Here is a 57,300-nt window from a genome sequence, read left to right on the forward strand (position 1 = left end):
AGCCGACGATGAAGTTGCTCCGCGCGCCCGCGTCCGGGGCCAGCGCGCGGGCGCTCGCCAGCAGCTCCAGGAACCGGCCGGTGGAGCCGAAACGGCGCATCCGGCGCAGCACCGGCTCACTCGAGTGTTGGAACGACAGGTCGAAGTAGGGCGCCACACCGGGCGTGGTGGCGATCGCCTCGACCAGGCCGGGCCGGGTTTCGGCCGGCTGGAGGTAGCTTGCCCGCACCCGGACGATGCCGTCGATCGCGGCGAGCTGGGGCAGCAGCTTCTCCAACGCCCGGGGGTCGCCCAGGTCCTTGCCGTAGGAGGTCGAGTTCTCGCTGACCAGCACCAGCTCACGGACGCCGGTCTTGGCCAGCCACTCCGCCTCGGCGAGCAGTTCGTCCGGCGTACGGGAGACGAAGGCGCCGCGGAAGGCGGGAATGGCGCAGAACGCGCAGCGCCGGTCGCAGCCGCTGGCGAGCTTGAGCGAGGCGACCGGGCCGGTGTCGAGCCGGCGGCGCAGCACCTGGCGCAGGTGGGCCGGGGTGTGCTCGTCGGTCTCGGTGACGCCCCGCACCGGGGTGCCGTGGCCGGGCAGCGACACCGCGCTGGCCCGCCGGGCGACGGGGGTCAGCGGCAGCAACTCGCGCCGGTCGCGCGGGGTATGGGCGTCGATCCGCTCGCCGGCGACGACCGCGTCCAGTCGGGCGGCGATGTCGGGGTAGTCGTCGAAACTCAGCACCGCCTGCGCCTCGGGGAGGCTGTCGGCCAGCTCACGGCCGTACCGCTCGGCCATGCAGCCGGCGGCGACCACCTTGGCGCCGGTGCCGGCGGCGGCCAGCAGGGTCTGGATGGAGTCCTGCTTCGCCTTCTCCACGAAGCCGCACGTGTTGACGACCACCACGTCGGCGCCCTCGCCATCGGTGGTGACCTGCCAGCCGTCGGCGTGCAGCCGGGCGGCCAGCTCCTCCGAATCGACCTCGTTGCGGGCACAGCCCAGGGTCAGCAGGGCGACACGGCGGCCGTCGGCGGCGGCGGACGACGGCTCCAGGTCGCGGTGCGGCGCCAGACGCGCCGAGCTGGAGCTGTCGGAGGGGGAGGTGGCAGACACCATCCGAGGGTACCGGGCGGGCGGGCGGCGGCCGTCAACGGCGGGCCGCGCGCATCGGCGGACTCACACTCCCCGCCGGCACGGCCGGCTCAGACCACCGCCGCGCCGACCCGGACCAGCCGGTCGAGCAGGAAGACCTCCGTGCCGGCCAGGCCGGTCGAGCAGAACACCGTGACCTGGTCCGCACCGGTCCGGCCCGGGACCGCCCCGGCCAGCACCGCGCCCAGGTCACGCAACCGCCCGGCGTACCCGGGCAGCGTCGCCAGCATCGGCGGGTCGTACGCGGCGGCCTGGGCCGGCGAGTCGGTGGCCAGCAGGTCGGCGGCGTCCAGCAGGTCGGCACCGAACTCGTGCCGGTCGACCTGCTTGAAGCCGACCGTGTTGACGTGGGTGCCGGGGGCCAGGTCGGCGGCGTCGAGCACCGGGGTGACGGCGGTGGTGGCGAGCACCACCACGTCCCGGTCCCGCACGGCGGCCCGCGCCGAGTCCACCGCCCGCGCCGGCACGCCCAGTTCGGCGCGGACCCGGGCGGCGAACGCCTCCCGTCGGGCGGCGGAGCGGCTGTGCACGGTGACCTCGCGCAGCGGGCGGACGGCGGCGGCGGCCCAGACCTGGGTCCACGCCTGCCCGCCGGAGCCGATCACGCCCAGGGTGGCGGCGTCCGGCCGGGCCAGGGCGTCCACGGCGACCCCGCCCAGCCCGCCGGTGCGCCGGGAGCCCAGCTCCTCCCCGACGGCCACCGCCCGGACCGCCCCGGTACGCCCGTCGTGCAGCACCACCACCTGCGCGCTCTCCGGGTGCCCGAACGTGTCGTACGAGCGGAAGCCGTACCACTCGCCGGTGAGATGCCCGGCGGTGAGCACCATCCGTCCCCCGCCCAGCGGCGCGGCGGCCCGGGGCGGGGCCACCAGGCGGCCGGCGTACGCGGCGAGCAGGGCTTCGCGCATCGCGGCCACCGTGGCGGGGGCGTCCAGCGCGGCGGCGACCTCGGGATCGGAGAAGAACAGCGGCATTACCCGATACTGCAAGTTGAAGCGAGGTTCACGTCAACCTGTGGTGGTTCGGCTCACCTCGGGCATCGTCCGTCCCGGTGCTAACGTCGGTGGTGGCGGCCCGCGGTCGCCCCGGACGAGTGTTGGGCGTACCCGGTCAGGCCAAGACGCCCCGCGTGACATACCGACTCGTCCCGGCCCCGGTGGTCCGGGCGCTACCGCAGAGGTGATCTTCCATGGCCTGGATCGTGCTGGTGATCTCCGGACTTCTCGAGACCGCGTGGGCGATCGCCCTCGAACGCAGCGCCGGGTTCACCCGGCTCGTCCCGTCGCTGGTCTTCGTGGTGACCCTGGTGCTCAGCATGGCCGGCCTCGCGTACGCGCTGCGCGAGATCCCGGTCGGCACCGGCTATGCCGTCTGGGTCGGCATCGGGGTGGTCGGCACCGCCCTGGTCGGGATGTTCGCGCTGGGCGAGTCGGCCAGCCTGCCCCGGATCGCCTGCCTGCTGCTGGTGGTTGCCGGCGTCGTCGGCCTGAAGGTCTTCCACTGACCGTCGCCTTCCGGGTGAGGCGTGACGGACGACCACAGTGGGTAGAGCTGTGCCTGGCACCGGTAAGGCTCTCACCCACGGAGGCAGACATGGCCAACATCCACTCGACCGCCCGCCCGCGCACCAACGCCGCCCGCATCTGCACGATCGTGGGCTTCGTCTTCGCGGTCCTCGCGCTCCTGCTCAACCCGCTCATCTTCGGCGTGATCGGGCTGGTCCTGGGCATCGTCGGCGCCGTGCTGGGCGACAAGCCGCTCGGCTGGTACGCGGCTGCCGCCAACGTGGTCGCCATCTTCCTCAGCCTGCTGATCGTCAACGCGATCGTCAACTGACCCCCGATCCCCGGGCGGAGACCGGGCCCGCCGGCATGCCGGCGGGCCCGTCGCGTGTGTACCGGCAGCTCTGTCGCGCGTGTACCGGCGGGCTCAGATCGGGCCAGCCTCCGCCCGCGAGGGCCGGCCGGTCTCACCCATCGCCGCGCAGGCCGGCCAGGACCTCCTCCAACTCGTCCGGCTTGACCAGCACGTCGCGGGCCTTCGACCCCTCCGACGGGCCGACCACTCCCCGGGTCTCCATGAGGTCCATCAGCCGCCCCGCCTTGGCGAAGCCGACCCGTAGCTTGCGCTGGAGCATCGAGGTCGAGCCGAACTGCGAGGTGACCACCAGCTCGACCGCCTGCACCAGCAGGTCGAGGTCGTCGCCGACGTCCTCGTCGATCTTCTTCTTGGCGCTCTCCGGCGCGGCGAGCACGTCCGGCCGGAACTCCGGCTCTCGCTGGTCCTTGCAGAACTTCACCACGTCGGCGATCTCGCGCTCGGTCACCCAGGCGCCCTGGATCCGGATCGGCTTCGAGGCGCCCATCGGCAGGAACAGGCCGTCGCCGCGGCCGAGCAGCTTCTCCGCGCCCGGTTGGTCGAGGATGACCCGCGAGTCGGCCAGCGAGGACGTGGCGAACGCCAACCGGGACGGCACGTTCGCCTTGATCAGGCCGGTGACCACGTCGACCGACGGGCGCTGGGTGGCCAGCACCAGGTGGATGCCGGCCGCGCGGGCGAGCTGGGTGATCCGGACGACGGAGTCCTCCACGTCACGCGGGGCGACCATCATCAGGTCCGCCAACTCGTCCACGATCACCAGCAGGTATGGATACGGGCGCATCTCCCGCTCGCTGCCCGGCGGCGCCTTGATCTCGCCGTTGCGCACCTTGCGGTTGAAGTCGTCGATGTGCCGGACCCCGTTGGCGGCGAGGTCGTCGTAGCGCATGTCCATCTCGCGGACGACCCAGTCCAGCGAGTCGGCCGCCTTCTTGGCGTTGGTCACGATCGGGGTGACCAGGTGCGGAATGCCCTCGTAGCCGGTCATCTCGACCCGCTTCGGGTCGATCAGCAGCAGCCGCACCTCGTCCGGGGTGGCCCGGGTGAGGACGGACACCAGCAGGGAGTTCAGGCAGGACGACTTGCCGGCGCCGGTCGCGCCGGCGATCAGGATGTGCGGCATCTTGGCGAGGTTGGCCACCACGTAGCCGCCCTCGATGTCCTTGCCGAGCGCCACCACCATCGGGTGGTGGTCGCTGGTGGCGGCCCGCGACCGCAGCACGTCGCCGAGCGACACGTTCTCCGGATCGGTGTTCGGGATCTCCACCCCGACCGCGCTCTTGCCCGGGATCGGGCTGAGGATCCGCACGTCCGGCGACTTCACCGCGTACGCGATGTTGCGGGAGAGCTGGGTGATCCGCTCGACCTTGACGCCCGGGCCCAGCTCCACCTCGTAGCGGGTGACGGTCGGCCCGCGGGTGAAACCGGTGACGGCGGCGTCCACGCCGAACTGGTCGAAGACGCCGGTGAGCGCGACGATCACCTCGTCGTTGGCCTTGCTCCGCGACTTCGGGGCCGCACCGCTGCCGAGCATGTTCGCCGGCGGCAGCGTGTAGTCGCCGGCCAACCCGGTCAGCGCGAGCTGTTCTGCGCGGGTCGGAGCAGCCGAGTGCTCCGGCGGCTCGGCCGGCTTGCGGCTGGCCGGCACCCGGCCGGGGGGCTTGCGGGGCAGGACCAGAGTCTCCTGCAGGTCCACCCCGTCGAGGTCGTCGTCGAACTCCGCCGGATCGGGCGGCGGCGGGGCCGCCCGCTTCGCCGGACGCCTGCGGGGCGCCGGCTTCGCGGGCGCCTCGTCCGTCTCCTCTGCCCCCGGCGGGGCGATCCGGGTGCCGAACAGCAGGCCGAGCCGCTCCGGGACCTTGTTGATCGGGGTGGCGGTGACCACCAGCAGACCGAAGACCAGCAGCAGGATCAGCAGCGGCATGGCCACCCAGGCGGTGACCGCCCGCTCCGTCAGGCTGCCGACGCCGGCGCCGACCAGGCCGCCGGCGAAGTCGCGCTGGCCCGCGTCGGCCGGGTCCTGTCCGATGTGCAGCATCGCGGCGGTGGCGACCAGCATCGAGGTCCAGCCGACCAGGCCACGGCCGCGGTGCTCCGGATCGACCGGCTCACGCATCAGCCGCCAGGCGCCGATCATCAGCAGCACCGGCACCACGACCGAGATCGCCCCGAGGAAGAGCCGGAAGGTGTCGGCCAGCCGCGCGCCGACCGGCCCGGCGCCGGAGAACCAGAGGGCCACCGCGCTGAGCAGGGCGAGACCGAAGACCAGCAGGCCCGCGCCGTCGCGGCGCTGCTCCGGGTCGAGCCCCCGGGCCGAGCCGGCCTGTCGGAATGCCCAGCCGACGCCGTGCGCCAACCCCATCCACAGCGCGCGGGCCGCCTGCCCGACGACCTGCCCCGGACCCGGCCGGGCCGCCGGCCGCCGTCGGGGCGCCGCGCGGGCGGCCTTCTTCGCCGGCTGGCGGGCACGACTGTTCGTGGTGCCACGCGGCGACGCGCCGCGCCGCCGGCTCGCCTGAGAGGTACGGCCCGCCATAGCATCAACCTAATGGCGTGACCCGGCAGATCGCCGCCTTTCCGGGTCTCGTCCGCGTGTCGCAGCGCGGGCCCGCCGCGTCACGTGATATCTGCCTCAGAAGGGATGCCCCCAATGCCGTCGCCGGGAACCGAGGACGGTCAGGACGGCCCCGTGGCCGGGCACCCGGGGGCGCTGGAACCGCTGACCGGTGATTTGATCGCCGCCGTGCTGCGCGGTCGGGGCTACCGCGTCGAGGCCGACGCCGACGGCGACCTGGTCGGCCGCTGGGACGACAGCCTGGTCTGGTTCCTGCGGCCGGGCGCCACCGGAGAGCTGCTCCAGGTCCGCACCCTGACCGCGCCGACCTTCCCGATCGAGTACGTGCCGGCGCTGCACGCCTTCTGCAACGCGTGGAACCACGACCGGCTGTGGCCCAAGGCGTTCGTGCACGTCGAGGACGACGGGCGGGCCCGGGTCTGCGGCGAGGTCATCACCGACCTGGAACGCGGCGTCACCCCGCACCAGCTCGACCAACTGCTCGACTGCGGCATCGCCACCGGCTGCCAGCTCGCCACCGAGGTGGCCCGGCTGCCGGGCGGGGTGGTGGCGTGACGGGCCGGGGCGGGGACGTGACCGGTCGCGGGCTCGACCCGTTCGGGCTGCCCGGCTGGTGGAGCGGGCTGCGGCGCGGGGGCCGGCAGCCCGACCCCGCGCTGGCCGGAGCGCTCGCCGACGCCCGGGACACCCCCGACGGCGAGGCCCGGAGCACCGAGCTGGAACGGATCGCCGCGCACGCCGACGCCACCGGCGACGACCGGACGGCGGTGGCGGCCCGGTTCGCGCTGATCGACGCGTACCTCCTGCACGGGGAGCGGTGGCGACTGGTCGAGCCGGTACGCCGCTGCCTCGCCGCCGCGGACCGCCGCCCCGGCCTGCTGGCGGAGGGCCAGGCCGAGCTGCTGCGGCGCTACCAGTGGTACGCCGTGGAGGCCCTGCTCGGCTCGCCACGCGTCGGGCTGGACCAGGCTCGTTCCATGCTGGACGACCTCGCCACGCGCGCCGCCGGCGACCCGGCGGCGGTCGCCGAGCTGCACTGCCGCATCGCCGACCACCTCGGCGACGAGCCCACCGCCAGGCGCTGGTACGACCGCTGGTCGACGGCCGACCCGGGGCCGGTCGGCGGCTGCCCGGACTGCGCGCCGGCCCGGCGGGCGGAACTGCTCGCCGGATGGGGCGACCACCGGGCCGCGCTGGACGCCGTACGGGACACCGTCGACGGCGCGGCCGACTGCACCGAACAGCCGGAGCGGACGCTGGCCGCCGGGCTGCTGTCCTGGCTGCGGGCCGGGGAGCCGGAGCGGGCAGCCGAGGCGCACGTGCGGGCGTACCGGCGGCATCGGCGGGAACGGGCCGCCTTCCCGCTCCTCGCCGCGCACTTGCGGTGGTGCGTGCTGGCCGGACATCCGGCCCGGGGCCTCGATGTCCTCGCCGAGCAGCTGCCCCGGCTGGACCGGTCGCACGACGACCTGTCCGCGATGGAGTTCGCCGCCGCCGGCGCACTGGTCTGCGCCCTCGCCGTCGAGGCGGGGCTCGGCGGGCGCACGGTGCACCGACCCGCGTACGGGGTGCGGCCGGCCGCCGAGCTCGACGTGGCCACGCTCGGCGCCACCCTGCTCGGGGTGGCCACCGCGCTGGCCGGCAGCTTCGACGCCCGCAACGGCACCGGCCACCAGTCCGGCCGGATCGCGTCCTGGCTGGCCGAGCGGCCGACCGCCGCACCGGTGCCGCTGCCACCGGACGAGGACCCCGACGACGACGGCAACGACGACGGCCCGCCCGACGAGGACCCGCCGGCGGACGGGGAGCCGCGCCCGCTGAGCCTGGCGATGATCACCGCCGTCCTGGACCGACGCGGCGACCGGTACGACGTGGACGCCCGCGGTGCCGTGACGGGCCGATGGGGCGGGGTGCTGATCCAGTTCCGGCGCGGCGGTGAGCGGGGCGAGATCTTCCAGGCCCGGTCCGTGGCGAGTCGCCGGCTGCCGGCCGACCGGCTCGTCGAGGCGTACGCCTTCTGCAACGCCTGGAACCACGACCGGCTGCTGCCGAAGGCGTACGTGCACGAGCAGGAGAACGAGTTGATGCTGGCCGGTCACATCGCCACCGACCTGGCCCACGGGGTGGCTCCCGCCCAGCTCGCGGTGCTGCTCGACGCGGCCGTGGACACCGGTGTCGCGTACGCCGAGGCGGTGGCTGCCCTGCCCTGACCGGGCCGGGCGGCGGCTCACGGATGAGGTCCGAAACCCGCCGGACGATCTCCTCCCGCCCTGGTGAACTGGGATCCATGACGACGACACACCAACAGCACGCCGCACAGCTCCTGCACTCCCTGCACCGGCCCGGCTCCCCGCTCGTCCTGCCCAACGCCTGGGACGTGGCCAGCGCCCGGATCGTGGCCGACTGCGGCGCGGCGGCGGTCGCCACCACCAGCGCCGGCGTCTCGTGGAGCCTGGGCGTCCCGGACGGCGACGAACTGGACCGGGAGCGCGCCCTGGCGGTGGTCGCTCGGGTCGCCGCCGCCGTCACCATCCCGGTCACCGCCGACATCGAGAGTGGGTACGCCGCCGACCCGGCCGGGGTCGCCCGCACCGTCACCGGCGTGCTGGCCGCCGGTGCGGTCGGCGTGAACATCGAGGACGCCCCGGCGTCCGGGACTTCCCCGCTGCGCCCGGTCGACGAGCAGTGCGCCCGGATCCGGGCGGCCCGGGAGGCCGCCGACGCGGCCGGGGTGCGGCTCTTCGTCAACGCCCGCACCGACGTGTTCCTGCGGGCGGTGGGCGACCCGGCGGAGCGGCTGGCGGAGACGTTGCGCCGCGCTGCCGCTTACCGGGCGGCGGGCGCGGACGGGGTCTTCGTGCCGGGCGTGGCCGACGCCGAGACCATCGGCGCGCTGGTCGCCGGAATCGACGGGCCGGTCAACGTGCTCACCGGGCCGGGCGGGCTACCCGTCGCCACGCTGGCCGGGCTGGGGGTGGCCCGGGTCAGCCTCGGCTCGGCGCTCGCCGAGGCCGCGTACGGGCTGGTCCGCCGCGCCGCCACGGAGGCGCTGCGCTCCGGGTCGTACGACTCGCTGGCCGGCGCGATCGACTACGGCGAGCTGAACGCGCTGCTGGCCTGAGCCGGCGAGTTGGGCGGGGTCGGCCCCGCCCAACTCGCAGTCCTGCTCGACTCGGCCGTGGACACCGCCGTCGCGGGCGCCGAGGCCGCGCTGCCCTGACGGGCATCCGACAGCGCTGCAACCGGAATCCCGGTCCAGGTGTGGTTTCTCCATCAACCGCACCGAATCCTGGGAGTTCCCGATGACGCACCTGTTCCGCGCCGGCGCCCTGGCCGCCGCCGTCGCCCTGTTGGCTCTGCCCGCCCTCGCCCCGCCCGCGTCGGCGCACATCCCGACGCCCACCCCGACCGCAGCCGTCAAGCCGACCCTCATCGCCCGGGCGAGTCTGGTCTCCCTCAGCGGTGACCCGTGGCGCCCGTCGGGGTCCCTGGAGGTCTCCGTCATCAACCGCGGCAAGGCGGCGGCGAAGGGCTTCTTCGTCCTGCGCCTGCCGCCCGGGCTGGACGTGACCTCGGGTGGCGACTGCCGCGGTGCCAGGTCGCCCCGGACCTGGATCTGCGGCGGCACGGAGGTGCCGGCCGGCGGCCGGCGGGAGTACCCGCTGACGCTGAGGTCGACGGCGGCCAAGCCGGTCTTCGGCGTCCAGAAATGGGGATCCGTCGCAGGCCGGGACGCCGCCGGTGACACGGAAAGCCCCACCGACTTCCGCATCAACTGGCCGGACCGCACGTCGCTACGGCTGCGGGCCACCGCCAGCCCGGTCAACGACGGGTCGATGGGGGTGACAGCCCGGGTGCAGAACACCGGCACCTTCGCCATCGGCGGCTACTCGCTGAACGTCGTCACCCCGAAGGGTGTGCAGGTGATCTGGCCGTTGTGCTCGGACAGCGGTCGGATGGCCGGTGTGGGCTGCGAGATCCTGCGGTCCAACGTGCTGAAGGCCGGTGCCACGGAGACCGTGCATATCCGCCTCGCGGTCATCGGCGGGGGCAAAATCATCCGGGTGTACCTCGCACCCACCAACCGGTACACCAACAAGGACACCTCGGTCACCCTGCACGTGCCGGGCGGCGGTGGGGGCGGCGCCCCGACCACTCCGCCGTCGGCGACCCCGAGCGCCACGCCGACCCCGAGTGCCACGTCTTCCCCGAGCGCCTCGTCTTCCCCGACGACGCCCGCCGGAGACGGAGCCGAACTGCCCCGCACCGGCCCGGCCGGCACCACGTACGCCCTGTTCGGTGCGGCGCTGCTGGCCCTCGGGCCGGCCTGCTACTGCTGCGCCGCCGCCTCGGCCGTAGCTGAGCCCACAGGGCCGTAGCTGAGCCCACAGGCCGGGGCTGGACCCGGCGGAAGGGCTCCGGGTCGGTCGCCGACGTGCACGGGGATGTCGGCGACCGGCCCGGTCGCGCGGATCAGCCGCCGGAGCAGCCCACCGCACGGCGACGCCCGCCGGCACACGGGGTGCGGGCGGGCGTCGTAGCGGCGCGGGTCAGACCTCGACGACCGTCGGGACGATCATGGGCCGACGCCGGTACTTGTCGTTCACCCACCGCCCCACGGTGCGCCGGACGATCTGCTGGAGCTGGTGCGGGTCGGTGATGCCGTCGGAGGCCGCCCGGTTCAGGGCCTCGGTGACCAGCGGGATCACCGGGTTGAACGCCTCCGGGTCCTCGGAGAAGCCCTTCGCCGACAGGGTCGGGCCGGCCACCACCTTGCCGGTCACCGAGTCGACCACCACGGTGGTGGCGATGAACCCGCCGTCGCCGAGGATCCGACGCTCGGTGAGCAGCGACTCGCTGACGTCGCCGACGGCGAGACCGTCGACGTAGACGTAGCGGCTCTTCACGTGCCCGACCAGGCTGGCCCGGCCCTCGACGAGGTCGACGACGTCGCCGTCCTCGCAGAGCACCACCCGGTCGGGGGCGACGCCGGACTCGATGCCGAGGCGGGCGTGGGCGCGCAGGTGCCGCCACTCGCCGTGCACCGGCATCAGGTTGCTGGGACGGACCACGTTGAGCAGGTAGAGCAGCTCGCCGGCGGGCGCGTGACCGGAGACGTGCACCTTCGCCACGTCCTTGTGCACCACCACGGCGCCGGCCCGCGCCAGCCGGTTGATCACCCGGTAGACCGAGGTCTCGTTGCCCGGCACCAGCGACGAGGCGAGCACCACCGTGTCGCCGGGGGCGATGGTGATGTGCCGGTGATCGCCGCTGGCCATCCGGCCCAGGGCGCTCATCGGCTCACCCTGCGAGCCGGTGGACATCAGCACGATCTGCTCGGGCGGCATGTTCGTCGCCTCTTCGATCCCGACGACCAGCCCGGACGGGATGTTGAGCAGCCCCAGGTCACGGGCGATGCCCATGTTGCGGACCATGGAGCGGCCGATCAGGGCGACCTTGCGACCGTGCTCGGCGGCGGAGTCGAAGACCTGCTGCACCCGGTGCACGTGCGAGGCGAACGACGCGACGATGATCCGGCCCTTGGCCTTGGCGAAGATCGAGTCGAGCACCGGCCCGATCTCCCGCTCGGGGGTGACGAAGCCGGGGATCTCCGCGTTGGTGGAGTCCGAGAGCAGCAGGTCCACACCCTCGGCGCCGAGCCGGGCGAAGCCGGCCAGATCGGTGATCCGGCCGTCCAGCGGGAGCTGGTCCATCTTGAAGTCGCCGGTGTGCAGCACCAGGCCGGCCGGGGTGCGGATGGCCACGGCGAGCGCGTCGGGAATCGAGTGGTTGACCGCGAAGAACTCGCACTCGAACGGGCCGAGCCGCTCCCGACCGCCCTCCCGCACCGTCAGCGTGTACGGCTGGATCCGCCGCTCGGCGAGCTTGGCCTCGACCAGGGCGAGGGTGAACTGGGAGCCGACCAGCGGAATGTCGGGTTTGTGCGCGAGCAGGTACGGCACCGCGCCGATGTGGTCCTCATGGCCGTGGGTGAGCACGATCGCCTGGACGTCGTCGAGCCGGTCCAGGATCGGACCGAAGTCGGGCAGGATCAGGTCCACCCCGGGCTGCTCCACGTCGGGGAAGAGCACCCCGCAGTCGACCACCAGCAGCTTGCCGTCGTACTCGAAGACGGTCATGTTGCGACCGATGGCGCCGAGCCCGCCGAGCGGGGTGATCCGCAGCCCACCCTCCGGCAGCGGCGGGGGCAGTTCCGTCTCGTTGTGCGCCTCGGTCACGCGTCCACCTCATTCTGCGACGCCGTCAACCGGCGTCCTTCGTGTCGTTCGGTCATTCGGGAAGTTCCAGGCCCGCCGCCGCGCTGTCGGCGCGGAGCTGGGCGATCTCTTCGTCGGTGGCGTCCACCAGCGGCGGACGCACCGGCCCGGCAGGCTTCCCGGCGGCGGCCAGGCCCGCCTTGACCAGGATCACGCCCTGGGCACGGAAGATGCCGGTGAACAGCGGCAGCAGCCGCCGGTGCAGGCTCAGCGCGGCGGCGGTGTCACCCGCGTCGTACGCCTCGATCATCTGCTTGGTGAGCGCGCCGGTGAAGTGGGTCGAGGTGCCGACCACGCCGACACCTCCCACGGCCAGCGAGGGCAGGGTGAGCGAGTCCTCGCCGCTGTAGAAGGCGAGGTTCGTCCGGCTGGTGACCCAGCCGGTGGCGGTCAGGTCGCCCTTGGCGTCCTTCACCGCGACGATCCGGCCGTGCTCGGCCAGGCGCACCATCGTCTCGGTGTCGATCGGCACGCCCGCCCGGTGCGGGATGTCGTAGAGCATCACCGGCAGGCCGGTGGCGTCCGCGACGGCGGTGAAGTGCCGCAGCAGGCCGCTCTGCGGCGGCTTGCTGTAGTAGGGGGTGACCACGAGCAGGCCGTGCGCGCCGGCCTTCTCGGCGGCGGCCGACAACTCGATGGTGTGCCGGGTGTCGTTGGTGCCGACCCCGGCCACCACCTTGGCGCGGTCGCCGACGGCCTCCACCACGGCCCGGATCAGCTGTTCCTTCTCCGTGTCGGTGGTGGTCGGCGACTCGCCGGTGGTGCCGTTGACCACCAGCGCGTCGTTGCCCTGCTCGTCGACCAGGTAGCTGGCGAGGCGCGCGGCGCCGTCGAGGTCGAGCGAGCCGTCGGCGGTGAACGGGGTCACCATGGCCGTGAGCACTCGCCCGAAGGGGCGGGACACCGCCCGGGTGGGCGTGTCAGGGTGGTCGTGCGTCATGCCACCAACCTAGCGGACGAGCACCGGCGGCTTACCGGGGAAGGCCTCAGGACAGCTCGGCGTGCGGGCTGGCGGCGACCTCGGTGCCGTCGGGCAGGGCCGAGATGACGAAGTCGGCGAAGACGTTCGGGGCGACTCCCTGGAGCTGCCGCAGGCACTCCACCGCCAGCTCACGGATCTCCACGTCGGCGTGCTCGGTGGCGCGCATGGCGATGAAGTGCCGCCAGGCCCGGTAGTTGCCGGTGACCACGATGCGGGTCTCGGTGGCGTTGGGCAGCACCGCGCGGGCCGCCTGCCGGGCCTGCTTGCGCCGTAGCGTGGCGTTCTCCACGTCGGCGAAGCGCCGCTCCAGGCCCTCCAGCAGCTCGTTGTACGCGCGCACGCTCGCCTCGGCTGCCTCCACGAACTTCTTGTGCAGCTCCGGGTCGTCGGCGATCACCGAGGGCTCGACCATGGCGGCGTCGCGCTCCGGCACGTACCGCTGGGAGAGCTGGGAGTACGAGAAGTGCCGGTGCCGGATCAGCTCGTGGGTGAAGGAGCGGGACACCCCGCTGAAGTAGAAGCTGACCGACCCGTGCTCCAGCACACTCAGGTGGCCGACCTCCAGGATGTGCGCGAGGTAGCCCGCGTTGGTGGCGGTGGCCGGGTTCGGCTTCTTCCAGCTCTGGTAGCAGGCCCGGCCGGCGAACTCAGCGAGCGCCTGGCCGCCTTCGGCGTCGGTCGACCACGGCACCTCTTCGGGTGTCTCGAAGTGGGTCCACGCGACGAGCTTGACCTGGGGCTGCACCATCTCCGGCATTCCTGGGACTGTAGTGGCCCGGCGGTCGCGGGGAAAAGTTGGGCTCACCGGCCGAACGGGTCGTTGAGCTGCGAATTATGGACAGGCGCCGGTCCACCCGAACGGCACGTGTCCAAGATCTCGGCGGAGTTCCGGCGACCGGCGCCTCCGTCCGCGACACGGCGCACCCGGCGAGCTCGATGCCACGCCCACCGCCCCAGCCCACACCATCGACGAGTACACGGCGGCGCTGTCGAGCTGCCCCACCGATGGGGCACACACCTACGTCGGCGAGCTGTGACAGCCGTCAAGGTCCAGGCAGTCAACATCGACCGTGGAGGTCTGCTGAGCCACCCACCACGGACCGACAGGAGTTGTGACAGTCACCCACCAACCCGACAGATGCTCTGGCAGCCACCGCGAGGCGGCCAGCCGGAACGGCCGTCTCATCTCAGCCTGGCAGACGCGCACCGGAGCGGTCCTACAGGTGGGGCAGCTCGACAGCGCCGCAACGGGCTACGCCGGCGGCGGCTGGCGGACAGCGGGCGACTGTCAGCGGCCAGCGTCCTGGCGGCTGGCGGTCGGGTCGGACGATGCTGGGAACGACCGGCGGCGGTTGGCCTCACTCCGGGCGTCGAGGGCGACGTGTTCGGCCCACCCCGCCCGGCCCGACTCTGTTCGGCCCGACTCGACCCGGTCCGGGCCGTGCCGTTCAGGGGACGGGTCAGACGTAGAGGGAGGTGAACGGGGCCCAGGGGAGGTTGCGCAGCACCGAGAAGGCCAGCCAGGCGGCCAGGAAGACGCCGATCATCCGGGAACTGATCCGCAGCTCGGGCAGACGCCAGCCGAACGCCTGCCGGCCCGCCCAGGCGACGAAGAGGTAGGCCAGGAAGGGCAGCGCGAAGACGAAGAGGAAGTGGTGCCGGGCGGCGGCCGGCAGGTCGGCGTGCAGCACGTACCAGAGCGCGCGGGTGCCGCCGCAGCCCGGGCAGTCCAGCCCCGTGGTCAGCTTGAGCAGGCAGGTCGGCGCGGCGTCCGGGGCCGAGCGGGTGGGGTCGCTGAGCAGTGCGTAGCCGATACCGGCGGCGACGCAGCCGAGCGCGGCCAGCGGCACCGCCCAGCGCGGCGAGCGCTCGTAGAGACGGACGACGAAGCGGGTGAGCCGGTCCGGCTCGGGAACCGGGTAGGGCGGCACCGGGTAGGGCGGCACCTGGCCTGCCGGCCATCCGTCGGCCGGAGCCGTCGGCCACTGCTGGGGCGGGGCGTCGACCCCGCCGGTCTGCGGATGCGGCTGGGGGGCCGGTCCGTCAACGCTCTTCACGTCGCTCACCGTACACCGGCCAGGCCCGCCAGCGCGGCGGCCAGCGGGGCGGCCAGGTCGCCGGCGGCGGGCGGGGCCACCGCGTCCAGGCGCAGCCAGCCGGCGAGGCGGTGCAGCTCGGCGGCGAGCGCCAGCGCGGTCTCGCCCGGATCGACGCCCGGCTCACCCCAGGCGGCCGGGACCAGCAGCACGCCGGCCTTCCGGTCGGCCTTCAGGTCGACCCGGGCGGTGAACCGCTCCCCCTGCAGGAAGGGCAGCACGTAGTAGCCGTACGCCCGCTGTGGCGCCGGCACGTAGATCTCGATCCGGTAGCTGAAGTCGAAGAGCCGCTCGGCGCGGGCCCGCTCCCAGACCACCGGGTCGAACGGGCTGACCAGGGTGTTGCCGCGCACCCAGCGGGGCAGCCGCGCCCCGGCGTGCAGCCAGGCCGGCCGCTGCCAGCCCTGCACCACGACGGGCAACAGCTCGCCCGCCTCGACCAGCTCGGCGATGGCCTGCCGGGCACCGGCAGCCGGCAGCCGGAAGTAGTCGCGCAGCTCCGGCTCGGCAGCCACCCCGAGCGACCGTGCGGCGATCGCCACCAGGGCCCGGTAGGCCTCGGCGTCGGTCGGCGTGGGCGCGTCGAGCACGGCGGTCGGCAGCACCCGCTCCGGCAGGTCGTAGCGGCGGGCGAACGACGTGCTGCGGTCGGCGGCGGCGACCTCCCCCGCCCAGAACAGGAACTCCAGCGCCCGCTTCACCGCCGACCAGTTCCACCCCCAGTTGCCGGTCTCCCGGGGTGCGTCGTGCTCGATCTCGGCGGCGGTGAGCGGCCCCCGGGCGGCCACCTCGTCGCGCACCCAGGCGACCAGGCCGGGCTGCTCCTCGGCGATCCGCCGCATCCCGCCCCAGGCATCCGAGCGGGCCCGGGCCATCCGCCAGCGCAGCACCGGGTGCAGCCCGACGGGCACCAGCGACGCCTCGTGCCCCCAGTATTCGAAGAGCTCCCGCGGGCGGCGGTAGGCGGCATCGTCGAGCAGGGCGGTCGGATAGGGCCCGAGGCGGCTGTAGAGCGGCAGGTAGTGCGCCCGTTGCAGCACGTTGACCGAATCCATCTGGATCAGCCCGACCCGGTCGAGCACCCGACGCAGGTGGCGACGGGTGGGCACGCCGGTGGGCGCGGGGTCGGCGAAGCCCTGGGCGGCGAGCGCCACCCGACGGGCCTGGGCGAGCGAGAGTGATTCCGGTGCGGCCATCGTCGGGACCCTAATCCACGGGTACGACACCGGTGCGGACGCTGGACCGATCACCCCTCGGGGCATAGAACGGACGCATGCTCACGATTCGCCGCGAGGAGCCCGACGACGCCGAGGCGGTCGCCCGGGTGCACATCCACGGCTGGCAGGCCGGCTACGAAGGGATCATGCCCGAGGAGGTGCTGCGGCGGCTCAACGTCACGGCCTGGGCGCAGCGCCGTCGCGACCTCGGCACCGCCGACCCGGAGCACCCCTTCACCACCCTGCTCGGCGAGGTCGACGGGACGCTCGCCGGGTTCACCACGTTCGGCCCGTACCGCAACGACCAGGACCGGGACGACCTCGACCCCGCGCACGGGGAGGTGGTGGCGATGTACGTCGAGCCGGCGCGCTGGGGCGACGGGACGGCCCGGGCGCTGCTGGCCGCGGCCCGGGCCGGGCTGGTCGCCCGGGGCTGGTCCGACTACCGGCTCTGGGTGCTGGAGGCCAACCACCGGGCCCGCCGGTTCTACGAGCGGGCCGGGCTGTCACCGGACGGTGAACGGTCGACCTATCCGGTGCCGCTGGCCGGCGGGCGCCCGCCGGTCGGGCTGGTCGAGCTGCGGTACGCCGGACGCCTCGACGGCTGACCCGGCCGGCGTCACCCAGCGACGGATCGGCAGGAAGGCCAGCAGCGCCAGGCTGATCCAGACGTAGGTGTTGCTGCCGAGGAAGCCGTCCAGCCCGGTGAAGTCCTTCTCCCAGGCCCAGACGATCCGGCTGATCAGGAAGCCGTACCCGACGATCGCGGCGCCCAGCAGGACGCGGCGCCGGCGGCTGCCGGCGGACGCGGCCATGCCGTTGTCCACCAGCAGGATCAGCGCGGGCAGCAACCAGACCAAGTGGTGCACCCAGGTGACCGGGCTGACCAGGCACATCACCGCGCCCGTCAGCGCCAGGCCGGTCGCCTCGTCGCCGGCGGCCACGGCGGCCCGGGACCGCCACGCCCACAGCACCAGCGTGGCGACCACCAGCGCCAGCCAGGCCAGGGTGCTCGGGTGTTCCGGGTTCAGCCGGGCCACCACCCCGCGCAGCGACTGGTTGGAGACGAACGCCAACTCACCCACCCGACCGGTGTTCCACAGCGCCTCCGTCCAGAACTCCCGCGAGGCGTCGGGGAAGAGCGCGGCGGCCAGCAGCGTCGCGCCGGCCGCGGCGGCGATCGAGGTGACCGCGGCCCGCCACCGGCCGGTGACCAGCAGGTAGACGATGAAGATGCCCGGGGTCAGCTTGATCGCGGTGGCCACGCCGATGCCCACCCCGGCCCACCGGTTGCCGGCCGGCAACAGCCGGAGCAGGTCGATCGCGACCAGGAAGAGCAGCAGCATGTTGACCTGGCCGAAGTTGACCGTCTCGCGCATCGGCTCGTACGCGGCGGCCAGGCAGAGCGCCACGGCCAGGACGAACCAGCGGGTCCATCCGGACCGGCGGGAGATCGGGTCGACCAGCCACCAGAACAGCACGGCGGTGACCACCACGCTGGCGGCCACGCTGACCGCGATCGCCGCCGACCAGGGTAGGTACGCCATCGGCAGCATGACCAGGGCGGCGAAGGGCGGGTAGGTGAAGCCGTACTGGGTGCCGGGCTTGAGGAAGTCGTAGATCTCCCCGCCGTCGTGCACCCACCAGGTCAGCGCGCCGTAGTAGACCTTGAGGTCGAAGAAGCCGTGCCGCACGGCCGCGACGGACAGGAAGGCGGTCACCGCGACGGCGAGCGCGACGACGCCGACGACCTGTCGGATCGTCTGTCGGGGACCCTGCGGCACCATCGTCTCCCCCGCCCTGCGTAGGCTTCCGTCCCATGGCTCTCGGGTACGTCCGCCCGGCGCGTCCGGAAGACGCCGGCGAGATCGCACGCATCCAACTCGCGACCTGGCGGGTCGCCTATCGTCGGATCCTGCCCCGGCATGTGCTCGACAACCTGGACGAGGCGTGGCTCGCCCGGCGGTGGAGCGCGGCCGTGCAGGAGCCGCCCTCCGGCGCCCATCGGGTGCTGGTCGCCGTCGAACAGGCCGAGCAATCGTATCTTGTGGGGTTCGCCGCCTCCGGTCCGGCCGACGCCGAGGCGCTCGCCCCGGACGAGCCGGCGGAAGTTCTCGGGCCGGACGTCGCCGCGGTGACGGACCTGCTGGTGGAGCCGCGCTGGGGTCGGCGGGGGCACGGCAGCCGGCTGCTCGCCGCGACCGTCGACCTGTGGCGTTCCGACGGTTTCACCCGCGCGCTGGCCTGGGCCTTCGACGACGACGCGGCGACCCGGAAGTTCCTCACCAGCACCGGCTGGGAACCCGACGGCGCGGCCCGCGCGCTGGACGTGGAGGACATGCTCGTCGGGCAGGTGCGCCTGCACGTGGCGGTGCCCACCGACGCGGACCCGGCGGACGCGACGCCCACCGAGGCGACGCTCCCGGACCTGGCACCGGGTGGACCGGACCCGGGCGGGCCGTCGCCGGCGACGCCCGGGGACTGACGACCCGGGCTGCCCCGCCCAGGTCGGATCGGCTTCCCACGTTCCTCACCCGACGGTGTCCGGCGTTCCGCCGGACACTGTCGGTGGCGTCGCCTACGGTGGCCCCATGGTCGCGGCGACGGCGTCCACGAGAGGGAGGCACCGGGCATGTTCACGGACACGAGGGCGTGGAGCAGTTTCTCAGCGGACGACACCGGCCGGGCCGAGCGGTTCTACGCCGACACGCTCGGGCTGCGGGTGTCACGGGACGACGCCATGGGCGGCCTGCTGACGCTGCACCTCGCCGGGGGCCGGGACGTCATGGTCTACCCGAAGGAGGACCACGCCCCGGCGGCCTACACGGTGCTCAACTTTTCCGTCGACGACGTCGACCGGGCCGTCGACGAGCTGACCGCACGCGGGGTGCAGTTCGCCCGCTACCCCGGGATGCCCCAGGACGAGAAGGGCGTCATGCGCGGCAACGGGCCGACGATCGCGTGGTTCACCGACCCGGCCGGCAACATCCTGGCGGTGCTGGAAGATCACTGACCCGGCCTCCCGGCCGACGATCGCCGGGGCGTGGCGGTCGCAGCGGCAGCCTTCCGCCCGGCGAGCGGGTCACGGACCGCCGGGTGCAAGCAGCTCGGCGACCAGTTCCTCGTCCTCCATCGCCCCGGTGGGCACGAAGCCGAGGCTCGTGTAGAGGCGGGCGGCCTGGACGTTGTCGGGATGGTAGGAGAGCCGGACGGGGTGGCCGCCGTCCTGGGCACCCAGCCACCCGGCCAGGGTGCGCACGACCGCCCGGCCGACGCCCCGGTCCTGCTCGGCCGCGTCGATCACCATGCCGCCGATCCACCGGGACCCGTCGTCGTCGACGCCCCACATGACATGCCCGACGACGGTCTCGTCCGCGTACACCGCGAGCGAGGTCCACACGTCGGAACGCGTGGTCAGCAGCAGGTAGCGGGCCGCCAGCGCCGCCACCCACGCGCGTTGGTCGTCGCGCGGGGCCACGTCGGCCACCGCCCGCCAGTTCTCGTCGTCCACCGGGCGCAGGGTGACCCGACGCCCGGCCCGGTCGGAGAGTGCCGAATCGATCATCCGGGCAGCCTAGAGGCCGCCCGGTGCCTCCGCGACGGGTTTGCCCGTCAGTCGAGCAGCGCGTCCAGGCCGACGGTCAGCCCGGGCCGGCTGCGGACCGCGCGGATGGCCAGCAGTACGCCCGGCATGAACGAGACCCGGTCGTACGAGTCGTGCCGGATGGTCAACGTCTCCCCCACGGTGCCGAAGATCACCTCCTGGTGGGCGACGAGACCGGTGGCGCGCACGGCGTGCACGCGTACCCCGTCGATGTCGGCGCCCCGGGCGCCCGCGACCTCGTCCTTGGTGGCATCCGGCACCGGGCCGAGCCCGGCCTCGGCGCGGGCGGCCGCGACCAGCCGCGCGGTGTGCGTGGCGGTGCCGCTGGGGGCGTCCAGCTTGCGGGGGTGATGCTGCTCGATGATCTCGACCGACTCGAAGTGCCGGGCCGCGCGGGCGGCGAACTGCATCATCAGCACCGCGCCGATGCCGAAGTTGGGGGCGATCACCACGCCCACGTCGGGCTTGCGGGCCAGCCAGCCGCGCACCCGCTCCAGCCGCTGCTCGGTGAAGCCGGTGGTGCCGACCACGGCGTTGATGCCCTGTTCGATGCACCAGTGCAGATGGTCCATGACGACGTCCGGGGTGGTGAAGTCCACCACCACCTCGGCCCCGGCGTCGGACGCGGCGAACAGGCCGTCGCCCTGGTCGACCATGGCCACCAGCTCCATGTCGGCGGCGGCGTCCACGGCACGGCACACCTCGATGCCCACCCGGCCCCGGGCGCCGAGCACACCGACCCGGACCAGCTCGTCCGCGCTCTTCTCCTGCTCGTCAATCACGGGGCACAACCTATCCCAATCGGGACGCGCACATCCGGGCGGACCGTCACCGTCCCGCCGTCGACACTGCGGCGGGCCGCTGCCTCGGCCGGTCCGCCGCTGGGCGGGGCCGGCGACCGGAACCGGTCAGCGGGCGGAGAAGTCGCCCGCGCCGAACGGACCGACCACGGCCAGCGACATCGGCCGGCTCAGCAGCTCGGCGGCCAGGGTGTTCACGTCGGCCACGGTGACCGCGTCGACCCGGCCGAGCAGCTCGTCGACCGGCATGAGGTGGCCGTAGAGCAGCTCGCCCTTGGCCAGCCGGCTCATCCGCGAGCCGGTGTCCTCCAGGCCCAGCACGAACGAGCCCTTGCTCATCCCCTTGCCCCGGGCCACCTCGGCCTCGGTCAGTCCGTCGGCGGCCACCCGGGCGAGTTCCGCCCGGGTCAGCTCCAGCACCTCGTCCACCTTGCCCGGGGCGCAGCCGGCGTAGACGGCGAAGAGGCCGCTGTCGGCGTACTGGCTGGCGTAGGAGTAGACCGAGTAGGCGAGACCACGCCGCTCGCGGATCTCCTGGAACAGCCGGCTCGACATGCCGCCGCCGAGGATGTTGTTGAGCACGCCGAGGGCGAACCGCCGCTCGTCGAGCCGGTCGATGCCGGGGCAGCCGAGGATGACGTGCGCCTGCTCCGTCTCCTTCGGCTCCACCAGGGTGGTGGCGGGCCTGGTGCGTACGACCGGGGTGGCCGACCGGTGCGGCGCGGGCGTCGCCGGGTCCGCGTCCAGCGGGGTGCCGCGCAGCGCCTGGCGGACCAGCTTGACCACCGTGGCGTGGTCCAGGTTGCCGGCCGCGGCGACGACGATCTGCGGGGCGGTGTAGCGGCGGCGGTAGAAGCCCTGGATCTGCCGCCGGGTCATCGGGGTGACGGTCTCCTCGGTGCCGGAGATCAGCCGGCCCAGCGGGTGGTCGCCGTAGACGGCCCGGGCGAAGATGTCGTGCACCTCGTCGCCGGGCTCGTCGTCGTGCATGGCGATCTCCTCGAGGATCACGCCCCGCTCGGTCTCCACGTCGGCCGGTTTAAGCACCGAGTCGGCGACCAGGTCACACATGACGTCGATCGCCAGCGGCAGGTCCTCGTCCAGCACGCGGGCGTAGTAGCAGGTGTATTCCTTGGTGGTGAAGGCGTTGGTCTCGCCGCCCACCGCCTCGATCCCGGAGGAGATGTCCAGTGCGCTGCGCTTGTTGGTGCCCTTGAAGAGCAGGTGCTCCAGGAAGTGCGCCGCGCCGGCCTGCGGGCCGGTCTCGTCCCGGGAGCCGACCGCGACCCAGACGCCGAACGAGACGCTGCGCATCGCCGGGATCGCCTCGGTGAGCACGCGCAGCCCGCTGGGCAGCACGGTACGTCGTACCGTGCCGCCCAGCGGATCGTCGCTGATGGTGCGGGTCACCGCCCGCGAGGCACCACCGGAGGAAACCGCCCCGGCACCTCGGGAGGAGGCCCCTGCGGGGCCTGGGGAAGACGCCACCCCCCGTCGATCCGGCGGAAACGGCGCACTGACGGCCCGACTCACGTGTTGCTCCCAGATCGACGAGGGGTGGGTGGTGCGACTATCTGGTCAGCTGCGCCGGCTGCGGCGACGCGGGCGCTCGCCGCCCTCGCCACCACCCTCGCCGCCGCCCTCGCTCGGGCCACGACCGCCCCGGTCGCCGCCGCGCTCACGGTCGCCCCGGTCGCGCGGGGCCCGGTCGTCCCGGTCCCGGCCAGCCGGACGCTCGCCGCTGGCGGCCTCGCCGGCGGCCGGCGCCTCGGCGCCCTCCGGGCGGACCTTGTCCAGGTAGATCTTGCCGCGGGCGTCGATGTCCGCGATCTCGACCTCGACCCGGTCGCCGACGTTGAGGAAGTCCTCGACCTTGTCGACCCGCTTGCCGTCGCCCACCTTGGAGATGTGCAGCAGGCCGTCGCGGCCCGGCAGCAGCGAGATGAACGCGCCGAACGCGGCGGTCTTGACCACCGTGCCGAGGAACCGCTCCCCGGCCTTCGGCAGGGTCGGGTTGGCGATGCCGTTGATCCGGTCCACCGCGGCCTGGGCCGACGGGCCGTTGGTGGCGCCGACGTAGATCGTGCCGTCGTCCTCGATGGAGATCTCGGCGCCGGTCTCGTCCTGGATCGCGTTGATGGTCTGCCCCTTCGGGCCGATCACCATGCCGATCTTGTCGACCGGGATCTTGACGGTGGTGACCCGCGGGGCGTACTCCGACATCTCGGCCGGGCCCTCGATCGCCGCCTGCATCACACCGAGGATGGTCTGCCGGGCCTCGTTCGCCTGCTGCAACGCGGCGGCCAGGACGTCCGACGGGATGCCGTTGAGCTTGGTGTCGAGCTGGAGCGCGGTGACGAACTCCGGCGTGCCGGCGACCTTGAAGTCCATGTCACCGAACGCGTCCTCGGCACCGAGGATGTCGGTCAGCGTCACGTACTGGGTCTTGCCGTCCACCTCGTCCGAGATGAGGCCCATGGCGATGCCGGCGACCGGCGCCTTCAGCGGCACACCGGCGGAGAGCAGGCCCAGCGTCGAGGCGCAGACCGAGCCCATCGAGGTGGAGCCGTTGGAGCTGAGCGCCTCGGAGACCTGCCGGATGGCGTACGGGAACTCCTCGCGCGACGGCAGCACCGGGATCAGTGCCCGCTCGGCGAGCGCGCCGTGGCCGATCTCGCGCCGCTTCGGCGAGCCGACCCGGCCGGTCTCACCGGTCGAGTACGGCGGGAAGTTGTAGTTGTGCATGTAGCGCTTGCGGTTCTCCGGGGACAGCGTGTCCACCATCTGCTCCATGCGCAGCATGTTCAGCGTGGTGACGCCCAGGATCTGGGTCTCGCCGCGCTCGAACAGCGCCGAGCCGTGCACCCGGGGCAGCACGCCCACCTCGGCGGTCAGCGAACGGATGTCGCGCGGGCCGCGGCCGTCGATGCGGACCTGCTCGCGCAGCACCCGGTTGCGCACCTCGGACTTGGTCAGCGACCGGAAGGCGGCGTTGAGCTCCTTCTCCCGGCCCTCGAAGCGACCGCCGAGCTCCTCGGCGACCTTGGCCTTGATCCGGTCCAGGGCCTCCTCGCGGTCGGCCTTGCCGGCGATCTGGAGCGCCTCGGCGACCTCGGCGCGGGCCAGGTCGGCCACCGCCTGGTAGACGTCGTCCTGGTAGTCCAGGAAGACCGGGAACTCGGCGACCGGCTTGGCAGCCACCTCGGCCAGCTCACTCTGCGCGCGGCACAGCTCGCGGATCGCCGGCTTCGCGGCCTCCAGGCCGCTGGCCACGATCTCCTCGGTCGGCGCGGTGGCGCCGCCCGCGATCAGGGCCACGGCGTTCGGCGTGGCCTCGGCCTCGACCATCATGATCGCGACGTCGCCGTCCGGCAGCGAGCGGCCGGCCACGACCATGTCGAAGGTGGCCCGGGCCAGCTCCTCCAGGGTCGGGAAGGCGACCCACTGGCCCTCGATGTGCGCGACCCGGGTCGCCCCGATCGGGCCGGAGAACGGCAGGCCGGAGAGCTTGGTCGACATCGAGGCGGCGTTGATCGCCACGACGTCGTAGGGGTGCTGCGGGTCGAGCGCGAGGATGGTCTCGACGACCTGGACCTCGTTGCGCAGGCCCTTGACGAACGACGGGCGCAGCGGCCGGTCGATCAGCCGGCAGGTGAGGATCGCGTCCTCGCTGGGGCGGCCCTCACGGCGGAAGAACGAGCCGGGGATGCGGCCCGCGGCGTACATCCGCTCCTCGACGTCGACGGTCAGCGGGAAGAAGTCGAACTGCTCCTTCGGGTGCTTACCGGCGGTGGTGGCGGAGAGGACGACCGTCTCGCCGAGCTGGGCGACGACGGAGCCGGCGGCCTGACGGGCCAGCCGGCCGGTGGAGAAAGTGATCTCACGGGTGCCGAAGGCCCCGTTGTCGATCACGGCGGTGCGGGATTCGGTGCCGAGGTTGGTCTCGGTCATGGTGCTGTCTTGCTCCTTCGCATCGGGGGCCCACGACGCGGGAGCTGCTCAGACGGCCGGTCTTCGATCGAAGCGCCCGGATGGCCGGCGGGATGCCGGGGTGCCCGGGGGCCACTACCGGAGACCGGTACGCTGACCGGCTCCCTTTTCGGGTGGTCGCGCGGCCCGGTTTTCGTGTGGTGGCGGAGCGGGGGAGCGACCCGGTCGGGTCACTCCCCCGTCAAGTCACCGGCGCAGACCGAGCCGCTCGATGAGCGACCGGTAGCGGCTGATGTCCTTCTTCTGGACGTAGTTGAGCAACCGACGGCGGCGGCCGACCAGCAGCAGCAGCCCACGGCGGCTGTGGTGGTCGTGCTTGTGCACCTTCAGGTGCTCGGTGAGCTCGGCGATCCGCTTGGTGAGGACCGCGACCTGCACCTCCGGCGAACCGGTGTCGCCCTCGGCGGTCGCGTACTCCGCGCGGATCTTGGCCTTGGCTTCCTGGTCGAGCGCCATGTTCTCCCTGTTTCGTGGGTTGTTCGATGATGTCCGTCGGCTCGGTCAGTGGACCGGAACGGACCGGTACCTCGCTCCCGCGGCGTCGTGCAGGCACGCGAGGCCCCACGTCGGTCAGCCGACGTCCCCGCCAGACTACCAGCCCGGCCGGGGGTGGCCTGTCAAGGGCCGCGACGCGGGTCAGTCGAGGGCCCGCCGGGTCCGTTCGACGTCCTGCCCCATCTGGGCGATCAGCGGCTCGATCGCGTCGTAGCGGATCTGCCCACGCAGGTGCGCCACGAAGTCCAGCGCCAGCCGCTCGCCGTAGAGGTCGCCGGAGAAGTCGAGCGCGTACGCCTCCACCCGCCGCTCCCGGCCCGAGAAGGTCGGGTTGGTGCCGACCGACACCGCCGCCGCCAGCGGCTCGGCGTGGCCCCGGCGCACCAGCCGGGCGGCGTAGACGCCGTCGGCGGGCACCGCCGCGTGCCGGTGGCAGAGCAGGTTGGCGGTGGGGAAACCCAGCTCACGGCCGCGCTGGTCACCCCGGACCACCACGCCCTCCACCCGGTGCGGGCGGCCGAGCGCGACGGCCGCCGCCGTCACGTCCCCCGCGTCGACGCAGGAGCGGATGTACGTGGAGGAGAAGACGGTGCCCGCCTCGGCGACCAGCGGGGCCCCCTCCACGGCGAAACCGAAGGTGCGGCCGAGCCGCTCCAGCAGCGCCACGTCACCGGCGGCCTTGTGCCCGAAGCGGAAGTTGTCCCCCACCACGACCAGGGCGGCGTGCAGGTACTCGACCAGGATGTCGTGCACGAACGCCTCGGCGGGCAGCCGGGAGAACTCGGGGGTGAACGGCACCACACAGAGCACGTCCACGCCGAGCGCCTCGATCAGCTCGGCCTTGCGGGCGGTCTCGGTGAGCACCGCCGGGTGCGAGCCGGGGCGCACCACCTCGGCCGGGTGCGGGTCGAACGTGACCACCACCGACTTCACGCCCAGCTCGCGAGCCCGGGACACGGCGTGCCCAATGGTCGCCTGGTGCCCCTTGTGCACACCGTCGAAGACGCCGATGGTGACGACCGACCGTCCCCAGCCGCCGGGCGCCGCGTCGTACCCCCGCCACCGCTGCATGCCGCTCCTCCCCTGCCTCTCCGGCGGCCCGCACCGGCCGCCGGTCCTCCGCACCCCCGCCTCAGGCGGGGGCGAGCACGATCTCCGCGCGGGCCCGGCCGTCCCGCTCGCTGACGATAGCGATCAGCCCGCCGTCGGGGCCGAAGACCGCGTAGGGGCCGAGAATTCCCGCCGGGTCGAGCGGCCCGCCGTGGGAGAGCACCTTCGCCTCGTCGGCGCCGGCGTCGCGGCGCGGGAAGAACCGGTCGGCCGCCGCGTCGAGCGGCAGGTTCACCACCTCGGGGGCACGTTCCTCCAGCTCGTCGAGGGCGGCGGCCTCCGCTAGGGCGAAGCCACCGACGGCGGTACGGCGCAGCGCCGACAGGTGACCACCCACCCCGAGCGCCAGCCCCGCGTCCCGGGCGATGGCCCGGATGTACGTCCCGGACGAGCAGGTCACGTCGATGTCAACGTCGACGACGTCCGGGGAGTCCCGGCGCACCGCCAGCAGCTCCAGCCGGGACACCGTGACCCGGCGGGCGGGCAGCTCGACGGTCTCCCCGTCGCGCACCCGCTTGTACGCCCGCTGTCCGTCGACCTTGATGGCGCTGACCGCGCTCGGCACCTGGTCGATCTCGCCGGTCAGCGCGGCCAGCGCGCCCCGGATCGCCTCGTCGGTGACCTGGCCGGCCGGCGTGGTGGCGATCACGTCGCCCTCGGCGTCGTCGGTGACCGTGGCCTGGCCGAGCCGGACGGTGGCGGTGTAGCTCTTGCCGGCGCCGATCACGTAGGTGAGCAGGCGGGTGGCCCGCCCGACCCCGATCACCAGCACGCCGGTCGCCATCGGGTCGAGGGTGCCGCCGTGCCCCACCCGACGGGTCCGCGCCAATCGGCGAATCCGCGCCACCACGTCGTGCGACGTCATGCCGCCGGGCTTGTCGACCACGATCAGACCGTCTGTGCTCACGACACCCAAGACTGCCAGATCGCACCGGACGCCCCGCCGCCGCCGTACGCGGGTCGGGTGGACGGCCGGCGCGGCGTCCACCGGTAGGGCAGCGTTGTCCGCGGGGGGCCGCGCGGGACCACGGCGGGGTGCGGCGGGTGCGAAGATCATGCGCCCTCTCCACGTACCCACCCCTGGACTGACCGATGAGCACCGACCAGCGGCCCACGGCGCCGCGCACCGACCCGTACGCGGATCTTCCCGAGGAGCCCGTACGCATTCCGGACTGGATGCGCGAGGCGCAGTCGGACCACGTACCGACCCGCTCGGAGCGGCTCCGACTGGGCTGGGAGAGGCACGCCGGGAAGCTGCTCGGAAGCGTCGCCGCCCTGGTGGTGCTGTCGTTCCTCGCGGTGCTGGGCCTGGTCGGATTCGGCTTCTACGACCGGGTCCGCGACAACGGCCCCTTCCTGCCCGACCGCCTGGCGCCCGGTCCGGTCCGTCCCACCGACGCCGCCGGCAACTCGGTCAGCCCGTGGGCGGCCACCCCGGCGGAGTCGTACGCCGCCGGGAAGAACGCCATCGTCTTGCCGCCGGCGAAGGCCGTCGGACCGTTCACCCGGAAGCATGTGGCCGACGGCCTGACCAAAGTACGGCAGGCGCTCATCGAGGGCCGGATCGACGTGTCGATGTTGACGATCAACGATCCGGAGCCCTTCCTCCGCCTGATCGCCCCGGACAACCGGGATGAGGTCCGAGGCGACCTGGCGGACGGCGTGGCGCTGAACTACGTCACCCGGGTGGAGGACAGGGCCGACCCCCGGTTGGACGGCAAGGACACGGTCCGCGCGAAGGGCACCGTCACCTACCGGGCGACCACCGATCCCAACGGCATCCGGGTGCTGGAGATCACCACCAGCTTCATCTGGGTCTACCACTTCGACCTCTGGCGGGCCCAGGAGCACCCGCCCGGCACGGAGCTGGTCACCGTGCGAGACGAGGTGGTCTGGCACCTCCCGTACGCCGACGACGTACAGCCCTCCTCGCGAGGGTTGTGGGTGCACGAGGCGGCAAGCACGATGTACAACGCCGACTGTGCCGGGATCAAGCGCGGATTCCTCGCTCTGGACCACGATGAGCCGCTGCGCCGCCGACCCACGGCCACGCCGACCGGCGACGTCTACGACCCGAACTGGCGGCCCGGCGACGGCGAGAGCTGCTGACGGTGACGACAGGAGCGCCGACGCCCGCCGGCAGGCCGCCCGCCCACGAGCACCGCGCCCGTGTCGAGCTGCCGGAGTGGATGCGCGAACCGACGCCACCGCGGTTGACCATCGGCCGCCGGGTCTCGGAACTGGTGGAGCGGCTGCCGGCGTTGCGTGAGGCCCGCCTGTCGCTGTGGCGGTGGCGGGACCGGACCAGGTGGAGTGAGTCCCACCCGAGGATCACGGCGGTCGTGTCATTCTTCGTCGTGGCGGCGGTGGCGACCGTACTGGTCACCGGTGCTCTCTACCTGTTCCATCTGATCATGCTCGGCGAGGTCTGACGGAAGAGCGCCGGTGCCCGACCGGTCACCACGCGGTCCTGAGGCTCACCGCACCGCACCGACCACGGCCCAGGCCCCGGAGCGCAGCCGCAGCAGCAGGGCGACCAGCCGGAGAACCACGAAGAGCGTGAGCCCCGCCCAGATGCCGCCGAGCCCGAGGTCGAGCCCGTACGCCAGCCAGATCGCCGGCAGGAAGCCGGCGAGCGCGGCCACGACGGTGAGGTTACGCAGGTAGCGGACGTCGCCCGCGCCGATCAGCACGCCGTCGAGGGCGAACACGACACCGGCCAGCGGCAGCATCGCCACGAACCACGGCCAGGCGAGCATGGCCTGGTCGCGTACCTGCGGATCGGAGCTGAACCAGCCGGGGACCACGCCGGCCCCGGCGGCGATGAGCACGGCGAACGCCACGCCGCAGGCGCCGCCGAGCAGCCCGATCCGGCGGGCGAGCTCCCGGGCGGCGGCGGCGTCGCCGGCCCCGAGGGCGGCGCCGACCAGGGACTGGGCGGCGATGGCGAGCGCGTCGAGCACCAGCGCGGTGAAGAACCACAGTTGCAGGGCGATCTGGTGTGCGCCCACGGCGGCGACCCCGAAGCGGGCGGCGACGGCGGTGGCGGAGAGGAAGCTGGCCTGGAACGCGACGCCCCGAATCAGCAGGTCCCGGCTGAGCGCCAACTGCTGCCCGATCAGCCTCGGGCGGGGTCGCAGCGAGATCCGTTCGGCGACCAGCGCCCCGGCGAAGAGCACGCCGCCGATGGTCTGGGCGATCACGTTGGCCACCGCGGAGCCGACCAGTCCCAGCCCGGCCGGATAGACCAGCAGCGGGCAGAGCACGGCGGAGAGCAGGTTCGGGCCGAGCACGAACAGCAGTGGGCGGCGGGTGTCCTGCACGCCGCGCAGCCAGCCGTTGCCGGCGGCGGCGAGCAGCAGGCCGGGGGCGCCGAGCGCCGCGACCCGCAGCCACTGCGCGGCGGCGTCGGCCACCTCGCCCGGGCCTCCGGCGAGGGTACGCGCCAACGCCCCGCCGCCGAACTGCATGCCGAGCGCGACCAGCACCCCCACCCCGAGGGCCAGCCAGGAGGCCTGGACGCCCTCGGCGACGGCGGACGCCCGGTCGCCTGCCCCGAACCGTCGGGCCGACCGCCCCGTGGTGCCGTACGCGACCACGGTGCCGAGCCAGGTGATGAGCGTCAGCACCGTCCCGCCGATGGCCAGGGCGGCCAGTGGCACCCGGCCGAGGTGCCCCACCACCGCCGTGTCCACGAGCACGTAGATCGGTTCGGCGGCCAGCACCACCAGCGCCGGCAGGGCCAGCGCGGCGATCCGGCGGGGCGTGACGGACCGGGGCTCGGTGTGGACGGATTGGCTCATCGCCGTCGATCCTGGCACGGGGCAGGTAAGGATCGCAAGCTGTGCGATCACTTACCGCGAGTCGCCTTCACCGCAGGTCGGCTTCCGTGTGGTCAGCTTTCCAGGGGGTGTCACCTTTCCGGGGTCACCTTTCCGGGGTCACCTTTCCGGGACGGTCGGCTTTCCGGGAGGGTTGGCTTTCCGGGGGTCAGATGGACGACGCTCACGGCACCGAGCAGGAGCACTCCCCCGACGACCACCGGCGCGGGCAGCGACTCACCGACGAGCCAGCCCGCGAGCAGCACGGCGGTGAGCGGCTCCGCCAGGGTGGACAGCGCGGCGGCGCTGCCGGTGATGCTGCGCAACCCCGCGTAGAACAGGGCGTACGCCACCGCTGTGGTGACCACCCCGAGGTGCACCAGCAGGCCGACGGGCGCGAGCCGGGCCGGCACGCCGATCCCCTCGGCCAGCGCGATCGGGGCCAGCGCCAACGCACCCACCACTGCGGACACGGTGGTGAGCGTCATTGGCGCGACACGCTGCGCGGCGTGCCGGCTCAGCACGGTGCTGGCGGCATAGCCCACCCCCGAGCCGAACGCCGCGAGCAGCCCGAGCAGCGGGCGAGGCGCGGTCGCGCCCGGCTGCCCGACCGACACCGTGATCAGTACGAGGCCGATGATGCCGGCCGTCAGGGCGCCCAGCATGGTCCGCCCGGGCAGCCGCCGCGCGCGCAGGGACTCCCACCCGAAGATGAGAACGGGGGCGAGCCCCAGGCTGACCACGGTGGCCACCCCGACGCCACCCGCCGCGACGGCGACGAAGTACAACGCCTGGTAGCCCCCGAGCCCGACTCCCACCAGGACGAGGGCCACCGGATGCGACCGCAGCGCCGCGAGCACCGGGCCCAGCCGGTGCGCCACCAGGGCCACCAGCACCACCGCGCCGATGGCGAGACGGTAGAAGCCGATGCCCGTCGGGGTGAGCGTCGTGGACTCACGGACGAGTTGCACGGCGACACCGGTGGTGCCCCACAACACGCCGGCGCCAGTGACGTACAGCAGCCCCCGGCGGGTGCTACCGGTCGGCGTGGGACGGGAGCAAGAGGTAGACGGAGACGAGGACGACGGGAAGAGAGACGTACGGGACACGGGCGCGCTCCAGGGCGGAATCGAGACGCTGACAGGAATCGACGTCTTGTTGGAGCGCACGCACGACGAACATGGGCGTTTCCCACCCAGGTCTGCAGGGGCGTCGATCAGGCGGGCAGCCCCCCGGGGGAGACCGACTGCCGTCCCACGGAGGGGGACGCGGCCGGTGGCGTGGCGCTCCGCTCAGGAGCGCGGCGGGGGCAGCACGCCCCGAAACAACCTCATGCCCGACCCTAACCCGGCACGCTGCCCCCCGAGCCGGTGGTTTCTCACCACCGAGCGAATCCCACTGCCCCGCAGCGGTAACGCGCGAGCGGTAACGCGCGAGCGGTAACGCGCGAGCGGTAACGCGCGAGCGGTAACGCGCGAGCGGTAACGCGCGAGCGGTAACGCGCGAGCGGTAACGCGCGAGCGGTAACGCGCGAGCGGTAACGCGCGAGCGGTGATCAGGACGCCATGGACCCTAAAGCGGCCGGGTAACGTCCATGGCGTCCTGATCACCGCTGGTTGGGTCGGCGTTCTTGAATTGCGTCAGCGATTAGGCGGACGGCCACGCCAGCGCCGGGCCCGGACGTGGCAGACGGCGCGCAGGGGGCACCGCGCAGGGGGCACCGCGCAGGGCACCTGGCAGACGGCGCGCCTTGGCGCGGCCCTCGGTGCCGGCAGACAGGGCGGGCAGGCACGTCTACGGCGAGCAGGCAGGCAGGCACGTCCGTGAGCAAGCACGTCTGCGGCGAGCAGGCGGGACGGCTGGAGGTGATCAAGAAGGTAAAGGCGAGGGTGGGCGGTGGGGCGTGCACGGCGCTCGGGGCCGGGTGGGCGGTGACGCCGGCCGCGTCACCGCCGGTGGACCTGGGTCACTGACGGGTGTCCATGGAGGTCTGCAGCGCGCGGCGCATCTGCTCGCGGGCCTCGTCGGTGGTCTGCGGCTTGGGCTTGCTCGGCATGGTGGTCCCCTTCCAGGGCGCGGGCCGCCGACGGGCGGCAGCCCTCATCGGGCAGTGGTGCTGAGCGCCCGGCAGCGGTCCGGGGTCACCGGAGCGGCTGGTGGGCGCGTGAGCCCGGGTCGGTCCGACCCTGGAGGGAGGCGCCGCCGGGTGTGGTGACACCGCCCACGGCCAACGCCGCCACACGACGCCGACCGATTCCCAAGCTATCGTTCAGTTCCACATACTGCCCACGGTTCCCGCGATCTGGACTCACGTTCCGCACCGGGCGGGCACTGCCCGGTCGGCGCGAACCTCCTGCACCACGCCGATGGCGGTGTTCCCCAGCACCACCAGCACGATCACCGCGGTGTCGCGCAGGCACCGTCGGGCGGGACGCGGAGACGCCGTCCAGCGGGACGCGAGGGCTCCGTCCAGCGGGACGCGGGACGGAGGGCCCGTTCAGCGGGACGCGGGACGCAGGGCCCGTTCAGCGGGCAGCGGTCAGCGGTCAGCGGGCCAGGAAGTGCCAGCCCAGCCACCACCAGAAGCCGAACAGGCCGATCCGGCCGACCGGCACCGAGCCCACCTCGTAGCGCATCACGTAGGCGCAGACCTCGCCGAGTGTGGGGATCCGGGACCCTTCACGGCGGGCCGCCCACTCGACGGCGGCGAAGAGCACCAGCGAGGCCAGGAAACCACCGATGGCCAGCGTCCGCATCATCGCCGCACCAGTCCCCAGAACGCCGACAGCCAGCCCAGCCACACCGCCGAGCGGACCAGTTGGTCCTCCAGCAGTGGATCGGCCAGCCGGGAGAAGGTGGGGAAGTCGTCCCCCGCCGCGAGCACGAACGTGGTTCCCTCGAAGACCCCGAAGACCACCACCGGCAGCGCCCACCAGGCCGCCTTGGCGCCCAACCGGCGCGGCGCGGGCCGCCGGGGCACCCGGTTGCTCAGGCCCAGCCAGATCAGCACCCCGCCGGTGCCGAGGGTCCAGAGATTGGCCTCGGTCGAGAAGGACGGAAACCGGCCTCCGACCAACGACAGGACGACGAGCACCGGAACGGTGACGGCGGGACGGTCCCAGGCGCGGGGCGCATCGACGGTGAGGTCGTGGGGCTGCTCCATCCCGCGATTCTCCCCGTACTCGTCGAAACCGGGAAGACGGACACTCCCCGAGCTGACCCTGATCTTCCCGGGCCCGGTCCTGCGGATCAGTGCCGGCCGGGACCGGTCAACGCGCCGTCGAGCTCCGCGCGGATCCGGTCGACGACCTCGTCGACCGTCCCCGAACCGGTGAAGCCGGCGGCGAAACGGTGCCCACCTCCGCCCAGCGCGACCGCCACCCGGCTGACGTCCACCGCGCCCTTGCTGCGCATCGACACCGCCCAGTCGCCGGTCGCCGTCTGCTTGACCACGCAGCTCACGTCGGCCTCGGCGGTGCACCGGACCGAGTCGATCAACGCCTCCAGCACGTACGGCCGCTGGTCGTGCCGGGCCAGGTCGTCCTGGGTCGCGTACGTCCACACCAGACCGTGCCCGACGGCCGCGGCGGGCTCCAGGCGGGCCCGGCCGAGCACCTCGCCGAAGAGGCGCACGGCGCCGAACGGCCGGCTGTCGAAGATCCGACGCGAGATGTCACCGGGGCGGATGCCGGTCGCCAGCAGGCGGGCCGCCAACTGGTGCACCGCCGGGGTGGTCGCCTCGAACCGGAACGAGCCGGTGTCGGTGCTGAGGGCCACGTAGAGGCACTCCGCGATCGCGGCATCCAGCCCGACGCCGAGCCGGGCGAGCAACTCTTCGGCGACCACCGAGGTGGCCGCCGCGTGCGGGTCCACCAGGTTGACCCGGCCGAAGCGGGTGTTCGACGCGTGGTGGTCGAGCACCAGCGCGGCGTCGGCGGTCTCCAGCCGGTCGGCCAGCTCACCGAGCCGCGACTCGCTGGCCGCGTCGAAGCAGATGACCAGGTCGGGATCCGGGTACGCCTCGGCCGACGGCACCAGCAGGTCCAGCCCGGGCAGCGCCTGGAACGGCTCCGGCACCTCCGGCGGGCCGGGGAAGGTCGCCTGCATCCGCCGTACGCCCAGCCGACGCAGCCCGAGCCCGAAGCCGAGCATGCTGCCCAGCGCGTCCCCGTCCGGGTTGACGTGGCAGATCAGCAGCACCCGCCCGTCCGGCGGCAGGTCCCGCACGGCCGCGACGCCGGCGGCCCAGTCCGCCTCGGTCGGGCCGGAGTCGACCGGTGGCGTCGCCTCGGCGAGGGCGCCACCGGTCGGGCCGCCGGAGGGCTCGGTCACCGCGGGTCCCCACCCCGGGGCGGGGTCTCGTCGCCGTCGCGCGGCTCGTCGCCGTCCTCGTCCTCCTCGACCCGGTACGGCTGGGCTTCGCCCGCGTACTCGGCCCGGGCGGCGATCCGCTGCACCTCGGCGTCGGCGCTGCGGGCCTGGGCGAGCAGGTCGTCGATGTGCTTGACCTGATCCTGCACGTCGTCCAGGACGAAGGTCAGCGTCGGCGAGTGCCGCAGCCCGAGCGCCTTGCCGACGGTGCTGCGCAGCATGCCCTTGGCGCTCTCCAGCGCCGCCGCCGTGCCCGCCTGGGCCGCCGCGTCGCCGAGCACCGTGTAGAAGACGGTCGCGTCGCGCAGGTCGGCGGTGATCCGGGCGTCGGTGATGGTGATCATGCCGAGCCTGGGATCCTTGATCTGGCTACGCACCACCGACGCGACCAGTTCACGCACCCGCTCCGCGTGCCGGCGTACCTTGGCCGGATCCGACATTTCGTAACCTCCACGGCGTCCCGCTCCCGGCCGTCTGCCGGCGGCGCGGAGCGCCCCGGAGCCGACCGGCCCAACAACTCGAACACTACCCGCGCGGCCACCCGCGCCGCGCGGCGCCGGCTCCGTCCCGGCTCCCGGCGGACAGGCGCCGCCGGGGTCAGTCCTCTTCGCCGTGCAGCCGCCGGCGCACCGAGAGCAGCTCGGTCTCCGGCCGGCCGGCCACCAGGCGCTCGCAGGAGTCCAGCACCTCGCGGACGTGCGACGCCTCGGCGGCCACCACGGCCACGGCTATCTCGGCCCGACCGTGCAGGTCGAGCGCTCCCACTTCGGCGGCCGAGACCTCGAAGCGGCGCAGCGCCGCCACGATCGGCCGTACGTATGATCTCTTGGCTTTGAGCGACCGGGAGTCGCCCGGCAGCAGCAGGTCGAAGACCGCGGTTCCGGTGAACATCGCCCCGGACGATACCCGTACGGCCCCCCACATGATCAAGGGGTTTACGCCTTTCGACGTAAACCCCTTGATCAGTGGTTCAGCGGATCAGGCGCGAACCTTCTCCCGCATCTCGAAGGTCTCGATGACGTCGCCGACCTGGACGTTGTTGTAACCACCCAGGGTCAGACCACACTCGAAGCCCTCGCGCACCTCCGTGGCGTCGTCCTTGAACCGCTTGAGCGAGCTGATGGTGAGGTTGTCCGCCACCACCGACCCGTCCCGCAGCAGGCGCGCCTTGGCGTTGCGCCGGATGATGCCCGACCGGACGATACAACCGGAGATGTTGCCGATCTTGGACGAGCGGAAGACGTCGCGGATCTCCGCGCTGCCCAGCTCGACCTCCTCGTACTCCGGCTTGAGCAGGCCCTTGAGCGCCGCCTCGATCTCCTCGATGGCCTGGTAGATCACGGTGTAGTACCGGATCTCCACGCCCTCGCGGTCGGCGATCTCGCGGACCTTGTTCGCGGCCCGCACGTTGAAGCCGATGATCGTGACCGCCTCGGACGAGGCGCTCGCGAGCATGACGTCGCTCTCGGTGATCGCGCCCACGCCCCGGTGGATGATCCGAAGCTGGACCTCCTCCGGGATGTCGAGGTTGAACAGCGCGTCCTCGAGGGCCTCCACCGAACCGGAGACATCGCCCTTGAGCACCAGGTTGAGCGAGGTCTTCTCGCCCTCCTTGAGCTGCTCCATGAGCGTCTCGAGAGTCGCCCGGCCACGGGAGTTGGCGAAGGACGCCGCCCGCCGCCGTGCCTGCCGCTGCTCGGCGATCTGCCGCACCGTGCGGTCGTCCGCCGCGGCGAGGAACGTGTCACCGGCACCCGGCACCGCGGTCAGACCGAGGACCAGCACCGGACGCGCCGGACCCGCCTCGGCGACCTGGTTGCCGTTCTCGTCGAGCATCGCCCGGACCCGGCCGTGCGCTCCACCGGCGACGATGGAGTCGCCCGCCCGCAGGGTGCCCTTCTGCACCAGGACCGTCGCCACCGCACCGCGACCCTTGTCCAGGTGCGCCTCGATGGCCACACCCTGAGCCGGCCCGTCGATCGGAGCGGTCAGCTCCAGCGACGCGTCGGCGGTCAGCAGGACGGCCTCGAGCAGCTCGTCGATGCCGATGCCCGGCTTGGCCGCCACGTTGACGAACATCGTCTCGCCGCCGTACTCCTCGGCGACCAGTCCGTACTCGGTCAACTGCTGGCGGACCTTGTCCGGGTTGGCCTCCGGCTTGTCGACCTTGTTGACCGCCACCACGATCGGCACGTCGGCCGCCTTGGCGTGGTTCAACGCCTCGATCGTCTGCGGCATCACGCCGTCGTCGGCCGCGACCACCAGCACCACGATGTCCGTCACCTGGGCACCACGGGCACGCATGGCGGTGAACGCCTCGTGGCCCGGGGTGTCGATGAAGGTGACCGCCCGGTCCTCGCCCTCGTGCGGGACGTGGACCTGGTAGGCGCCGATGTGCTGGGTGATGCCACCCGCCTCGCCGGCCACGACGTTCGCCTTACGGATCGCGTCGAGCAGCTTGGTCTTACCGTGATCGACGTGACCCATGACGGTCACGACCGGCGCACGGCTGACCAGGCGGTCCTCCGCGATCTCGGCGTCGAGGTCGATGTTGAACTGCGCGAGCAGCTCGCGGTCCTCGTCCTCCGGGCTGACGATCTGCACCTCGAAGCCGAGGTGCTCACCCAGCAGCAGCAGGGTCTCGTCGGAGCAGGACTGGGTCGCGGTGACCATCTCGCCCAGGTTGAACATCTCCTGGACCAGCGAACCCGGGTTGGCGTTGATCCTGTCGGCGAAGTCCGACAGCGAGGCGCCACGGGAGAGCCGGACGACCTGACCCTGACCCCGGGGAGCACCCGAGCTCATGGTCGGGGCCGACAGGTTGTCGAACTCCTGTCTGCGCTGCTTCTTGGACTTGCGACCACGGGTCGGCCTGCCGCCCGGACGCCCGAAGGCACCCGCGGCGCCGCCGCCACGGCCACGACCACCGCCACCGGGACGACCGCCGCCACCGGCCGGCGCGCCGGGACGGAAACCGCCACCGGGTGCACCGCCACCGCCGCCGGGGCCACCGCGGTAACCACCGCCGCCACCGGCACCGCCGCCGGGGCCACCGCGGTAACCGCCGCCGCCACCAGCACCGGCACCGCCGCCGGGACCGCCACGGAAGCCACCGCCACCGCCACCGGGACGACCCGCGCCGCCACCGGGACGACCTGCGCCACCGGGGCCGGGGCGCCCGGTAGCAGGACGCTGGCTCGGCATGGAGGCCGGACTCGGACGGGGCGGCATGGAAGCCGGGCTGGGCCGCGGAGGCATGCCGGACGGGCTGGGCCGGGGACCACCCGGACCGGCGGCCGGGGGCCGCTGCTGCTGTTGCTGGCTGCCCTGGATGCCGAACGGGTTGTTACCGGCGCCGCGCGCCGGCGGACGCCCGCCCGGACGACCACCCGGACCAGGCGCCGGTGCGCCGGGACGACCGGCGGCCGGGGAACCCGGACGGGGCGGCATGGCACCCGGACCCGGTCGGGGACCGGGACGGTTGCCACCATCCGCCGGGGGCTCCCGGCGGACGTTGTCACGCTGCTGCTGCCGGGCGGCCTGGGCGGCCTTGACCGCCGCCTCCTGCTCGGCCTTCAGCGCGGCGGCACGCGCCTCGGCGGCCGCCACCTCGATGTCGTGGGCACTTGCCGGCTTGGCGACCGGTGCCGCTGGCTGCGGCGGACCGGGCACCGGGCCCTTGGGCTTCGGGCCGGGCGTCGGCGCGGCCGGCCGCCGGGGCGGCATCGGCTTGGCCGAGACCCGGGGCCCACCAGGGGCCGGGGAGGGCGTCGGGGTCGGGGTCGACGCCGGGGCGGCCGCCGGTGGGGCGGCCGGCGCCGGCGAACCGGCGGAGGCGACGAATGCGCTGCGCAGCCGTCGGGCGACAGGCGCCTCGACGGTGCTGGACGCAGACTTCACGAACTCGCCCATCTCCTTGAGCTTGGCGAGAACGGTCTTGCTTTCGACCCCGAGCTCTTTTGCAAGCTCGTGTACGCGGGCCTTACCTGCCACTGCACTCCTCACTCCGAGGTCGTGCGGGCAGCACCCGCAGCGACCTCACTCCTGCACTTGAAGCCTGGTCATTTCAGGGACTTCATCGTGTGCTCATGTCGGTCGTCCTACCCTGCTAGCGACCCTCGCCCGGTCGGGCTGACCGGACGTAGTGGTTGGCGCATCGACGTGTTCCGCAAGCTCACCGTGGTCAGGGACCCCGGTGATGCGCAGCGCCCGCCCGAAAGCGCGTCGCCGCACCGCTTGCGCGAAGCAGGCCGGATCCGGGTGCATGTTCGCTCCCCGACCCGGCAGCCTGCGGGCCGGGTCGGGCCGAAGGCTGTGACCAGCCTCGTCGCCGACCGCGACGATCCGCAGCAATTCGCTGGCCGGCGCACGTCGCCGGCAACCCACACAGGTGCGCTCCGGCAGCGCGCGTCGTACCACTGGAGAAAGTCTACCCCTAGGCGCCAGAGATCGCGCCGCCCGGCTCCGGGACGTGATCAGCCCCGCCCCGGCCGGCTGCCCCAGCCTGCTCGGCGTCGGACCGGATGTCGATCCGCCAACCGGTCAGCCGGGCGGCAAGTCGGGCGTTCTGCCCCTCCCGACCGATGGCGAGAGAAAGCTGGAAATCCGGGACGGTGACCCTGGCGGTGCGGCTGGCCAGGTCGACCACCTCGACCCGCAGGGCCTTGGCCGGCGACAGGGCGTTGCCGACGAAGGTTGCCGGGTCGTCCGACCAGTCGATGATGTCGATCTTCTCACCGTGCAGCTCGCTCATCACCGCGCGGACCCGCTGCCCCATCGGCCCGATGCAGGCGCCCTTGGGGTTGACGCCCTGGGTGGTGGAGCGGACCGCGATCTTCGTACGGTGACCCGCCTCACGTGCGATCGCACCGATCTCGACCGTGCCGTCGGCGATCTCCGGCACCTCGAGCGCGAAGAGCTTCTTGACCAGCGCCGGGTGGGACCGGGAAAGGGTGATCTGCGGTCCGCGCATTCCCTTGGCCACGTGCACCACCACGCAGCGGATCCGCTCGCCGTGCACGTAGCGCTCGCCGGGCACCTGCTCGGACTGCGGCAGCACGCCCTCCAGCTTGCCGAGGTCGACGCTGACGATGCCCTTCTCGGTGCGCGTCTCGTGCGCCTGCACCACGCCGGTGACCAGGTCACCCTCGCGGCCGACGTACTCGCCGAAGTGCACCTCGTCGGTGGCCTCCCGCAGCCGCTGGAGGATCACCTGCTTGGCGGTCATGGCGGCGATCCGGCCGAAGTCGTGCGGGGTGTCGTCCCGCTCCCGCACCACGATGCCGTCGTCGTCCAGCTCCTGCGCGTAGACCAGGGCCGCGCCGGACTTGCGGTCGATCTCCACCCGGGCGTGCGGTTCCGCACCCTCGGTGTGCCGGTAGGCGGTCAGCAGCGCGGTCTCGATCGCCGCGAGGATCGTGTCGAACGGGATCTCCCGCTCGCGCTCGAGTGCGCGCAGCGCCGCGAGGTCGATGTTCACCTCTCCTCGTCCTCCACATCATCTTCGTCGTCGAAGTCGTCGGTGTCGTCCATGTCGTCGGGTTCGTCCGTCTCCTCGATCTCGTCGAGGCGGTTGAACTCGACCTGCACCCGGCCGGGGCCGAGCTCTGCGTACGTCCATGCGGCGCGGCCGGAGTCGGTCTCCAGCACCACGCGCTCGTCGTCGGCCTCGACCACCCGACCGGTGACCTGCCGGTCGCCGGTGGGCTGCTCGGCGCGCTGGTCGGGCAGGGCGCCCGCGCCGCGGGCGGTCACCTTCACCAGCCGGCCGACGTTGCGCCGCCAGTGCCGGGGCAGGGTGAGCGGCCGGTCCACGCCGGGGGAGCTGACCTCCAGCTGGTACTCCCCGGCGACGAGGTCGCCCCCGGCCTCCTCGGCGGCGTCGAGGGCCGCGGAGACAGCCCGGGAGACCTCGGCGACGGTATCCAGGTTGATCCCGCCGTCGGCGTCCACGATCACCCGCACCACGTGCCGCCGGCCGGCCCGGGAGACGGAGAGGTCCTCCAGGTCGTAACCCGCGCCGGCGACCACCGGCTCGATCACCTCACGTAGCCGGGCCCGTCGGGCGGCGAGGTCGCCGCGCGGGCCGCCGGCCCGCTCCCCACCCCGTGGGGCGTCGGCGCGTCGGGGCCTCCCCGCCGGGCCCGTCGGCCTCGTGGCACGGCCACGCTGCGTCATCTCCGCACCCCTCCTGCTGATCCACGGCACCGGTCGACCGCCATGCCGGCACGCCACCGGAGCTGACGCGCCGGTGGCTGCGCAGAGCGTAACGCGCCTGCCCGGCACCGGGCCGGGCGGCGCACCGACGCCGGTGGCCCACCTACGGCCGGTGATGGTGTTGACTTGTCCGGTGGCGACGGGCAGAACGACACAACACGGGGAACTTACCGGGCATTCCCGGCGAAAGGTGCTGCGCGCCGGCGCGCTCCTGGCGCTCGGCGGGGCGACGGCATCCCTGACCGGCTGCGGTCTCCTCGACCGCGACGACGACCCCGCCCCCGGGCCCGACCCGCTCACGCCGCTGCTCGACGAGGCGCTCCGGCTCGCCGCCGGACACCGGGACGCCGCCGCCGCACACCCCGCGCTCGCCGGCCTGCTCACGCCGATCGCCGAGGCGCACCGCGCACACGCCGCCGAACTGGCCCGGGTCATCGGCGTACCGCTGCCCACGGCGTCCGCCACGGCCACGCCCGCCGCGGCGGGCGACCCGGCTGCGGCGCGGGCCGCACTGCGCGAGGGCGAACGCGCCGGCCGGGAGGCCGCGACCAGGGCCTGCGCGGCGGCGCCGGCGGAACGGGCCGCGCTGCTCGCCTCGATCGTCGCCGCCCGGGCCACCCACCTGGAGGCGCTGAAGTGACCGCACCGACACCGTCCGGGCCGACCGGGGCGCTCGGCGCGGCGCTGTCCGCCGAGTACGCCGCGATCTGGGCGTACGGACCCATCGGGGTACGCCTGACCGGCGCCGCCCGGACCGCCGCGAAGGAGGCGGAGGCCGCGCACCGGCGTCGCCGCGACGACCTGATCATGCAGTTGAGCACCGGCGGCGGGAGCGTCCCGCCGGACCGGGCCGGCTACGCCCTGCCGTTCCCGGTCACCGACCGGGCGAGCGCGCTGCGGCTGGCCGTCGAGGTGGAGGAACGCACGGCCGCGTTCTGGCGGGCGGCGGTGCCGGCCACCACCGGCGCCGACCGGGACAGGGCCCTGGCCGCCCTGGTCGAGTACGCCCTGCGGGCCACCCGCTGGCGGCGGACGGCCGGGATCACCCCGCTGACGGTGCCGTTTCCGGGCCGACCCGCCTGACCGGTCGACCCCGCACAGCTCGCTCCGGTTGCGGGTCGCATACCAGGTATGCATACTCCGTTGCCATGTCCATCCGTCACGGGCTGCTCGCCCTGCTCGAACGCGGCCAGATGTACGGCTACCAGCTCCGCGCCGCGTTCGAGGAGTCGACCGGCTCGACCTGGCCGCTGAACATCGGGCAGGTCTACACCACCCTGTCCCGCCTGGAGCGCGACGGGTTGGTCCGGTCGCTGCCCGAGAGCGAGGCCGGGCAGCGACCGTACGAGATCACCGACGCCGGGCGGGCGGACCTGACCCTGTGGTTCGCCACCCCGATCAGCCGCACCGACCGGCCGCGCGACGAACTGGCGATCAAGCTGGCCCTCGCGCTGACCACCCCGGGGGTCGACGTGCGGTCGGTGGTGCAGACCCAGCGCAGCGCGACCATGCGGACGTTGCAGGAGTTGACCCGGTTGAAGTACGCCAGCGACCGCCCGGAGGACCTGCCGTGGCGGCTGGTGCTGGACGCCATGGTCTTCCAGGCCGAGGCCGAGGTGCGCTGGCTGGACCACTGCGAGGCCAGCCTCGTGCGCTACCGTCCGGCAGGGACCGGCCGCGCCCCGGCGACGCCTGCCGAGGCGGTGGACCGGGCCGACGAGGAGGCGCGACGGTGAACACGGGGAACGGGTCGGCGGGCGGGGGCCCGACCACACCCGTGCTCGACGTCCGTGACGTGCACCGCACCCACGGCACCGGCCCGGCGGCGGTGCACGCGCTGCGCGGGGTGAGTCTCGCCGTCCGGCCGGGGGAACTCGTCGCCGTGATGGGGCCGTCCGGCTCGGGGAAGTCGACCCTGCTCGCCCTGTCCGGCGGGCTGGACAGCCCGACCGCAGGCGAGGTGTACGTCGAGGGGGAGTCGCTCGGCGCCCTGGACCGGCGCCGGCTGGCCCAGGTGCGGCGCCGCCGGATCGGCTACGTCTTCCAGGACCTCAACCTGCTCGGCAGCCTCAGCGCCGTGGAGAACGTCGCCCTCCCCCTCGAACTCGACGGGACGGGTGTGCGGCGGGCCCGCCGCCAGGCGCTGGACGCGCTGGCCGAGGTTGGCCTGACCGAGCTGGGCGACCGGTTCCCCGACCAGCTCTCCGGCGGGCAGCAGCAGCGGGTGGCCATCGCCCGCGCGCTCGTCGGCGAGCGCCGGCTGGTGCTGGCCGACGAACCGACCGGGGCGCTGGACTCGCAGACCGGCGAGGCGGTGCTGCACCTGCTCCGCCGGCGGGTCGACGCCGGGGCCGCTGCCGTGCTGGTCACCCACGAGGCGCGGCACGCCGCCTGGGCCGACCGGGTGGTCTTCCTCCGCGACGGGGTGCTGGTCGACTCGACGGCCCCGCTGGGCAGTGTGGAGCAGTTGCTGAGCGGCAGCGGTCGGTGAGCGCGGGCCGGGGCGGCCGGCTCGCCCGGGCGACCGGCTCCTGGTGGGCCGCGCTGCGGATCGCCCGGCGGGAGGCCCGGCGGGCCCGGGGGCGTACGGCGTTGGTGCTGGCGATGATCACGCTTCCGGTGCTGGTGCTGACCTTCACCGCGGTGAGCTGGCGGATGTCCGAGCTGACTCCGGCCGAGCGGATCGAGCGCCAGCTCGGCACCGCCGACGCGGAGCTGCTTTGGGTGCAGCGGCAACCGATCGTGCAGAGCGCCTGGGGTGACGCCTGGCACGCCGACCGGGAGGACGTACCCCTGGCCGGGGTCGTCACCGCCGACCAGGTGACCACCCTGCTGCCGGCCGGAAGCCGGGTGGTGCCGCTGCGCCGGTGGGTGTCGTTCGACGCCCGGGTCGGCGAGCGGATCGAGAACATCAGCGGACACGCCGTGGACCTCGCGGACCCGCTCGGCCGGGGACTGGTCCGGTTCCACTCGGGGCGGGCTCCCACCGGGCCGGACGAGATCGCGGTCAGCCCGGCGGCGTTACGCCGCCTCGACGTCCGCCTCGGTGGCACCGTCACCTCCGGCGACGGCATCCGTTCCTGGCGAGTGGTCGGAGTGGCCGAGCACCCCGACGACCTGGGCCCGGTGGTGACGCTGCACCCGACGGCAGACCGGGTGGAGACCGGGCCGGACACGAGCTGGCTGGTCGACCTGCCAGGGGCCGTCGACGAGGCGCTGTTCCGCCGGCTCAACGCGCACGGCGTCGTGGTACACGCCCGTACTCCCGCGCCAGCGTCGGACGCCGTCACGTTCGGACCCGGCGACTTCTCCTCCGTGGACGTGGAGGGGATGAGCATCTCGGTGCTCGTCGGCGGGCTGGGACTGCTGGAGGTGGTGCTGCTCGTCGGGCCGGCGTTCGCGGTCGGCGTACGACGGCGACGCCGGGAGCTCGCGCTGGTCGCGGTGGCCGGCGGGGACGACGCGCACCTGCGCCGGATCGTGCTGGCAGACGGCGTGGTGCTGGGCGCCCTCGGGGCCACCGTCGGGGTCACGCTCGGCGTCGCCGCCGCGTTCGCCGGTCGCCCACTGGTGGAGCAGCACCTCTACGGCGCACGCTTCGGCGGGTACCGCTGCTGGCCGGAGGCCCTCGCGGCGATCGCGGCCGTCGCGGTGCTGGCCGGGGTGCTGGCCGCGCTGGCCCCGGCCTGGACGGCCGCCCGGCAGGACGTGGTGGCAGGGCTGGCCGGCCGCCGCACCCCGCCGGCGTACCGGCGGCACTGGCTGGCCGTGGGGGTGGCCCTGGCCGTCGGCGGGGCCGCGGTGGCCGCGTTCGGGGCGGCCCGCACGGCGCCGGCGGTGATCCTCGCCGGCATCGTCCTCGGCGAGCTGGGACTGGTCTTCGCCACCCCGACGCTGGTCGGCCTGCTCGCCCGGCTCGGGCGGTCGCTGCCGTTGGCTCCCCGGATCGCGCTGCGGGACGCCAGCCGCAACCGGTCGTCGACCGCCCCGGCGATCTCGGCCGTGATGGCGGCGGTCGCCGGCAGCGTCGCCATCGGCGTGTACCTGGCCAGCGACGAGGCCCGGTCGGTCGCGACGTACCAACCGGCCCTGCCGCCCGGCGCCGTCCTGGTCACCGACCGGGGCCCGGACGGCCCGCCGGCCCTGTCCCTGGTCGCCGAGGCGGCCCGCGCCCACCTCGGTGCCCGGGCGGTGGTGCCGCTCGCGGAGGCCGACTGCGGACCGAAGGCCGAACTGTGCGCGGTCTCGCCGGTGCTGCCGGTCGAGCGCGCCTGCCCATGGGCGCCGGGCGACCAGCTGAGCCCGGCGCAGCAGCGGCAGGCCCGCGCGGACGCCCGCTGCCGCGGGCCGGAGGACCACTTCGGCGGGAACTTCCACGTGGTGGTAGACGACGGGACGGCGTTGCCGGTGCTCACCGGCGCCGCCCCCGCCGACGTCGCCGCCGCCACCGCCGTGCTGCGGGCCGGCGGCGTGGTGGTGACCGATCCGCGCTACGTGGTGGACGGGCGCGTCGACGTCGCGGTGACCAGCTCCGCCGCCGCGACCACCACCACCGTCGCCGGGTATCCGCTGCCCACCGGGCTGGGCGTGGACCGGCTGCTGCTGTCCCGGCCGGCCGCCGAGCGACTCGGGCTGACCGTCCGCCCGATCGGCTGGGCGTTCACCGCCGACGGCGTGCCCGACGAGGACCGGGAGAACCGGTTCGTCGCCGCCGTCCGCCCGCTCGACGCACAGTTGGAGATCGAGCGTGACCCGACGGGAGCGGGACGCCCGCTGCTGCTCCTGCTGGCCGCCGCGGCCGGGGTGATCACCGTGGGCGCCGCCGGCATCGCCACCGGCCTGGCCGCGGCCGAGGGACGGGCGGACCTGTCGACCCTCGCGGCGGTCGGCGCCAGCCCGGGACTGCGCCGGCTGCTCTCGCTCTGCCAGTCCGGGGTGATCGCCGTGCTGGGCTGCGCGCTCGGCATCGTCGCCGGCCTCGGCTCCGCGTCGATCATCCTGACCGCCGTCAACCGCCGCTACGCCGGCCTGTGGCCGGTCTCGGAGCCGTATCCGATGGTGGTCCCGTGGGCCACGCTCGGCGTCCTGATGGTGGTGCCGCTGGTCGCGATGCTCGGCGCGGGACTGTTCACCCGGTCCCGGCTGCCGGTCGAGCGACGTCTCGACTGACGGGCCGGGAGCGGGCACACTGGTTGCCGTGCCCGTACTGGGAACCCTCACCCGCCGTGTCGGTCACCACCGCTGGTTCGGCGCCGCCGTCCGCCTGCTCGTTCCCGCCGACCGGATGGTCGGGCGGCTCACCCGGGGACGGGTGGTCGCGCTCGGGCTCATCCCGTCGCTGGTCATCACGACCACCGGCCGCCGCTCCGGCAGGCCGCGCAGCAACCCGCTGCTCTACGTGCCCGACGGCGACGCGTACGTGGTGGTCGGCTCCAACTTCGGCCAGACCCACCAGCCCGGCTGGGCGATGAACCTGCGCGCCGAACCCGCCGCCGAGGTGGCCGTCAAGGGCCGCCGCGTGCCGGTGCACGCCCAGGTCGCCACCGGCGCCGAACGGGACCGGCTCTGGAGGCTGCTGGTCACCGAGTGGCCCGCCTACCTGGCGTACGCCCGGCGCGCCGGCGGCCGGGAGATCCTCGTCTTCCGGCTGGTGCCCACCGGGCGCGGCGGGCCAGGCGGGCCGACCGCCCGCGACTAGGGTGGTGCGGTGACCGGCGCCGACGGCGATCCCCACTCCGACGATCCACGGTGGGCGGTGGCCGATCGGGTCGCCGACGCCGTGCGCCGGCGGTTCCCGGCCGACGTGCTCGCCGTCGCGGTGCACGGTCCGCTGGCCCACGGCGACGACGACGGCGGCGGGAGCGGCGAGGTCGGGCTGCTGGTGGTGACGTACCGACCCGGCAGCGGCCCGTCCCCGGCGACCCGACGGGTCGACGGCGTGCTGGTCGACCTGACCGTCGCCGGTGCCGACGACCACCTGCGCCAGGCCCGGGTGATCTCCCCGCTCTGGCCGCTGACCGCCGACCGGTACGTCAGCACCCGGGCGCTGCACGACCCGACCGGCTGGCTGCGCACGCTGCGCGACGAGCACCTGGGCCGGCTGGCCCGGGCCCGGCCGGCCGAGTTCAGCACGGCAGCCCGGCGGGCCTGGTACCGGGGCAGCGCGGCACACGCCCGGGCAGCCCGGCTGGCCGCGTGGTACGAGACCGACCAGGCGCTGCTGATGCTCGGCGAGGCACGGCTGGCGGCGGCCACGGTGAACGGCCTGCTCAGCCGCACCTACTTCCGCGACCCGGGCGACGCGGTGCGCCGGACGGGCCTGGCGGGCGCGGACATGACCGAGGTGGGTGCCGTCCTGGCCCGCCAGGCGGACGAACTGTCGGCCCGGGGCCGCCCCGTCGACGGCACGGTCGACGACCTCCTCGACGGCTGACCGGGCCCCACGCTCAGCCCAGGCCGCCCTGGACGCCGATGAGGGTGCCGATGAGGTACGTGGCGCCGGCCGCCGCCGCGCCGAGGAGGAGCTGACGCAGCCCGCCGGACCACCAGGGCCGGGCGGTGAACCGGGAGACCACCGCCCCGGCCACGAAGAGCCCCAACCCGCCGACGGCGAGCGCCAGCCACAAGCTGGTCGCGCCGAACAGGTAGGTCAGCAGCGGCACCAGCGCCCCGACCGAGAAGAACAGGAACGACGAGATCGCCGCCGCCCAGGGGCTCGGCTGGTCGTACGGGTCGACGCCGAGTTCCTCCCGGACGTGCACCCGCAGCGCCTCCTCCGGGTTGCGCCGGACGGCCTGGGCGACCTCTATGGCGAGATCACGCGGCAGTCCCCGGGCCACCCACGCCTCGGCCAGCTCGCGCGCCTCCGCCTCGGGGTGCCGCTCCAGCTCGCGGCGTTCCTTGGCGACCTCGGCCGCGACCTGTTCGTTGGCCGAACGGACGCTCGTGTACTCGCCCAGCCCCATCGAGATGGCGCCCGCGACCAGACCGGCCACGCCGGTGAGCACGACGTTGCGGGGCGACACCCCGCCGCCGGCCACCCCGGCGATCAGGGCGATGTTGGTGACCAGGCCGTCCATCGCCCCGAAGACGGCGGGGCGCAGCCAGCCGCCGGAGACGTCGGCGTGGTGCGCCTCACGCAGGGCCGCCGGGGTGTCCGTCACGGCAGGGTGAGGATCTCGTGACCGTCCTCGGTCACCAGGATGGTGTGCTCGAACTGGGCCGTCCACCGGCGGTCCTTGGTCACCACGGTCCAGCCGTCGTCCCACATGTCGTACTGGTAGGTGCCGAGGGTGATCATCGGCTCGATGGTGAAGGTCATCCCCGGCTCCATCACGTCGGTGGGGCGGGGGCTGTCGTAGTGCGGAACGTAGAGCCCGCTGTGGAAGGCCTCACCGATGCCGTGGCCGGTGAAGTCGCGTACGACGCCGTAGCCGAAGCGCTTCGCGTACGACTCGATGACCCGGCCGATCACGTTGATCTGGCGGCCCGGGACGACCGCGCGGATGCCGCGCATCATCGCCTCGTGGGTCCGCTCGACCAGCAGCCGGGCCTCCTCGCTGACCTCACCCACGCAGAAGGTGGCGTCCGTGTCGCCGTGCACCCCGTCGAGGTACGCGGTGACGTCGACGTTGATGATGTCGCCGTCGGCGAGCACGGTGGAGTCGGGGATGCCGTGGCAGATCACCTCGTTGAGGCTGGTGCAGCAGGACTTGGGGAAGCCCTTGTAGCCCAGCGTCGACGGGTAGGCGCCGTGGTCGCAGAGGAACTCGTGCACCACCCGGTCGATCTCGTCGGTGGTCACGCCGGGCTTGCAGTGCTCGCCCGCGAGCTGGGTGGCCTGCGCGGCGAGTCGACCGGCGACCCGCATCTTCTCGATGGTCTCCGGGGTCTGCACGTGCGAGCCGCGCCACTGCGCGGGGCTCTTCTTGCCCACGTACTCCGGGCGGACGATGTGGGCGGGCACAGGCCGCAGCGGGGAGAGCGTGCCTGGGGTCAGCGGCGCACGGACGGTCATGGAGCGAGTTTATCGCCGCGACCGTCGGGACTCCCGCCACCGCCCGCCCGGAGCGGTTGTTGCCGTGCCTGGCCCGCTGTGCCATTGTGGCTCCGTGGATCAAGGGGGTGGCACGTCTCCCGTCTTCTCCGCCAGTGCGGAGATCGACGGCGGCCACCTCCGTGTCCTGGTGGCCGGCGAGGTCGACATGGCCACCGCCGACGTCATGTTCTCCACCGCGCTGCGGGAGCCGGCCGAACGGTTGACGCTCGACCTGCGGGCGGTCACCTTCTTCGACTCGGCGGCGATCCACGCCGTGGTCCGGCTGGCCCAGCACTACCCCGACGCGCTCACCGTGCTGCCGTCACGGCAGGTCCACCGGGTGCTGGACATCTCCGGCCTGGGCGACCAGGCCTGGCTCCGCCCGGCCTGAGCCCCGCGCCACCGGATCCGCCCCGCGGCCGGCGACCGGTCGCCGCCGGAACGCCGCCGCCGGTCGCGCGCTCAGTCCGCCAGCCGCCGGCGCAGCGTCACCTCGGTCCCCTCGGCGGTACGGGTCACCGACAGCTCCCCCAACGCCTCGATCAGGGCCAGCCCCCGGCCCCGGAAGCCCGATCCGCTCGACTCCCGCCACCGGCCGCTGTCGCGCACGGTGGCGACCACCGTACGGTCGCAGACGGTCACCTCGACGCTGATCGTCGGCTCGACCGGCTCGACCGGGTGCTCGATGGCGTTGGCGGCGGCCTCGGAGACGGCGACGGTCAGGTCGAACAAATCCGTCTCGGTGACGCGGTGCGCGACGAGGAAGCCCTCCAGCCGCTTACGCAGCACGCTGAGCCGGGTGGGGTCGGCCGGCAGCCGCAGCGTGAACCGGTTGAGTTCCGCCGCCTCCAGGGCGAGCACCGCGACGTCGTCGCGCAGGGGCCGCCCGACGACCCCTTCCACCACGGCGTCGATCAGGTCGGTGACGTGCTCGCCGGGCGTGGCCGCGTCCTGGCGGAGCCGGGCCAGCGCGGCGTCGATGCCGAGCTGCCGATCCTCGATCAGCCCGTCGGTGTAGAGCAGCAGCCGGCTCCCGGCGGCCAACTCCCCCTCGACCGTCCGGTAGGTCGTGTCGGGGATCGCCCCGATCGGCGGCCCGAGCGCCCGGTCGTGCAGGAACACCACGTCGTCTCCCCGGATCAGGAGAGGGGACGGGTGACCGGCGCTGGCGTACCGCAACCGGCCGGTGCGGGGACTGAACCACAGGCAGAACACGGTCGCGAAGGAGCGGCCCTCGGTCGTGTCGACGAGCCGGTTGAGCCGGGTCAGCGACTCACCGGGGTCGAAGCCCTCCAGGACGTACGCCCGCAGCGCGTTGCGAAGCTGGCCCATCGCCGCGGCCGCGCGGACACCTTTGCCGACCACGTCGCCGATCGCGAGCACCAACTCGTCGTCGCCGAGGGCGACGACGTCGTACCAGTCTCCGCCGACCTCCACGTCCGCGCTGCCCGGTAGGTAGCGGCTGGCCACCACGGCGCCCGGCAACTGCGGCAGCGACCGGGGCAGCAGGCTGTGCTGGAGCGTGGTGGCGATGCGGTGCTCGGCCTCGTAGAGCTGGGCGTTCTCCAGCCGCACCCCGACCAGCCGGGCGAGCTGGGTGAGCGCCGCCTCGTCGGTGCGGGTCCCGTCGCCGTCGGGGCGCCAGACCCGCATTTCGCCGAGCTGTTCGCCGGCGGTGCCGGTCAGCGGCAGCACGAAGGACGGCTCGATCGAGGCCAGCCCGCCGCCGTCGGCCTCGAAGCGCATCCCGGTGGCCGAGACCACCACCCGGGCGGCCTCGGCGAGGCTCAGGGCGTGCCGCGCGGCGACCTGGAGCACGTCGGCCGTGGAGCGGGCCGTGTTGACCGCGACCGCCGCGTCGGCCAGGGCCCGCAGCCCCCGGATGATCTGGCCGCGAAGCTGTCCCAGCTCGACGTTGGCCCGAACCCGGGCGACCAGTTCCTGGCTCGAGAAGGGTTTGGTGAGGTAGTCGTCGGCGCCGACCGCGAGCCCGGCGACCTCCTCGGCGGAGCCGGCCCGGGCGGAGAGCAGCACGATCGGCACATGCCGGGTACGCGGATCCGCGCGCAACGCCGCGACCAGCCCGAACCCGTCCAGCCGGGGCATCATGACGTCGGTCAGCACCAGGTCGAACGAGCCGTCGACGGCGTGCCGTAGGGCCTCGACGCCGTCGGCGACCGCGACCACCTCCCACGACGGGGAGAGCAGCCGGCTGACGTGCTCGCGCAGGTCGGCGTTGTCGTCGGCGACCAGGATCCGGCCGGCGGCGCCGGTCCCCCGGGCCGAGCCGGCAGCGCCGGCCGGCCCGGGGGCGGTCCAGAGCCCCGTCTCCGCGACGTAGAGGTCGGCCTGCGCCAGCTCGCCCGGCACCGGGGGGTCGGCGTCGGCGATCCGTTCGGCGGGCAGGTGCCCGAATCCGAACGGGACGGTCACCGTGAACGTGCTGCCCTCGTCGACGCGGCTGCGCACGGCCACCTCACCGCCGTGCATCTCGACCAGCTCGCGGACCAGCGCCAGGCCGATCCCGGTGCCCTCGTGGCTGCGCGATCGCACCCCCGGCACCCGGTGGAAGCGCTCGAAGACCTGCGCCAGCTCCGCCGGCACGATGCCGACGCCGGTGTCGGTGACCTCCAGCCTGGCGGCCCCGTCGACCGCGCGGACCCGCACCCGGATCTCGCCGTCGAAGGTGAACTTCACCGCGTTCGAGACCAGGTTGAGGACGATCTTCTCCCACATGTCCCGGTCCACGAAGACCGGCGCCGGCAACGGCGGGCAGTCCACGACCAGGCGCAGCCCGGCCCGCTGGGTGGCCGACCGGAACGTGCTGGCCAGGCGGGAGGTGTAGTCGGCGAGGTCGGTGGGCTGGTAGCGGGCAGCCAGCCGCCCGGACTCCAGCCGGGAGAAGTCGAGCACGGTGTTCACCAGCTTGAGCAGCCGCAGCGCGTTGCGGTGCATGATGGTGAGCCGGGCGGTGTACGTCTCGGGCAACGCCGGGTCGGCCAGCAGGTCCTCCAGCGGGCCGAGCACCAGGGTCAGCGGGGTGCGGAACTCGTGGCTGACGTTGGCGAAGAAGTTGGTCTTGGCCCGGTCGAGGGCGGCCAGCTCGGCGGCGCGGGCGCGTTCCTGCTCGTACGCCTGCTGCCGGCCGACGGCGCGGGAGATCTGCGCGGCGACCAGGTCGAAGAAGTCCCGGTACTCGTCGGTGAGCGGCTGCCTGCGGGCGATCCCGACCGCCAGTGAGCCGACGGTCTCGGTCCCGGCGGTGATCGGCAGCACCAGCGCCTGCCCCGTCGCGTCGGCCGGGGCCCCGGTGATCAGGTCCGTCACGGCGACGGTGGCGGCGGTGCCGGTGGCGACGACCTCGCCGAGCGGCGCCGGCGAGGGGATGGTGACCGTCCGGGGGTCGACCCCGCTGGAACCGACCAACGTGAGGTTTCCGGCCTCGTCGAGGAGATGCACCAGCGCGTACGGCACGTCCGGCCGGTGCCGGTCGAGCACCGCCGCGGCGGCCCGGCCGAGTTCGGCGCGGCTGTCCACCTCGGCCAGTTCGGTCCCCAGCTCCGCCAGCAGCCGCAGCCGGCGCTCCCCGACCACCCGGCCGGTGGTCTCGTTGACGATGCAGAAGATGCCGTCGACGCTGCCGTCGGCACCCAGGATCGGGTCGTAGGAGACGTCGAAGTACGTCTCCTCCAGGAAACCGTGGCGGTCGAGCAGGAAGGGGTGGTCCTCCGCCCGGTACGACCGGCCGTCGCGGCGTACACCCGCCAGCAGCGGCCCGAGCACGCTCCAGGTCTCCGCCCAGTGCTCGCGGGCCGGCCGGCCCAGCACGTCCGGGTGCTTGCCGCCGATGGTGGGGCGGTAGGCGTCGTTGTAGAAGGCCAGCTCGTCCTCGCCCCAGAACATGACGATCTGCGCGCTGGAGGCGAGCATCATGCTGATCGCCGAACAGAGCGCCGCCGGCCAGCGGTCGGGGGTGCCCAGCGGGGTGGTGGACCAGTCGAGGTGGCTCATCCGTTCGCCCATCGCGCCGCCGCTGGCGAAGGCTGCGGCCAGCAGCGGGGGGAACTCCCCGGTGCGGACAGGATCGGACGGGCGGCCCTCGTCCACGCCCCCCTGGGCCGAGCTCATAGTTCCTCCCGCTCCGGCCGTCACCGCCTCGGCCCGGTGGGTCCAACCGGCCGTGCCCCGCTTGGTACCCCGACGGACGAGCAACGTAACGCATGCCGCCCGGGGTGCGCTGGTTACGTCCGCCGCACCCGGTCGCCATCTCCCCGACAGCGGCGTCGCACGATCAGATCCACGCGGGACGACTGGTCACCCGAAACCGGACCAGCACGGCATTTTCAGTCCCGTGCGTGGGACCACGCGACGCCGGCAAGGCACCACCCGGGCCGGCGGATGTGATGCGCGACACCTCCACTCATCGGCTCCACCGCCGGGACCAGCCCGTCGAGCACCCGCAGCACGTCCGCGTCGTGGTCGGCCGGAGGCAGCCCCCGGTGATCCCGACCAGTCGGCTCACAGCGGGGTGACGTACGCGCCGGTGATGCCGCCGTCCACCACGAACTGCGCGGCGGTCATGAAGGACGAGTCGTCGCTGGCCAGGAACGCCACCGCGGCGGCGATCTCCTCCGGCCTGCCGAACCGCCCCATCGGCACGTGCACCAGCCGGCGGGCGGCCCGCTCCGGGTCGGCGGCGAACAGCTCCAGCAGCAGCGGGGTGGCGACCGGGCCGGGGCAGAGCGCGTTGACCCGGATGCCATCCCGGGCGAACTGCACGCCCAGCTCCCGGGTCATCGCCAACACCCCGCCCTTGCTCGCCGTGTACGCGATCTGCGAGGTGGCCGCCCCCATCAGGGCCACGAACGACGCGGTGTTGATGATCGAGCCCCGGCCCTGCCGGCGCATGTGCGGGATGACGTACTTGCAGCAGAGGTAGACGCTCGTGGTGTTGACCCGCAGCACCCGCTCCCAGGCATCCAGCCCGGTGCTCAGGATGGAGTCGTCCTCTGGCGGGGAGATGCCGGCGTTGTTGAACGCGACGTCGATCCGGCCGTGCCGCCCGGCCACCCCGTCGAAGAGGTCCCGCACGGCCGCCTCGTCGGCGACGTCCGCGGCGACGAACTCGCCCCCGACCTCGCCGGCGGCCCGCTCGCCGGCCGCCACGTCGACGTCCACGCAGACCACCCGGGCCCCCTCGGCGGCGAACCGCCGCACGGTGGCCAGCCCGATCCCGCTGCCCGCTCCGGTGACCACAGCCACCCGGTCCTCAAGACGACCACTCACGTGTCACTCCTCCGTCGCGATGAACACGTTCTTGACGTCGGTGAAGGCGTGCAGCGCGTCCTGGCCCAGCTCGCGGCCCAGCCCGGAGCGCTTCATCCCACCGAACGGCGTCCAGTAGCGCACCGATGAGTGCGAGTTGACGCTGAGGTTGCCCGCCTCCACGGCCCGAGCCACCCGCACCGCCCGGCCCACGTCCCGGGTCCAGATCGAGCCGGACAGTCCGTACTCGGTGTCGTTGGCGAGCCGGATCGCGTCGGCCTCGTCGTCGAACGGGAGCACCGAGACGACCGGGCCGAATATCTCCTCGCGCCAGTGCCGGTCCGCCGGGGAGTCGGCGAGCAGCACCGTCGGGGGGTACCAGAAGCCGGGGCCGTCGGGGCAGGAGCCGGTGAAGGCGACCTTCGCCCCGTCGACGTACCCGGCCACCCGGTCCCGCTGGGCGGCGGAGATCAACGGACCCATCTCGGCGGTCTCCCGGGTCGGATCCTCCACCCGCAGCGCGCGCACCGCCGGTTCGAGCAGCTCCAGGAACCGGTCGTACACCGGCCGTTGGACCAGGATCCGGGACCGGGCGCAGCAGTCCTGCCCGGCATTGTCGAAGACGGCGTACGGGGCGGTGGCCGCCGCCCTCGCCAGATCGGCGTCGGCGAAGACCAGGTTGGCACTCTTGCCGCCCAGCTCCAGGGTCAGCCGCTTCACCTGCGCGGCGCAGCCGGCCATGATCCGGGTGCCGACCTCGGTGGAACCGGTGAAGCAGACCTTGCGGACGGCGGGGTGGGTGACGAACCGCTCCCCCACCACCGACCCGGCGCCCGGCAGCACGGTGAACACGTCGTCGGGCAGTCCCGCCTCGCGCCCCAGCTCGGCCAGGCGCAGCGCGGTCAACGGGGTCAGCTCGGCCGGCTTGAGCACCACGGTGTTGCCGGCCGCGAGCGCCGGCGCGAAACCCCAGGCGGCGATCGGCATCGGGAAGTTCCACGGCACGATCACCCCGACCACGCCGAGCGGCTCGTGGAACGTCACGTCCAGCCCGCCCGGCACCGGGATCTGGTGCCCGGTCAGCCGCTCCGGCGCGCCCGCGTAGTAGTCGAGGACGTCCCGGACGTTGCCCGCCTCCCACCGCGCGTTGCCGATCGGGTGCCCGGAGTTACGCACCTCAAGTCCGGCCAGCTCCTCCACGTGCGCGTCGACCACTGCCGCGAACCGCCGCAACACCCGCGCCCGCTCCCCCGGCGCCACCCCCCGCCACCGCTCGAACGCCACGTGCGCCCGCCCGATCGCGGCATCCGTCTCCCCGACCGAGGTCGAGGGCACTTTCCCCAGCACCTCCCCCGTCGCCGGATCAACCACCTCTGTCGTCACGCCCACCCTTCCCCTCTCCCTCTCTCCCTCTCCCAACACCCCTCGCCCCTCGCCCCTCGCCCCTCGCCCCTCGCCCCTCGCCCCTCGCCCCTCGCCCCTCGCCCGCGATCTTGCAGTTACCGCCCCGGCGAAAGCCGCATATGCCTCAGACCATGGGCACTAAGTGCAAGATCGCGGAGTCGAGAGGGCGGGGCGGGAGGGGGGAGGGTGGGCGGGAGGAGGTCAGAGGCGTTCGAAGCCACGGGTCAGCTCCCAGTCCGTGACGGCGGCGTCGTAGGCCGTCAGCTCGATCCGCGCCTGGTTGGCGTAGTGGGCCAGCACCTCGTCGCCGAACGCCTCGGCGGCCACCGTCGAGGACTCCCAGAGAGCCAGGGCGTCACGGAGTGTGCCGGGGACCCGCTCGGCGTCCGGGTCGTCGTACGCGTTGCCGGTGCACTCCCCGCCCAGCTCCAGCTCCCGCTCGATGCCGTGCACCGCACCGGCGACGAGTGCCGCGATGGCCAGGTACGGGTTCACGTCCGCCCCCGGCACCCGGTTCTCCACCCGCATGCCCTGCCCGTGCCCGACCAGCCGCAGCGCGCAGGTGCGGTTGTCCGTGCCCCAGCGCAGCGCGGTCGGCGCGAACGACCCCGGTTGGTAGCGCTTGTACGAGTTGATGTTCGGGGCGAACAGGAGGCTGAACTCGCGCATCGTGGCCAGCAGCCCGGCCAGCACCCGCCGCCCCGTCACCGACAGCTGCGCCGGCCCGTCGCCGAGCATCGCCGACCGACCGTCGGCGTCGCGCAGCGAGAAGTGGATGTGGCAGGAGTTGCCCTCCCGCGCGTTCGGCTTGGCCATGAAGGTGATCGACATGCCCTCCTGGGCGGCGATCTCCTTCGCCCCGTTCTTGTAGATGACATGGTGGTCGGCGCAGGCCACCGCCTCGTCGTAGCGGAAGGCGATCTCGTGCTGGCCGAGGTTGCACTCGCCCTTCGCGCTCTCCGGGGTGAGCCCCGCCCCGGCCATCTCCCGCCGGATGCGGCGCAGTAACGGCTCCACCCGGGCGGTGCCGAGCAGCGAGTAGTCCACGTTGTACTGGTTCGCCGGGGTGAGGTCGCGGTAGCCGCGCCGCCAGGCGTCCTCGTACGAGTCGCGGAACAGCACGAACTCCAGCTCCGTGCCGGCGTACGCGGTCAGCCCGTGCGCGGTCAGCCGGTCGAGCTGCCGGCGCAGGATCTGCCGGGGCGAGGCGACCACCGGACCGGCCCCGTCCAGCCAGGCCAGGTCGGCCAGGAGCAGTGCGCTGCCCGGCTGCCAGGGCACCCGGCGCAGCGTGTCGAGGTCCGGCACCATGGCGAAGTCGCCGTAGCCGCGTTCCCAGCTCGACATGGCGTACCCGTCGACGGTGTTCATGTCGACGTCGACGGCGAGCAGGTAGTTGCACCCCTCACTGCCGTGGGTGACCACCTGGTCGAGGAAGTAGGGAGCGTGGAACCGCTTGCCCTGCAACCGGCCCTGCATGTCGACCAGGGCCAGCACCACGGTGTCGATCTCGCCCTCGGCGACGGCGACCCGCAGCTGTTCCAGCGTGAGCGGAGCTTTCCTCATCGGCGGGCCTCCATCACCAAGGTCTACTGGCTGACCGGATGACCGTCAATGCCCAGCCCGGCATCCCGACAACCACCCGAGCCGCCGGTGTTGCCGGCCGGGCCCTGTCGAGCTGCCCCGTCTGTGAGACCGGCCCGCGCCAGGCGGCGCGGAGCGCCCTGGGCGGCGGGGCAGCTCGACAGGAGCGGCAGAGCACCTCGGTGGGCGGAGCGCCCCGCCCCGCGGGGCAGCTCGACAGGAGCGGCGGAGGGCACACAACCCCGCCCGACCGGTCCGCCCGGAGCACAGGGTCGACCGGTCGGGCGACCGGGCAAATTGCATTGCCGTACCGACGCGTACGACGCATGCTTGAGCCTGTGACCAGGCCCGATCGCGACGGGCCACCGCCGGGGCGCTCGGACCGCACCGGCACCGCGGCGGCGCGGGGCACGTCACCTCTCTCTCACCCGTACGGCGCTG

52 protein-coding genes, 1 pseudogene and 1 riboswitch (1 of these 54 only partly in view) are annotated in these 57,300 nt (G+C 73.6%); of the genes and pseudogenes, 20 read left to right on the forward strand and 33 right to left on the reverse strand.

From position 1 onward, the window contains the following. Together rimO and GA0070608_RS02075 are read right to left on the reverse strand one after the other, a co-directional pair. On the reverse strand, nt 1-1,099 hold the 5' portion of the coding sequence (gene rimO / locus GA0070608_RS02070) for a 30S ribosomal protein S12 methylthiotransferase RimO (protein ID WP_245715665.1). 458 nt of this gene lie to the left of the window's left edge; 1,099 of the gene's 1,557 nt are visible here — the first part of the coding sequence; it begins with the start codon at nt 1,097-1,099; its stop codon lies beyond the left edge, outside the window. 86 nt (nt 1,100-1,185) lie between these two features. Further along, nucleotides 1,186-2,109 carry an ornithine cyclodeaminase family protein gene (locus GA0070608_RS02075; protein WP_091620640.1) on the reverse strand — a complete coding sequence of 308 codons (924 nt, stop codon included), beginning with the start codon at nt 2,107-2,109 and terminating at the stop codon, nt 1,186-1,188. A 90-nt stretch (nt 2,110-2,199) separates the two neighbouring features. Beyond that, nucleotides 2,200-2,265, forward strand: a riboswitch (guanidine-III (ykkC-III) riboswitch). Between the two features lie 59 nt (nt 2,266-2,324). Here GA0070608_RS02075 and GA0070608_RS02080 point away from each other — a divergent pair. Beyond that, nucleotides 2,325-2,639, forward strand: coding sequence for a DMT family transporter (locus GA0070608_RS02080; protein ID WP_091620642.1), 315 nt, complete (start codon nt 2,325-2,327; stop codon nt 2,637-2,639). 89 nt (nt 2,640-2,728) lie between these two features. Further along, nucleotides 2,729-2,971 (forward strand): hypothetical protein, encoded by a 243-nt coding sequence (locus tag GA0070608_RS02085; RefSeq protein ID WP_091620645.1) that lies wholly within the window; start codon nt 2,729-2,731, stop codon nt 2,969-2,971. A gap of 133 nt (nt 2,972-3,104) precedes the next feature. Here GA0070608_RS02085 and GA0070608_RS02090 read toward each other — a convergent pair whose 3' ends face one another. Next, a complete protein-coding gene (locus tag GA0070608_RS02090) occupies nt 3,105-5,549 on the reverse strand; it encodes an FtsK/SpoIIIE family DNA translocase (RefSeq protein ID WP_091620648.1) in 2,445 nt (814 codons plus the stop codon). Between the two features lie 114 nt (nt 5,550-5,663). Between GA0070608_RS02090 and GA0070608_RS02095 the strand changes: the two genes are divergently transcribed. The 4 genes from GA0070608_RS02095 to GA0070608_RS32470 all read left to right on the forward strand — a co-directional run bounded on the left by GA0070608_RS02095 (nt 5,664) and on the right by GA0070608_RS32470 (nt 9,967). After that, nucleotides 5,664-6,143 carry a type III secretion system chaperone family protein gene (locus GA0070608_RS02095; RefSeq protein ID WP_091620652.1) on the forward strand — a complete coding sequence of 160 codons (480 nt, stop codon included), beginning with the start codon at nt 5,664-5,666 and terminating at the stop codon, nt 6,141-6,143. Then, on the forward strand, nt 6,140-7,798 hold the full coding sequence (locus GA0070608_RS02100) for a type III secretion system chaperone family protein (RefSeq protein ID WP_245715666.1): 1,659 nt from the start codon (nt 6,140-6,142) through the stop codon (nt 7,796-7,798). The genes GA0070608_RS02095 and GA0070608_RS02100 overlap by 4 nt, the downstream gene beginning before the upstream one ends. Before the next feature lie 77 nt (nt 7,799-7,875). Beyond that, nucleotides 7,876-8,709 carry an isocitrate lyase/PEP mutase family protein gene (locus tag GA0070608_RS02105; protein WP_176733613.1) on the forward strand — a complete coding sequence of 278 codons (834 nt, stop codon included), beginning with the start codon at nt 7,876-7,878 and terminating at the stop codon, nt 8,707-8,709. Nucleotides 8,710-8,890: 181 nt separating this feature from the next. After that, a complete protein-coding gene (locus GA0070608_RS32470; RefSeq protein WP_091620658.1) occupies nt 8,891-9,967 on the forward strand; it encodes a hypothetical protein in 1,077 nt (358 codons plus the stop codon). Nucleotides 9,968-10,138: 171 nt separating this feature from the next. Here the strand turns inward: GA0070608_RS32470 and GA0070608_RS02115 are convergent, their stop codons facing one another. From GA0070608_RS02115 to GA0070608_RS02135, 5 genes are all read right to left on the reverse strand, one after another. Further along, nucleotides 10,139-11,827 (reverse strand): ribonuclease J, encoded by a 1,689-nt coding sequence (locus tag GA0070608_RS02115; RefSeq protein WP_091620661.1) that lies wholly within the window; start codon nt 11,825-11,827, stop codon nt 10,139-10,141. Nucleotides 11,828-11,879: 52 nt separating this feature from the next. Beyond that, nucleotides 11,880-12,806: a 4-hydroxy-tetrahydrodipicolinate synthase gene (dapA, locus tag GA0070608_RS02120; RefSeq protein ID WP_091620663.1), complete on the reverse strand. Its 927-nt coding sequence runs from the start codon at nt 12,804-12,806 to the stop codon at nt 11,880-11,882. 46 nt (nt 12,807-12,852) lie between these two features. Next, the gene (gene thyX / locus GA0070608_RS02125; RefSeq protein ID WP_091620666.1) at nt 12,853-13,596 is read right to left on the reverse strand and encodes an FAD-dependent thymidylate synthase; all 744 of its coding nucleotides are present in this window, start codon (nt 13,594-13,596) and stop codon (nt 12,853-12,855) included. Nucleotides 13,597-14,308: 712 nt separating this feature from the next. Next, nucleotides 14,309-14,914 carry a DUF2752 domain-containing protein gene (locus tag GA0070608_RS02130; protein WP_411970763.1) on the reverse strand — a complete coding sequence of 202 codons (606 nt, stop codon included), beginning with the start codon at nt 14,912-14,914 and terminating at the stop codon, nt 14,309-14,311. Continuing rightward, nucleotides 14,911-16,140 carry a winged helix-turn-helix domain-containing protein gene (locus tag GA0070608_RS02135; RefSeq protein ID WP_091620674.1) on the reverse strand — a complete coding sequence of 410 codons (1,230 nt, stop codon included), beginning with the start codon at nt 16,138-16,140 and terminating at the stop codon, nt 14,911-14,913. The genes GA0070608_RS02130 and GA0070608_RS02135 overlap by 4 nt, the downstream gene beginning before the upstream one ends. 77 nt (nt 16,141-16,217) lie before the next feature. Here GA0070608_RS02135 and GA0070608_RS02140 point away from each other — a divergent pair, with 77 nt between their 5' ends. Continuing rightward, a complete protein-coding gene (locus tag GA0070608_RS02140; protein ID WP_091620679.1) occupies nt 16,218-16,769 on the forward strand; it encodes a GNAT family N-acetyltransferase in 552 nt (183 codons plus the stop codon). On the opposite strand, the gene GA0070608_RS02145 is transcribed toward GA0070608_RS02140, so the two are convergent. Next, the gene (locus tag GA0070608_RS02145; RefSeq protein ID WP_411970764.1) at nt 16,668-17,948 is read right to left on the reverse strand and encodes a glycosyltransferase 87 family protein; all 1,281 of its coding nucleotides are present in this window, start codon (nt 17,946-17,948) and stop codon (nt 16,668-16,670) included. The genes GA0070608_RS02140 and GA0070608_RS02145 overlap by 102 nt on opposite strands. Nucleotides 17,949-17,980: 32 nt before the next feature. Here GA0070608_RS02145 and GA0070608_RS02150 point away from each other — a divergent pair. Further along, a pseudogene (locus tag GA0070608_RS02150) lies at nt 17,981-18,553 on the forward strand (N-acetyltransferase family protein); the annotation flags it as partial. 240 nt (nt 18,554-18,793) lie between these two features. Continuing rightward, on the forward strand, nt 18,794-19,174 hold the full coding sequence (locus tag GA0070608_RS02155; protein ID WP_091620682.1) for a VOC family protein: 381 nt from the start codon (nt 18,794-18,796) through the stop codon (nt 19,172-19,174). 69 nt (nt 19,175-19,243) lie between these two features. On the opposite strand, the gene GA0070608_RS02160 is transcribed toward GA0070608_RS02155, so the two are convergent. From GA0070608_RS02160 to truB, 7 genes are all read right to left on the reverse strand, one after another. Beyond that, the gene (locus GA0070608_RS02160; protein ID WP_091620686.1) at nt 19,244-19,726 is read right to left on the reverse strand and encodes a GNAT family N-acetyltransferase; all 483 of its coding nucleotides are present in this window, start codon (nt 19,724-19,726) and stop codon (nt 19,244-19,246) included. Nucleotides 19,727-19,773: 47 nt separating this feature from the next. After that, nucleotides 19,774-20,547: a 4-hydroxy-tetrahydrodipicolinate reductase gene (dapB, locus tag GA0070608_RS02165; RefSeq protein WP_091620689.1), complete on the reverse strand. Its 774-nt coding sequence runs from the start codon at nt 20,545-20,547 to the stop codon at nt 19,774-19,776. Between the two features lie 126 nt (nt 20,548-20,673). Then, on the reverse strand, nt 20,674-22,098 hold the full coding sequence (locus tag GA0070608_RS02170) for a M16 family metallopeptidase (RefSeq protein ID WP_091620692.1): 1,425 nt from the start codon (nt 22,096-22,098) through the stop codon (nt 20,674-20,676). 45 nt (nt 22,099-22,143) lie between these two features. Continuing rightward, nucleotides 22,144-24,516, reverse strand: coding sequence for a polyribonucleotide nucleotidyltransferase (locus tag GA0070608_RS02175; protein WP_091620695.1), 2,373 nt, complete (start codon nt 24,514-24,516; stop codon nt 22,144-22,146). A gap of 225 nt (nt 24,517-24,741) precedes the next feature. After that, nucleotides 24,742-25,011 carry a 30S ribosomal protein S15 gene (gene rpsO / locus GA0070608_RS02180; RefSeq protein ID WP_007075299.1) on the reverse strand — a complete coding sequence of 90 codons (270 nt, stop codon included), beginning with the start codon at nt 25,009-25,011 and terminating at the stop codon, nt 24,742-24,744. A gap of 180 nt (nt 25,012-25,191) precedes the next feature. Next, on the reverse strand, nt 25,192-26,121 hold the full coding sequence (locus GA0070608_RS02185; RefSeq protein ID WP_091620698.1) for a bifunctional riboflavin kinase/FAD synthetase: 930 nt from the start codon (nt 26,119-26,121) through the stop codon (nt 25,192-25,194). 61 nt (nt 26,122-26,182) lie between these two features. Further along, the gene (truB, locus tag GA0070608_RS02190) at nt 26,183-27,067 is read right to left on the reverse strand and encodes a tRNA pseudouridine(55) synthase TruB (RefSeq protein WP_091634130.1); all 885 of its coding nucleotides are present in this window, start codon (nt 27,065-27,067) and stop codon (nt 26,183-26,185) included. A 185-nt stretch (nt 27,068-27,252) separates the two neighbouring features. Here truB and GA0070608_RS02195 point away from each other — a divergent pair, with 185 nt between their 5' ends. Beyond that, on the forward strand, nt 27,253-28,269 hold the full coding sequence (locus GA0070608_RS02195) for a hypothetical protein (protein ID WP_091620703.1): 1,017 nt from the start codon (nt 27,253-27,255) through the stop codon (nt 28,267-28,269). 2 nt (nt 28,270-28,271) lie between these two features. Beyond that, nucleotides 28,272-28,592, forward strand: coding sequence for a hypothetical protein (locus GA0070608_RS02200; RefSeq protein WP_245715667.1), 321 nt, complete (start codon nt 28,272-28,274; stop codon nt 28,590-28,592). 45 nt (nt 28,593-28,637) lie between these two features. On the opposite strand, the gene GA0070608_RS02205 is transcribed toward GA0070608_RS02200, so the two are convergent. Then, nucleotides 28,638-29,963: an MATE family efflux transporter gene (locus GA0070608_RS02205; RefSeq protein WP_091620706.1), complete on the reverse strand. Its 1,326-nt coding sequence runs from the start codon at nt 29,961-29,963 to the stop codon at nt 28,638-28,640. A gap of 110 nt (nt 29,964-30,073) precedes the next feature. Continuing rightward, nucleotides 30,074-31,090 carry a DMT family transporter gene (locus GA0070608_RS02210; RefSeq protein WP_091620710.1) on the reverse strand — a complete coding sequence of 339 codons (1,017 nt, stop codon included), beginning with the start codon at nt 31,088-31,090 and terminating at the stop codon, nt 30,074-30,076. A 714-nt stretch (nt 31,091-31,804) separates the two neighbouring features. Here GA0070608_RS02210 and GA0070608_RS32475 point away from each other — a divergent pair. Beyond that, on the forward strand, nt 31,805-31,954 hold the full coding sequence (locus GA0070608_RS32475) for a hypothetical protein (protein ID WP_176733615.1): 150 nt from the start codon (nt 31,805-31,807) through the stop codon (nt 31,952-31,954). 573 nt (nt 31,955-32,527) lie between these two features. Here GA0070608_RS32475 and GA0070608_RS02215 read toward each other — a convergent pair. From GA0070608_RS02215 to rimP, 9 genes are all read right to left on the reverse strand, one after another. Next, nucleotides 32,528-32,737: a DUF6186 family protein gene (locus GA0070608_RS02215; protein WP_176733919.1), complete on the reverse strand. Its 210-nt coding sequence runs from the start codon at nt 32,735-32,737 to the stop codon at nt 32,528-32,530. Then, complete coding sequence (locus tag GA0070608_RS02220) at nt 32,737-33,144, reverse strand: hypothetical protein (protein ID WP_091620717.1); 408 nt, start codon at nt 33,142-33,144, stop codon at nt 32,737-32,739. The genes GA0070608_RS02215 and GA0070608_RS02220 overlap by 1 nt, the downstream gene beginning before the upstream one ends. Nucleotides 33,145-33,230: 86 nt before the next feature. Then, nucleotides 33,231-34,208: a DHH family phosphoesterase gene (locus tag GA0070608_RS02225; protein WP_245716063.1), complete on the reverse strand. Its 978-nt coding sequence runs from the start codon at nt 34,206-34,208 to the stop codon at nt 33,231-33,233. 101 nt (nt 34,209-34,309) lie between these two features. Continuing rightward, nucleotides 34,310-34,792, reverse strand: a complete 483-nt coding sequence (gene rbfA / locus GA0070608_RS02230) for a 30S ribosome-binding factor RbfA (protein WP_091620724.1) — start codon at nt 34,790-34,792, stop codon at nt 34,310-34,312. 157 nt (nt 34,793-34,949) lie between these two features. Next, nucleotides 34,950-35,243 (reverse strand): DUF503 domain-containing protein, encoded by a 294-nt coding sequence (locus GA0070608_RS02235; protein WP_091620728.1) that lies wholly within the window; start codon nt 35,241-35,243, stop codon nt 34,950-34,952. A gap of 87 nt (nt 35,244-35,330) precedes the next feature. Beyond that, the gene (infB, locus tag GA0070608_RS02240; RefSeq protein ID WP_091620732.1) at nt 35,331-38,345 is read right to left on the reverse strand and encodes a translation initiation factor IF-2; all 3,015 of its coding nucleotides are present in this window, start codon (nt 38,343-38,345) and stop codon (nt 35,331-35,333) included. 93 nt (nt 38,346-38,438) lie between these two features. Beyond that, complete coding sequence (locus GA0070608_RS02245) at nt 38,439-38,771, reverse strand: YlxR family protein (RefSeq protein WP_091620735.1); 333 nt, start codon at nt 38,769-38,771, stop codon at nt 38,439-38,441. Nucleotides 38,772-38,787: 16 nt separating this feature from the next. Beyond that, nucleotides 38,788-39,831, reverse strand: a complete 1,044-nt coding sequence (nusA, locus tag GA0070608_RS02250) for a transcription termination factor NusA (RefSeq protein WP_091620740.1) — start codon at nt 39,829-39,831, stop codon at nt 38,788-38,790. Further along, a complete protein-coding gene (rimP, locus tag GA0070608_RS02255) occupies nt 39,828-40,529 on the reverse strand; it encodes a ribosome maturation factor RimP (protein WP_091620744.1) in 702 nt (233 codons plus the stop codon). Before rimP ends, nusA begins: the two co-directional genes overlap by 4 nt. 229 nt (nt 40,530-40,758) lie before the next feature. Between rimP and GA0070608_RS02260 the strand changes: the two genes are divergently transcribed. The 7 genes from GA0070608_RS02260 (at nt 40,759) to GA0070608_RS02290 (ending at nt 47,001) form a co-directional block, all read left to right on the forward strand. Next, a complete protein-coding gene (locus tag GA0070608_RS02260) occupies nt 40,759-41,208 on the forward strand; it encodes a hypothetical protein (protein ID WP_091620748.1) in 450 nt (149 codons plus the stop codon). Beyond that, complete coding sequence (locus tag GA0070608_RS02265; RefSeq protein ID WP_091620752.1) at nt 41,205-41,651, forward strand: ferritin-like domain-containing protein; 447 nt, start codon at nt 41,205-41,207, stop codon at nt 41,649-41,651. The genes GA0070608_RS02260 and GA0070608_RS02265 overlap by 4 nt, the downstream gene beginning before the upstream one ends. A gap of 65 nt (nt 41,652-41,716) precedes the next feature. Beyond that, entirely contained in the window at nt 41,717-42,304 is a 588-nt protein-coding gene (locus GA0070608_RS02270) for a PadR family transcriptional regulator (protein ID WP_091620755.1), read from the forward strand. After that, nucleotides 42,301-43,059, forward strand: coding sequence for an ABC transporter ATP-binding protein (locus GA0070608_RS02275; protein ID WP_245715669.1), 759 nt, complete (start codon nt 42,301-42,303; stop codon nt 43,057-43,059). Before GA0070608_RS02270 ends, GA0070608_RS02275 begins: the two co-directional genes overlap by 4 nt. Next, nucleotides 43,056-45,737, forward strand: coding sequence for an ABC transporter permease (locus GA0070608_RS02280; RefSeq protein ID WP_091620759.1), 2,682 nt, complete (start codon nt 43,056-43,058; stop codon nt 45,735-45,737). Before GA0070608_RS02275 ends, GA0070608_RS02280 begins: the two co-directional genes overlap by 4 nt. 28 nt (nt 45,738-45,765) lie before the next feature. Further along, nucleotides 45,766-46,266, forward strand: a complete 501-nt coding sequence (locus GA0070608_RS02285; RefSeq protein WP_091620764.1) for a nitroreductase/quinone reductase family protein — start codon at nt 45,766-45,768, stop codon at nt 46,264-46,266. Between the two features lie 9 nt (nt 46,267-46,275). Then, entirely contained in the window at nt 46,276-47,001 is a 726-nt protein-coding gene (locus GA0070608_RS02290) for a hypothetical protein (protein ID WP_091620767.1), read from the forward strand. A gap of 13 nt (nt 47,002-47,014) precedes the next feature. Here GA0070608_RS02290 and GA0070608_RS02295 read toward each other — a convergent pair whose 3' ends face one another. Together GA0070608_RS02295 and map are read right to left on the reverse strand one after the other, a co-directional pair. Further along, nucleotides 47,015-47,731: a VIT1/CCC1 transporter family protein gene (locus GA0070608_RS02295; RefSeq protein ID WP_091620771.1), complete on the reverse strand. Its 717-nt coding sequence runs from the start codon at nt 47,729-47,731 to the stop codon at nt 47,015-47,017. Continuing rightward, nucleotides 47,728-48,585: a type I methionyl aminopeptidase gene (gene map / locus GA0070608_RS02300; protein WP_091620774.1), complete on the reverse strand. Its 858-nt coding sequence runs from the start codon at nt 48,583-48,585 to the stop codon at nt 47,728-47,730. The genes GA0070608_RS02295 and map overlap by 4 nt, the downstream gene beginning before the upstream one ends. A 94-nt stretch (nt 48,586-48,679) precedes the next feature. On the opposite strand from map, the gene GA0070608_RS02305 reads away from it, so the two are divergent. Beyond that, nucleotides 48,680-48,997, forward strand: a complete 318-nt coding sequence (locus tag GA0070608_RS02305) for an STAS domain-containing protein (protein ID WP_245715670.1) — start codon at nt 48,680-48,682, stop codon at nt 48,995-48,997. Nucleotides 48,998-49,068: 71 nt separating this feature from the next. On the opposite strand, the gene GA0070608_RS02310 is transcribed toward GA0070608_RS02305, so the two are convergent. The 4 genes from GA0070608_RS02310 to GA0070608_RS02325 form a co-directional block, all read right to left on the reverse strand. Then, nucleotides 49,069-52,734, reverse strand: a complete 3,666-nt coding sequence (locus tag GA0070608_RS02310; protein WP_091620781.1) for a SpoIIE family protein phosphatase — start codon at nt 52,732-52,734, stop codon at nt 49,069-49,071. Between the two features lie 390 nt (nt 52,735-53,124). After that, nucleotides 53,125-53,892: a 3-oxoacyl-ACP reductase gene (locus GA0070608_RS02315; protein WP_091620785.1), complete on the reverse strand. Its 768-nt coding sequence runs from the start codon at nt 53,890-53,892 to the stop codon at nt 53,125-53,127. 3 nt (nt 53,893-53,895) lie between these two features. Next, nucleotides 53,896-55,254: an aldehyde dehydrogenase family protein gene (locus tag GA0070608_RS02320; protein WP_091634144.1), complete on the reverse strand. Its 1,359-nt coding sequence runs from the start codon at nt 55,252-55,254 to the stop codon at nt 53,896-53,898. A gap of 222 nt (nt 55,255-55,476) precedes the next feature. Further along, entirely contained in the window at nt 55,477-56,841 is a 1,365-nt protein-coding gene (locus GA0070608_RS02325) for a glutamine synthetase family protein (protein WP_091620789.1), read from the reverse strand. Between the last annotated feature and the right edge of the window lie 459 nt (nt 56,842-57,300).

The sequence above is a fragment of the Micromonospora peucetia genome, from assembly GCF_900091625.1.
In the GTDB taxonomy this organism is placed as follows: domain Bacteria; phylum Actinomycetota; class Actinomycetes; order Mycobacteriales; family Micromonosporaceae; genus Micromonospora; species Micromonospora peucetia.

Bases quoted from the DNA above. Each gene is read 5' to 3' on its own strand.
- GA0070608_RS02075 (WP_091620640.1), bottom strand. From the start codon at position 2,109: ATGCCGCTGTTCTTCTCCGATCCCGAGGTCGCCGCCGCGCTGGACGCC.
- GA0070608_RS02080 (WP_091620642.1), top strand. From the start codon at position 2,325: ATGGCCTGGATCGTGCTGGTGATCTCCGGACTTCTCGAGACCGCGTGG.
- GA0070608_RS02085 (WP_091620645.1), top strand. From the start codon at position 2,729: ATGGCCAACATCCACTCGACCGCCCGCCCGCGCACCAACGCCGCCCGC.
- GA0070608_RS02090 (WP_091620648.1), bottom strand. From the start codon at position 5,549: ATGGCGGGCCGTACCTCTCAGGCGAGCCGGCGGCGCGGCGCGTCGCCG.
- GA0070608_RS02095 (WP_091620652.1), top strand. From the start codon at position 5,664: ATGCCGTCGCCGGGAACCGAGGACGGTCAGGACGGCCCCGTGGCCGGG.
- GA0070608_RS02105 (WP_176733613.1), top strand. From the start codon at position 7,876: ATGACGACGACACACCAACAGCACGCCGCACAGCTCCTGCACTCCCTG.
- GA0070608_RS32470 (WP_091620658.1), top strand. From the start codon at position 8,891: ATGACGCACCTGTTCCGCGCCGGCGCCCTGGCCGCCGCCGTCGCCCTG.
- dapA (WP_091620663.1), bottom strand. From the start codon at position 12,806: ATGACGCACGACCACCCTGACACGCCCACCCGGGCGGTGTCCCGCCCC.
- thyX (WP_091620666.1), bottom strand. From the start codon at position 13,596: ATGGTGCAGCCCCAGGTCAAGCTCGTCGCGTGGACCCACTTCGAGACA.
- GA0070608_RS02135 (WP_091620674.1), bottom strand. From the start codon at position 16,140: ATGGCCGCACCGGAATCACTCTCGCTCGCCCAGGCCCGTCGGGTGGCG.
- GA0070608_RS02140 (WP_091620679.1), top strand. From the start codon at position 16,218: ATGCTCACGATTCGCCGCGAGGAGCCCGACGACGCCGAGGCGGTCGCC.
- GA0070608_RS02145 (WP_411970764.1), bottom strand. From the start codon at position 17,948: ATGGTGCCGCAGGGTCCCCGACAGACGATCCGACAGGTCGTCGGCGTC.
- GA0070608_RS02155 (WP_091620682.1), top strand. From the start codon at position 18,794: ATGTTCACGGACACGAGGGCGTGGAGCAGTTTCTCAGCGGACGACACC.
- GA0070608_RS02160 (WP_091620686.1), bottom strand. From the start codon at position 19,726: ATGATCGATTCGGCACTCTCCGACCGGGCCGGGCGTCGGGTCACCCTG.
- GA0070608_RS02175 (WP_091620695.1), bottom strand. From the start codon at position 24,516: ATGACCGAGACCAACCTCGGCACCGAATCCCGCACCGCCGTGATCGAC.
- rpsO (WP_007075299.1), bottom strand. From the start codon at position 25,011: ATGGCGCTCGACCAGGAAGCCAAGGCCAAGATCCGCGCGGAGTACGCG.
- GA0070608_RS02185 (WP_091620698.1), bottom strand. From the start codon at position 26,121: ATGCAGCGGTGGCGGGGGTACGACGCGGCGCCCGGCGGCTGGGGACGG.
- GA0070608_RS02195 (WP_091620703.1), top strand. From the start codon at position 27,253: ATGAGCACCGACCAGCGGCCCACGGCGCCGCGCACCGACCCGTACGCG.
- GA0070608_RS02205 (WP_091620706.1), bottom strand. From the start codon at position 29,963: ATGAGCCAATCCGTCCACACCGAGCCCCGGTCCGTCACGCCCCGCCGG.
- GA0070608_RS02215 (WP_176733919.1), bottom strand. From the start codon at position 32,737: ATGCGGACGCTGGCCATCGGTGGTTTCCTGGCCTCGCTGGTGCTCTTC.
- GA0070608_RS02220 (WP_091620717.1), bottom strand. From the start codon at position 33,144: ATGGAGCAGCCCCACGACCTCACCGTCGATGCGCCCCGCGCCTGGGAC.
- rbfA (WP_091620724.1), bottom strand. From the start codon at position 34,792: ATGTCGGATCCGGCCAAGGTACGCCGGCACGCGGAGCGGGTGCGTGAA.
- GA0070608_RS02235 (WP_091620728.1), bottom strand. From the start codon at position 35,243: ATGTTCACCGGAACCGCGGTCTTCGACCTGCTGCTGCCGGGCGACTCC.
- rimP (WP_091620744.1), bottom strand. From the start codon at position 40,529: ATGACGCAGCGTGGCCGTGCCACGAGGCCGACGGGCCCGGCGGGGAGG.
- GA0070608_RS02270 (WP_091620755.1), top strand. From the start codon at position 41,717: ATGTCCATCCGTCACGGGCTGCTCGCCCTGCTCGAACGCGGCCAGATG.
- map (WP_091620774.1), bottom strand. From the start codon at position 48,585: ATGACCGTCCGTGCGCCGCTGACCCCAGGCACGCTCTCCCCGCTGCGG.
- GA0070608_RS02310 (WP_091620781.1), bottom strand. From the start codon at position 52,734: ATGAGCTCGGCCCAGGGGGGCGTGGACGAGGGCCGCCCGTCCGATCCT.
- GA0070608_RS02325 (WP_091620789.1), bottom strand. From the start codon at position 56,841: ATGAGGAAAGCTCCGCTCACGCTGGAACAGCTGCGGGTCGCCGTCGCC.